This window comes from Bacteroides sp. Phil13 (assembly GCF_001940965.1).
Lineage (GTDB): Bacteria > Bacteroidota > Bacteroidia > Bacteroidales > Bacteroidaceae > Bacteroides > Bacteroides intestinalis.
Genome location: NZ_MSHA01000070.1, coordinates 1 through 41049, shown reverse-complemented (window position 1 = coordinate 41049; position 41049 = coordinate 1). Strand labels below are relative to the sequence as shown.

Here is a 41049-nt window from a genome sequence, read left to right as displayed (position 1 = left end):
GATAGTACGGAGCAAGTATGGCTCAAGTGCATTCCGGATACACTACAGATGCATCGGAAGTACATTCGAAATATTCGTTATTCTAACGATAATCTTATAAATTTGTCGCATATTTGTATGCAGAGATCAAAAATTGAGACTATGAGTAATCTTCAAATTTTATTGTATGTATTTATCCTTTCTTTGGTTGCATGTCATCCGGAGGGGACTAATGTGAAACAAGGATTGGACAAAGCCGCTCAATTAATAGAGCAAGATCCGGATACGGCATCCATTATTCTTGAAACGATTCAAATGAACCAGATGAATGAGGAGCAACTTGCAGAATATAATTTGCTTTGTACTCAGTTCAATGAAGATAAGAATATACCTCATTCTTCTGATAATCAGATTCGTCAGGCGGTATCTTATTATGAGCAATATGGAAATGAACTTCAAAAGTCGAGAGCCTATTATTATCTGGCATGCGTAGAGAGTGATTTGAATCAGGAGAAAGACGCCGAAGTTCATTTCAAGGAAGCAATAAAATTAGCAGCACAAGCAGAAGAATATGAGCAAATGACTAAGATTTGCAAGAGATGCAGCCTGTATTATCAGAAATATGAAAACTTTGACGAAGCACTGGAGATGGAAAGAAAAGCATACGCCAGCCAGTTGATGTTGATTGACAGCAAAGATAACTCTACTGTCATTTTATCTTCTGCTTTAGGTTTATTGGGTGTTATGTCTCTCTTGCTTGGGTTACTTTGGAAGAAACATCTGACAGTACATTCGCAACTGGATACCTTTAAGGAAGAAATGCAGATGAAAGAGGTCGAAGCTGACAAACTGGTGATGCAATGTAATTATCTTGAAGAAAAATATCAATCCCTCCAACAATATATTTATGAGAGCTCTCCGGTTGTCTCAAAAGTCCGTCAGTTGAAGGAGCGAACGGCTTTATCTTCTAAAGTATCTTTTTTCTCTGAGAAAGACTGGACCGAACTTTTGCGGCTTCAGGAGAGTGTTTACGGACTTGTATCCAAATTGAGAGGGATAAGTCCGAAACTTACGGAAGAGGATTTAAGGGTATGTGCCTTTTTACGCGAAGGCGTTCAGCCCGCTTGTTTTGCTGATTTAATGAAACTGACTGTTGAGACTCTGACCCGGAGAATCTCCAGGATAAAAACGGAGAAACTGATGTTGGCAAACTCTAAAGAATCGTTGGAAGATATTGTAAAATCATTGTAAGTCTGAATTTGTCTGTAATTGGTAACGTGATGTTGTTGGTTATCAGTTGACTATGCTGCCGGGATGTCCGTGCTCGTCCGGTAAATTTCTTCTCTTTTACGGGGCTGTTCTATAACTTTGCAAACAAAAAAGTTACAGAACAATGAGCAACTTATTATTTAAAAAGTGGAATGATTTTAGTGGGTGGATTGTCTTTGTGATAGCAGCTTTTGTATATGGAATGACAATTGAACCTACTGTCAGTTTTTGGGACTGTCCCGAATTTATTTCGTGTGCTGAAAAGTTACAAGTGGGGCATCCGCCGGGTGCACCTTTCTATATGCTTGTTGGAAACTTGTTTACTCAGTTTGCTTCCGACCCGTCACAAGTGTCCTGGATGGTTAATTTTCTGAATGCGTTGCTGAGTGCCGGTTGTATCTTATTTCTTTTTTGGAGTATCACCCGGTTAGTAAGGTTCCTGATAATAAATGATGGGCAGAGTTTATCAACGGCGGATGTTATCATCATTCTGGGGGCAGGGTTTGTTGGAGCCTTGGCATATACATTCAGTGACACATTCTGGTTCAGTGCGGTAGAAGGTGAAGTCTATGCCTTCTCTTCTTTTCTTACGGCACTGGTGTTTTGGATGATTCTTCGCTGGCAAGATGAGTCGGATTCGGTATATGGCGACCGTTGGCTTATCCTGATAGCTTATATCATAGGGCTGTCAATCGGAGTGCATTTGCTTAATTTGCTCTGTATCCCGGCTATTGTGTTGGTTTTCTATTATCAGAAATATCGGACGATATCGCTTAAAGGAGTAGCTGCGGCAATTGCTATATCCGGTCTTCTCATTATATTTATTCTTTTTGTTTATATTCCGGGCATGGCTGACATGGGAGGCTGGTTCGAATTGCTTTTTGTCAATGTATTCGGGCTTCCTTTCCACACAGGGCTGATAAGCTTTTTAGCTTTAACATTTTTCGTACTGGCCGGAGCCATTTATCGTTTCCGAAAACGTATGTTGCATACTTCTTTATGGTGCTTGCTTATGCTCACCGTAGGCTATACCACCTATGCGGTGATACTGATTCGTGCCAACGCCAATACTCCGCTTAATGAGAATGCGCCGGACAATATTTTTACGCTCAAAAGTTATCTGAACCGAGAGCAGTATGAAAGTGCTCCCCTGCTTTATGGAAAAACCTACGCTTCCGAACCGGAATATGTGCCCGAGGGTGACTATTACAGAGTAAAAACCACAAAGGGGAGTGCTGTATATCGCCCGGATAAAGAAGAAGGCAAATATAAAATAATCCGGCATAAAGAAGACGTGTGCTATACTCAGAATATGCTGTTTCCTCGGATGTGGAGTGAGCGCATGGCTTCTTCTTACAAAAATTGGACAGGAGGAAACGAGGTTGCTCCCACACAAAAAGAAAACCTGACTTATTTCATTACCTATCAGCTCAACTATATGTATTGGCGCTATTTCTTGTGGAACTTTGTAGGACGGCAGAACGATGTGCAAGGAAGTGGCGAACCGGAACATGGGAACTGGATAACAGGAATTTCCTGGTTGGATAATTTAAGGTTGGGAGACCAGAGTTTGTTGCCGGAATCCCTGCGCCAGAACAAAGGGCACAATGTGTTTTACGGATTGCCGCTATTATTAGGACTGTTCGGCATCTATTGGCAATGGAATCGCAGCAAGAAAGGCAAACAGCAGTTTAGTGTACTGTTTTTCCTCTTCTTTATGACAGGACTGGCTATTGTGCTTTATCTGAATCAAACACCCGGTCAGCCGCGCGAACGGGACTATGCATACGCCGGTTCATTCTATGCTTTTGCTATCTGGATAGGGATAGGGGCTGCCGGATTGTGTGATGCGCTTCGCCGGAAAACGACTTCTACACTGCAAGTTGGTGTATTAATGACAATCTGTTTATTGATTCCGGTGCAAATGGCCACTCAGACGTGGGATGACCATGACCGGAGTGCCCGTTTCACTTGTCGCGACTTTGGGGCTAACTATCTGATGACTCTTCCCGATGCGGGAAATCCGATTATCTTTTGTAACGGGGATAATGATACTTTCCCATTATGGTATAATCAGGATACGGAGGAAGTGCGCAGGGATGCACGTGTCTGTAACCTGAGTTACGCGCAGGCCGACTGGTATATTTATCAGCAGCAATGTCCGTTGTATGATGCTCCCGGACTACCTATAAGTTGGAATAAGAATCAGTATCAGGAAGGTAAAAACGAATATGTGGCCGTACGCCCGGAACTGAAAAAACAAATAGAGGAATTGTACCGGAAACATCCGGAGGAAGCACGTGACAACTTTGGAGAAGACCCGTTTGAAGTAAAAAATATCTTGAAATATTGGATATTCTCAGAGAGACAGGAATTTAATGTAATTCCTACGGATACGATAAATATCCACATTGATAAGGATGCACTGCTCCGTTCGGGAATCATGCTTCCTGAAGCAATCCGGCATTTGAAAGGGGAAGAACTGAAAGATGCGATACCGGACAAACTTTATATTCCTTTAAAAGATATACGTATGCTGGACAAAGTGGATTTACTGATGCTGGAGATACTGGCGAACTGTAATTGGGAACGTCCGCTTTACCTTGCAATTTCCGTAGGGAGTGTCAGTAAACTGAAGTTTGACAATTACTTTGTGCAGGAAGGATTAGCATTCCGCTTTACACCTTTTGACTATAAGAAGTGGGGAGATGCCGATGAAAACAGGCCTTATGCAGTAGATGTGGAAAGACTTTATGATAATGTAATGAACAGATATAAATATGGCGGGCTGAATACTCCGGGACTCTATCTGGATGAAACAACCCTGCGTACGTGTTGGTATCATCGCAGGCTTTTCGCACAACTGGCCAAAGAACTGATAATACGAGGAGACAATGCGCGTGCAAAGAAAGTACTTGCTTATGCGGAACAGGCTGTTCCGGGATATAATGTTCCCGAAACATATGAAAGCGGTTCTTATAACATGGCAACAGCCTATGCCGCATTGGGTGAAAAGATGAAAGCGATAACCATGACAGAGCATTTGATAGCCGAAGCGGAAGATTATATCAACTGGGCTTTTTCATTAAAGGGGAACCGTATGGAAATGGCCCGCAATGATTGTATCTATAAATTCTGGCAATGGAACCAATGTAATGAACTCCTGAAGAAGGTAGATGAAGAGAGATATAAAGAAAGCAACAGACGGTTTGAAGATAAATATGCACTATTTACTCTAAACATGGGTTATAAGAACTAAAACTAAAGAAGGACATGGGAACAAAAATAATGAAGCAGAAGGATACAGAAACGGTATTTGGCAGGAGAAATTATGTAATTCTGCTAATTGGCTCGGTAATGATAATAGTGGGATATCTGTTCATGAGCGGCGAGGGGAGTACCCCCGCCGCCTACAACCCTGATATATTCAGTGGATTGCGTATAAGGGTAGCTCCCATCGTATGTCTGACAGGGTATTTGATTAATATATTCGGTATTCTGTATCGGCCTAGGCGGAGCTGATTGTTTGAAAGATTTGCGTGCATTAGAACCGAACCATCAGTTCTAATACAATCTTATCCTGCTCTGATTCTTTGGCAATGCTGTTTTTGGCATAAAAGTATTTTTCAAAGTTCAGGCGAAGGTCCGTACGGAATGCTTTGCTGAGGCTGAAAGTGACACCACCCGTCACGCGGTGCCGTTTATAGTCAGTAGTGACTAAAGCGCCTGTTTCCTTATCGACAGCTTTGCCGTCGCTCTGGCTGGTCATCATATCATAGCGTACCAGGAAAGACATTTTGTTGAAAACCTTTCGTAGAGGTAAGTCGTAGTTGATGAAGCTGTTCACGGCATGCACATTGTCGTAAGCATTGCCAGCATACGTCTTGTACAGGTATTCCCCTTCAATATGGAAACGGCCGGATTGGTAGAAAGCACCGATGTCGTAAGAGTTAATCCGTACATCCTGCGGCTGAATGCTCTGTATGCTTAAAGCCAGATTAAGTTTTTGGGCAAACAGGAATTGCGCTTTGGCGGAGTAATTCGCTTCTTTGTGCCACTCCTTCTGGTTGGTCAGTCCCGAACCATTATAAAGCCCGCCCTCTAATGTAACAGGTATTTCAGTTCCGAGTTTATATCCCAATGTAACGCCAACGTCACGTACGTTACCGACTTGTTTCGCAATGAATGAACGGTTGGCAAAATATTGCTGGTGCGGAGAACGGTGGGCGTCAATGGTGAACGGCACGCGCATTTGTCCTGCAGTTACTGCCAGGTCTTTTACCGGGAAGAGGCGGGCGTAGGCATCCAGCATCTTGATTTGTCCTTCATCGGAAAGGTCGATTTCTGCTTTATAAGCCACTATCGGTAATACATTGCCGGTAATACTAATACGCGCATTGCGCACTTCGAAGCGGCTGGCAGCCATTTCTGTCTGATACTCGAACTTGGTGCGGATAGTACCATGTATTTCCGGAAGATAATCTTTTGTTTCCAGCTCTTCTTTATCAATCTTCTTTCCGTCTTCGTTGCGGTATGGAGTTTGAGCTTTCACAGCCAGTGGCAACAAAATGATGAGCAACATCAATGCGCTTTTCTTCATAATTCTTAGTTGTAGTCGATTAATTTATGGCGGCAAAGTTCAGACATACGTGTTATGTTTTTATGTCATGTGTATTTCGTTTTAGTTACAATTCTCTTTTTCTTTTTCATTTTAGTGGTGGTGTCAACCATAAAAAGACGTTTTCCTTCACTTTTTATTAGAGGAGGTAACATAAGCGAAAAAACTTGTAACACAGATATGGGGATTCTCTCTAAAAAAAGCATTCTTTTGCAACCGTTTCCAATAGCAAACATTAAATAATGTATATATGATATCATAGTATACGGATATACAATGAAAAACCTTTTAAATAATTATCAGATGAAACATTTATTCAAATTTTCCCTTTGCGCGTTGGCATTTGCCATGAGTGCAAATAACGGGTTCGCACAAAGCGGCGAAACAGGACTGAAGGATGCTTATAAAGATTACTTCTCTATTGGCGTGGCTGTTAATATGCGTAACATAGCAAATCCCGAACAGATTGCCATCATCAAAAAAGACTTTAACAGTATTACGGCGGAAAACGACATGAAGCCGCAACCCACCGAGCCTGCCTACGGACAGTTCAACTGGGAGAATGCCGACAAAATCGCCAACTTTTGCCGTAGCAACGGTATTAAACTTCGCGGGCACTGCTTGATGTGGCATGCCCAGATAGGAGAATGGATGTATAAGGATGAAAAAGGCAATTTTGTGTCGAAAGAGAAATTGTTCCAAAATATGAAGCACCATATCACAGCCATCGTGGAACGTTATAAAGACGTGATATATGCGTGGGACGTGGTGAACGAAGCTATCTCCGATGGTGGCTGGCAGGGTGGCCGGCGAGGCATGAGAGAGCAACCAAGTCCATATCGCAATTCCCCCCTTTATCAGATTGCCGGTGACGAGTTTATTAAGAAAGCCTTTATTTATGCCCGTGAGGCCGACCCTAATGTACTCCTTTTCTACAATGACTATAATGCTGCCGATCCTGGAAAGCGCGACCGCATCTATAATATGGTGAAATCCATGAAGGAAGAAGGTGTGCCCATTGATGGTATCGGCATGCAAGGACATTACAATGTCTACGGTCCGAGCATGGAAGATGTAGATGCTGCCTTGACAAAATACTCTACGATAGTGAAACATATTCATATTACCGAGTTGGATATTCGTGCCAATCAGGAAATGGGAGGACAGCTCAACTTCAGCCGTGACGGCGGCAATATCAGTCAGGTGGTGAAAACGCTTCAGGAAGATCAGTATGCTCGCCTGTTTAAAGTGCTTCGCAAGCATAAGGATGTGGTAGACAATGTTACTTTCTGGAATCTTTCCGATCGCGACTCATGGCTCGGCGCACGCAATTATCCGTTGCCTTACGATGAAAACTATAAGCCGAAACGTGTCTATAGCATCATTAAGGATTTTGATCCGGCACGCGATAATGTTGTGGTGAAAGAAGATTTCCGTCCTTCTGTGCTTAATCAGCCCGGACAGCAGTATCCTATGGTTAATTCGCAGGGATATGCCCGCTTCCGTGTAGTTGCTCCTGATGCCAAATCAGTCATTGTCAGCCTTGGACTGGGAGGTCGTGGCGGCACAGTTCTCCGCAAGGATAAAGAAGGTGTATGGGTGGGTACTACAGATGGCCCTATGGACGAGGGATTCCATTATTACCACCTCACTATCGACGGTGGCGTGTTTAATGACCCGGGCGCCAAGAATTATTACGGTTCTTGCCGATGGGAAAGCGGCATTGAGATTCCGGCTCATGACGAAGATTTCTATGCCATGAAACAAGTGCCTCACGGCAATGTTCAGCAGGTTTATTTCTATTCCAAGAGTACGGACACTCACCGTCGTGCATTTGTTTATACACCGCCCACTTATGGCAAGGATAAGAAGAAGTATCCGGTTCTTTATTTACAGCACGGATGGGGAGAAGATGAAACGGCATGGTCCAATCAGGGACATGCGAATCTGATTATGGACAACCTGATTGCCGAAGGCAAGATTGAACCGTTCATCATCGTAATGACGTATGGTATGACGAATGAAGTGAAATTTGGGCATATCAAAGAGTTCACGGCTAAGGAGTTTGAAACGGTACTGGTGGACGAACTGATACCTTATATTGATAGTAACTTCCGTACACAGGCCGACAAGAAGCACCGTGCTATGGCAGGACTTTCTATGGGTGGCTTTGAGACGAAACTGATTACTCTGCGACGTCCGGAAGTATTCAATTACTATGGACTGTTGAGCGGTGGCACTTATGCACCGGACGACATCAAGGATAAAAAGCAGGTGGAATCCATCTTCATCAGTTGCGGAAGCAAGGAGAATCCGGATGGTGTGACTAAGGCTGTGAACGACCTCAAGGCTGCCGGTTTCAAGGCTACGTCGTTCGTTTCTCCCGATACGGCGCATGAATTCCTGACTTGGCGTAGAAGTTTGTATCACATGGCACAGTTGCTTTTCAAATAAGGATATGCCTTAAAAGATAAAAATAAAGTCCCTCAAAAGTTATTGTCCAACTTTTGAGGGACATTTTGTTTTTCTTCTCCCCGAAATCATCTATTTTTGTAAGCTAATTGAATGAACATCCTAAAATGAACAGACCTGAGAAGCGAGTATTGGTAGGCATGAGCGGCGGTATAGACAGTACCGCCACTTGTCTGATGTTGAAAGAACAGGGGTATGAGATAGTCGGACTAACTATGTGGGTGTGGGGAGATGAACCGGTGGAGGCGCGACAACTTGCCGACAGTATGGGTATCGAACACCATGTGGCTGATGAGCGTGAGGCTTTTCGCAAAGTAATTGTGCAGAACTTTATTGATGAATATTGCCAGGGGCGGACACCCAATCCGTGCGTGATGTGTAACCCTACATTTAAATTCCGTATACTCACTGAATGGGCGGACAAACTGGATTGCGCATTTATCTCTACCGGGCATTATAGCCGTCTGGAAGAAAAGAACGGGAATATATATATAGTGGCCGGAGATGACGATAAGAAAGACCAGTCTTATTTTCTCTGGCGACTGGGGCAGGATGTGCTGAAACGTTGCCTTTTTCCGCTGGGCACTTATACTAAGTTGCAAGTACGGAAGTATTTGCGCGAGAAAGGCTATCAGTTGAAGGCGGAAGAAGGGGAGAGCATGGAGGTATGTTTCATCAAGGGTGATTACCGGGACTTCCTGCGCGAACATTCTCCTGAAATAGACCGTGAAATCGGTCCCGGATGGTTTGTTAATTCCGAAGGGGTGAAGTTGGGCGAGCATAAAGGTTTTCCTTATTATACCATCGGACAGCGGAAAGGCCTGGAAATAGCTTTGGGCAAACCGGCTTATGTGTTGAAGATAAATCCGCAGAAGAATACAGTGATGCTGGGTGATGCCGAACAACTACAGACCGAATATATGCTGACCGAACAGGATAACATTATCGATGAACAGGAATTCTTCTCGGCTCTTGACTTGACAGTACGTGTCCGTTATCGTAGCAAACCGATTCCCTGCACGGTGAAAAGGTTGGAAGACGGGCGGCTGTTTGTACATTTCTTGTCCGAAGCATCAGCTATTGCACCCGGGCAGTCAGCTGTATTCTATATTGGAAGGCGGGTAGTGGGGGGCTCGTTTATTGCTTCCCAGCGGGGCATTGGCTTGGTTATTGCAGAAAATAAATAAGTAATGGATAGTAATAGAATGAGAAAATTATTTCTTTTTGGGGCTTTCATCCTGTTTATGACAGGTGTGTCCGCACAGCAAGATTCATTGAAGTATCGCATCAGCTTAAAAGACAAGGCTGCTACAGAGTATTCATTAAAACGTCCTGAGAAGTTCCTGTCGGAAAAGGCTATTGAGCGACGTAAAAAGCAGAATCTTCCGATTGATTCTACTGATCTTCCGGTGTGCCGCAAATATATAGATGAAATCCGCAAGCAGGGAGTGAATATTGTGGTGGTTGGAAAATGGGATAATTTTGTAACAGTATCTTGTAACGATACTACTTTAATAGACCGCATTGCAGCATTACCTTTTGTACGTTCTACGGAAAAGGTATGGTTTTCTCCCGGTGCTGATAAACCGACAATGTCAACGGAACGGGATTCTGTAATCAATCAACCGATCCTGCATCCGGATAGTATCTATGGGCATGCCATCACTCAGATTCAACTGAGCAATGGAGATAAACTGCATGAAGCAGGTTTCAAAGGTCAGGGAATGACGATTGCAGTTATTGATGCCGGTTTCCATAATGTAGATAAGATTACTGCTATGCAGAATATTCATATTTTGGGTACAAAAGATTTTGTGAATCCCCAAGCGGATATTTTTGCGGAGAGCAGTCATGGCTTGAGCGTTCTGTCTTGCATTGGAATGAATCAGCCTGAGATTATGATAGGGACAGCACCCGAAGCTTCCTTCTGGTTGCTTCGTAGTGAAGACGAATATTCGGAACATCTGGTAGAGCAGGATTATTGGTCGGCTGCCGTAGAATTTGCCGATAGTGTGGGAGTGGATGTGATTAATACCTCTTTGGGGTATTATACGTTTGATGACAAATCAAAGAATTATAAATACCGTGATTTGGATGGACGGCATGCTTTGATGTCTCGTCAGGCTTCACGCATTGCTGATAAGGGAATGGTGCTGGTATGTAGTGCTGGTAATTCCGGCATGGGTTCTTGGAAGAAAATTACCCCTCCGGGAGATGCGAAAAATGTATTGACAGTAGGAGCTGTCGATAAGAAAGGAACATTGGCCCCTTTCTCATCTATTGGTAATACTGCAGACCATCGTGTGAAGCCTGATGTAGTTGCAGTAGGGTCAGGATCAGACGTCATCCGTCCGGATGGTAATCAGGGACGGGCTAATGGTACTTCTTTCTCTTCGCCTATTATGTGTGGTATGGTGACTTGTTTGTGGCAGGCTTGTCCGAAGTTGACAGCAAAAGAAGTGATTGAATTGGTACGTCGGTCCGGTGACCGTGCGGATTTTCCCGATAATATCTATGGATATGGGGTACCTGATATGTGGAAAGCATACAATGAGTATAAGTTGAAGAATAAATAATAGATTACATACTGCTATTGGTGATGTGTGACCTGTAATACGTAAATGAACAGAATGGAAGCATTGTCTTTGTATGATTTAAACGCTTTGGTGCGTCGGAGCCTTGAACAATGCCTGCCCGATGAATATTGGGTGCAGGCAGAGCTGAGCGATGTGCGTACGAACAGTACCGGACATTGTTACCTGGAGTTTATTCAGAAAGATCCCCGTAGCAATAATCTGATAGCAAAGGCGCGTGGAACCGTTTGGGCAAATGTATATCGTCTGCTGAAACCTTATTTTGAAGAGTCCACAGGACAGGCATTTGCTTCTGGTATCAAGGTTCTGGTGCAGGTAACTGTCAGTTTTCATGAACTTTATGGCTACAGTCTTACCGTGCAGGATATTGATCCTACTTATACCTTGGGTGATATGGCACGCCGGCGCCGGGAGATATTAAAACAACTTGAGGAGGAAGGGGTGTTGACCTTGAATAAGGAACTGGAAATGCCGGTTTTACCCCAACGTATTGCAGTGGTTTCATCACCTACGGCCGCAGGTTACGGGGACTTTTGCCATCAGTTAAAGAATAATTCCCGTGGCTTCTTCTTTCATACGGAATTATTTCCGGCATTGATGCAAGGCGACCGTGTGGAAGAATCTGTATTATCTGCTCTGGATGCTATTCTGAATCGTCAGGAAGATTTTGATGCTGTGGTTATTATCCGTGGCGGTGGGGCTACTTCTGATTTGTCCGGTTTCGATACCTATCTGCTTGCTGCTGCCTGCGCTCAGTTTCCGTTACCCATTATCACTGGTATAGGACATGAGAGAGATGATACGGTACTTGATTCTGTGGCTCATACCCGTGTGAAGACTCCGACTGCTGCTGCGGAGTACCTTATAAATTGTATGGAACTTGCTGCAGATGAACTGGAAGTGCTTATCAGTCAACTGCATGAAAGTGTGCGCTCCCGTCTGACAGAAGAACATCGTAAATTGATTTCATACAGAAACCGTATTCCTTCTGCTGTTGTCCGGCGTGTGTCCGATGCCAAACTTACACTACTGACTACCCGCAAAGATATTTCGCTGGCTGTTCAGACTTCACTTTCGCGTCAGCGGCATCGTCTGGAGTTGTTGCAACAACGTCTTGTTGATGCTTCTCCCGAGAAGATGCTGGCACGTGGCTACAGTATCACGTTGAAAGATGGGAAAGTAGTGAAAGATGCTGCTTTGTTAAATGAAGAAGACGAAATAATCACTCGTTTCTACCGGGGTGAAGTAACCTCGGTCATAAGTCGTAAATCATAAACTTAAATCATAAATTTCTTTATGCCTACTCCGAAGAAAAAAGAAACTTACTCCCAGGCAATAGAACGTCTGGAGAAGATTGTCCGTCAGATAGACAATAATGAGTTGGAAATCGATGCGCTTGCTGAAAAAATAAAGGAAGCGAATGAAATTATTGCGTTTTGTAGTGACAAATTGACCAAAGCCGACAAGGAAATAGAAAAATTACTGTCGGAGAAGCGAGAAAGTGAAGAATAAAGATTAAATTTGTTGCAAAATGTACGTAATGAGATTACTAATACTTTGAGATATGAAAGAAATAGATTGGTCTAATCTGTCATTCGGATACATGAAGACAGATTACAATGTGAGAATTAATTTCCGGGAAGGTGAGTGGGGAAAACTCGAAATCAGTAGTAGTGAACTGATCAATATGCATATGGCAGCTACCTGTCTGCATTATGGTCAGGAGGCATTCGAAGGATTGAAAGCATTCCGTGGTAAAGATGGTAAAGTTCGTATTTTCCGTTTGGAAGAGAATGCCGCTCGCTTGCAGTCTACCTGTCGTGGTATTATGATGGCAGAATTGCCCACAGAACGTTTCAAAGAAGCTGTACTCGCAGTAGTGAAGATGAATGAGCGTTTTATTCCGCCTTACGAAAGCGGTGCTTCTCTTTATATTCGTCCGTTACTGATCGGAACAGGTGCACAAGTGGGGGTTCGTCCGTCCAGTGAATATATGTTCCTGATCTTTGTTACTCCGGTAGGTCCATACTTTAAAGGTGGTTTTGCTGCTACTCCTTACGTGATTACTCGTAAGTACGATCGCGCGGCTCCTCTCGGAACAGGTATCTATAAGGTAGGTGGTAACTATGCAGCTAGTTTGCGTGCCAGCCAAGAGGCTCATGCAGCGGGTTATTCTGCAGAATTCTACCTGGATGCCAAAGAAAAGAAATACATTGATGAATGTGGTGCAGCCAACTTCTTCGGTATCAAGGATAATACTTATATAACTCCTTTATCTACTTCCATCCTGCCTTCTATCACAAATAAGAGCTTGATGCAGTTGGCTGAAGATATGGGCATGAAGGTTGAACGCCGTCCGATTGCAGAAGAAGAACTTTCTACTTTCGAGGAAGCTGGTGCTTGTGGTACTGCTGCGGTAATAAGCCCGATTGAACGTATTGACGATCCGGAGAATAATCATTCTTATGTTATTGCCAAAGACGGCAAACCGGGACCTGTATGCATGAAGTTATACAATAAGTTGCGTGGTATCCAATATGGTGACGAACCTGATACGCATGGCTGGGTAACCATTGTAGAATAACGCATGAGTAAAGGTAAGTTAGCGAAGTTTGCCGATATGGCAAGTTATCCGCATGTGTTCGAATACCCCTATTCGGCAGTAGATGACGTGCCTTTTGAGATGAGAGGAAAATGGAATGAGTCGTTCTTTAAGAATGACCATCCCATTGTTTTGGAATTGGGTTGCGGACGCGGTGAATATACAGTAGGACTGGGACGGCTATTTCCAGATAAGAACTTTATCGGAGTAGACATCAAAGGTGCCCGTATGTGGTCTGGTGCTACGGAGTCGATGCAGGCTGGCATGAAGAATGTCGCTTTCCTGCGTACGAACATCGAAATCATCGATCGTTTCTTTTCAGAAAATGAAGTGAGTGAAATCTGGTTGACCTTCTCTGATCCACAGATGAAGAAGGCCACAAAGCGTTTAACTTCCACTTATTTCATGGAGCGCTACCGTAGATTCCTGAAACCGGATGGTATCATTCATCTCAAGACAGATAGTAACTTTATGTTCACTTATACCCGTTATATGATTGAGGAGAATAGCCTTCCAGTGGATGTGATGACAGAAGATCTGTATCACTCCGGCATGGCTGATGAAATCCTTAGCATTAAAACTTATTACGAACAACAATGGTTGGATCGTGGGTTGAACATCAAGTATATCAAGTTTCATTTGCCGAAAGAAGGTGAACTGCATGAACCCGATGTAGAAATAGAGTTAGATGAATATCGCAGTTATAACCGCAGTAAGCGGAGCGGACTGCAAACTTCAAAATAATACATAGTGATGAAGTGTTAGGGTGATAAAGTGCTGAACTGATAGTCACTTTATCACCTTACCGCTTTATCACTCTATCACAACTTTAGATTATGACACTTTATCCTAAACTGATTTTAGATGCACTGGCAACAGTGCGGTATCCCGGCACCGGAAAGAACCTTGTAGAAGCGGAAATGGTTGCTGATAATCTGCGTATTGAAGGCATGAAAGTCAGTTTCTCATTGATATTTGAGAAGCCGACCGATCCTTTTATGAAGTCTGTAATAAAAGCTGCTGAAACAGCTATTCATACCTATGTATCCAATGAGGTAGAGGTTGTTATTGCTACGGAGAGTAAGCAGGCGGCACGTCCTGAACCGGGTAAGTTATTGCCTCAGGTAAAGAATATTATCGGAATTTCTTCTGGTAAAGGTGGGGTAGGTAAATCAACGGTATCTGCCAATCTTGCAGTAGCTTTGGCAAAGTTGGGCTATAAAGTAGGTTTGCTGGATGCTGATATTTTCGGTCCGTCTATGCCGAAGATGTTTCAGGTAGAAGATGCACGTCCTTACGCAGAAAATGTAGAAGGACGTGACCTGATTGTACCGGTTGAGAAATATGGTATAAAGCTACTTTCCATAGGTTTTTTTGTTGATCCTGACCAGGCAACTCTGTGGCGTGGTGGTATGGCGAGCAATGCTTTGAAGCAACTGATAGGTGATGCGAATTGGGGCGACCTTGATTATTTCCTTATCGACCTGCCTCCCGGTACAAGCGATATTCACTTGACAGTGGTTCAGACGCTCGCCTTGACGGGGGCTATCGTAGTCAGTACTCCGCAAGCCGTTGCATTGGCCGATGCTCGTAAAGGTATCAATATGTTTGTCAATGAAAAGGTAAATGTTCCTATTCTCGGTCTGGTAGAGAATATGGCTTGGTTTACGCCTGCCGAACTACCGGAAAATAAATATTATATTTTCGGTAAGGAAGGCGCTAAGAAGCTGGCAGAGGAAATGAATGTACCTTTATTGGGGCAAATTCCTATTGTACAAAGCATCTGCGAAAGTGGCGACAAAGGTACACCGGTAGCGCTTGATGAGAATACTGTGACAGGACGTGCTTTCCTGCAATTAGCGGCAAGTGTGGTTCGCCAGGTAGATAAGCGGAATGTGGAAATGGCACCGACGGAAGTGGTGAAGATGCAGAAATAAGAAGTATCCCTTATATTTATAAAAGAAACAGTAGACTGAGTATGGATAGCTCAATCTACTGTTTTTTATTGGGATATGTTTCTATAATAATTCCGTTATGGCATCCATAATTTCTTTGTTTGTTCTTTCATTGCCATATCCCCTGATAACTTTTCTGATAATGTGGTGTTCATCCAGTATGAAGAAGAAGGGGGCTGCATTCCCTGTTTGATAGTCTTTGATTACCTGGTCGTTTGCATTCAGAATGGTGTAATTAAGTTTTTTATTATTTGCATAAACTTGAATGGAGTGTTCCTTCCGGCTCCAGCCTTCTATTGCTATAAGGTCGAAATCTTCATTATTGAATTTGCCTTTCAATTCTTTCAGGAAGGGAACGGCAGCCTGACAGGCACCACAACCTATTCCGGTAAAGTTGATTAGCAACACTTTGCTTTTTTGGTTGGCAAGTGATATTGGATTGCCATTGGAGTCGTTTAAAGTCCATTCCGGTGCCTGCTTGCCTGTAAGTTCGGGTGCTGAGGCGGCTTTTTTATTACCGTATCCGTATGGCTCAACAGTATACCCCTTTGGGTAATAATCAGATACATTGAAATCATTAATGGACAACCTGTTGAATTCTACGGATGTAATAGTCGTAACTGATATATCATGTGACATTTCTCTCCGTGCTTTATAAGGTAGATTGTCCGATTTACGTATCCATAGCTCATAGATTGAAGTCGGTTCTACATAAAACGGTGGCTTCTGCATGTGATAGGCTTTTCCGAAAAATTCCACTTGTGTGTCTTCTTCAATAACCAATCTGAAAAAGTAATCGTTACCTTTATCTTGCAAGTCAACGGTTATATTGTCCTTTGTTTGCAGAGCGTATTTGATTATGTTTTTAGTGAAGTTGTAAAAAGGTGGTCCCACTAATCTGAAAGGTAGTGGTCGGGCGGTGAAGTCGTCTTCTACAATTGCCTTGTCGTCGTCGTACACTAATACTTTTTTGTTTCCATCATAACAAAAGACCATTTTGCCCATATCTTTCGTTTCGAAAGAAGCATAACTTGCTCCAATGGTACTATCATTCGGATTATTGTATTCGTTGGTATAATCAGAATGAGTGAATACCGGAACTGTATCACCAGGTTGCCAGGATTCATTAAAACTCGTGTAGCTTGCCGACTCTACCTTTTCGAGGTTATTGAGTACTTTCTGTAAGTATTCCTTTTGGTCTTCCTGTGCATTGACTGTGTTGATTATAAATAAGAAGGATAATAGAACAAGTAACTTTTTCATGGTGCAAGAATTTTATGATTATCTGCATCCTCCCTTTGATGCCGGAATAAGTGATCAGGGGGGGGACTTGCGGATAATCTATTGTGTAAGAGAGAATTTTTCTCAAATTATGATTGCCTTATTGCAGCTTGAAATCAATAGGGAATGTGTATTTCACATTGACAGCCTTTCCTCTCTGCATACCTGGTTGCCATTTAGGCATGTTTGAAGTTACGCGGATTGCTTCTGCATCCAGTGAAGGATCTACACTTTTTGTTATTTTCGGATTTGTAACGTTGCCATTTGAATCGATGATAACTTGTACAATTACTTGTCCTTGTGCTCCTGCTTTTTGTGCCGCTACCGGATATTTAATGTTTTTGGACAGATACCGCATCAGTCCTCCCATACCACCAGCAAATGAAGGCATTTGTTCCACGACTTCAAAAACCACATCTTCTTCTGCTGGTGATTTTTCCTGGCTTGCATAACCTACTACAACTATTGACTCATCAATTTTCGGCACGGGCTTGAACTCTTCCTTTTTTTCATCATTTAAGCGGAACATAACAGGAACGGTATATTTCACCCGGACAGGTTTTCCTCCCTGTGTACCGGGTTTCCATTTAGGCATTGCACTGATAACGCGCACTGCTTCACCGTCCAATTCAGGGTCTACTCCACGGATAATTCCTATGTTGGAAAGACTTCCGTCTGCGTTTACAACAAAATGTACAGTAACGCGTCCTTGTGTGCCATTCTTCTGTGCATTCACCGGATATCTGATGTTTTTCGATAGGAATTGCATCATTCCTGACATTCCGCCATCAGGATATTCCGGCATTGTTTCCACTACTTCATATACTGGATAGTCCGGATCATCAACAGGCGGATTTTGCCATTCCCTATCCATGACAATCTTCATGTTGGAGTTGTTTTCTTTGTTGACAGTGGCGGGTACCCCCATCATTTTTCCATCTTTTTTCCAAATTACTATCATTTTAGCATTCTTGAATGCTTTGAAAGAAAAATTACCGTTCTTTCCCGTGACATACGATTGACCTTGTGGTAATTTGTAGTCGCCATCAACGAAAAACTCAGCGCCTTCCACCGCTTTTCCGTCTTTATCCACTACTACCCCTTTGTAAGTCACAAGCTTGTCTTTATCCTGTTGCGGTGCCGGTGTTTCCAGCGGTGCCGTTTCAGTAGCAACTTCCATATCCGGCGCCGTTGGATCTGACGTCAGATTATCTTCCACAGCCTCTATGACATCTCTGGCAACTTCCTTCGTGGTGCGTGCCACGGCTTCGATGTTGCTGATAATCATAAGTAAGGCTGCCAAGGGGAGGAACATAAGATACTTAGTTCTCCCTATTTCTCGGGTTCTCTTTTTGTTCATCATTTTGATGCGTTTTTTTAGAGGTAATACATTAAAACTGTTATAGATAGTTGCTGCAGCCTTATGGTGTGATAATCCTAACAGGTGATACTGATAGGCTTTGGAATCATGCCCGGTTTCCAGTACACGGTTGTCCGCCAGATATTCCAGATTGGTGCGGATTTCCCGTTTCATGAGCCAGGCAAAAGGATTGAACCAGCAAAATGTACATACAATCTCACTGACAAGTACGTCAATGGAATGCCATTGGTTGGCATGAGTCTGTTCGTGGGTTAATATTTCGCTTAGTTCATCTTCTGTATGTGAAGTCGGATGAATAAAAATCCAGTGAAAGAAGGAAAAAGGTCCGCTTGCTTGCTTAAGCAAGTGTACGTTGGTATTTCCAATCTTCGTTTTCCGGCTACGGAAAGCTAGCCGAATAATGCCTGCCAGTTGTATAAGAAAACGGGCAGCTAGTAGGGCTACTCCTCCCCAATAAACAAAACCAGCCGTTTGGAGCAGGATTGCTTTCCAGTCGAAGGTTGTCTTTTCCGGCGTCAGGGTAAACTCCGGCAAAACGATGTCAGCGTATAAATCTGCCATGGCAACCATAGGTTCCTGTGCCGTAATCCAAGTTTGTATATTTAGTAATGGATAGACGGCAGATACGGCAAAGAAACAGAGCAAAGCAACCCTGCGCCACGTGAAGAACGTGTCTTTATAGAAGAATAGCCGGTAAAACGCATAAAATAGCGCAATGGCTACGTTGATTTTTAGAAAATAGGCCAACATCTTTTGAAGTATGATTTATAGTTTATGATTTATGTGTTTCTTGAATCATGAAATATTTCCCTTATTCCGGATGTTATAAATCAAAAATCAAGAATCATAAATCTTCACTCTTTTCCTTTCTCAATCATATTGATGATATCTTTCAGGTCATTGGTCGAAATCTTTTGCTCTTTGGCAAAGAAAGAAACCATTTCCTTATACGAATTTTCAAAGTAATTACGTACGAAGCCACTCATGAAAGTACGTTTGTATTCGCTTTCACGGATAGCGGGTGTATATTGGTACGTATTTCCTACGCGTGCGGCTGTAACATACTGTTTACGTTCCAGGTTCTTGACGATGGAAGCTACCGTAGTGTAGGGAGGTGCCGGTTGGGAATATTTGGCAACAATGTCTTTTACGAAGCAACTGCCCAGTTCCCAGATGTAGATCATTGCTTCTTCTTCTTGTATCGTTAATTTTTCCATGGAATAAAAGTTTTTGGATGAATTCAATACAAAGCTACGAGAATTTCGTAATAAAGCAATGAACAGTGAGTTAATTAATCTAAATACCATCTTCTGAATAATATGGATGACATTATTCGGCAGTTGTGGCTATAGTATAATATGGGTATTTTTCTGCTGTGATATGTTTTTATAGCTTCTATATGGAAAAAAGAGGAGAATATTGGCTTTATTTTTGAAGGGATTGGCTATCTTTGAGCATCAAACAAATTTGGATTTGAGATAGACTGTGGTATATCGTACAGATTGATTCATTTTAAATTAAATAGAACATGAAGGTTTTGAAATCATTGTTGTTGGGTATGTGTGTCGCATTATGTGCATGCACGTCTCAAACTTCTACTGTGCAAACCAATGACAAGGGTACTCAGTGGGAATGGAAGAATGGCACTATTATTGTGAAAACTCCTGAGCGTCCGGCTGGGCAGCAGAGTGTGATTGGGCTGACCGCCCCGAAGATGGAAGTCGTTAGAGTAGGATTCGTAGGATTGGGTATGCGTGGCCCCGGTGCTGTAGAGCGTTTTACCCATATTCCCGGTACGCAGATCGTAGCTCTTTGTGATTATGAACAATCACGTGCTGAGGGCTGCCAGAAGTATTTGCAGAAAGCATCTTTGCCTAAGGCAGCTGTTTATTCGGGAGAGAAGGGATACGAAGAACTTTGCAAGCGCGATGACATAGACCTGGTTTATATTGCTACCGACTGGTTGCATCACTTCCCTGTAGCAATGTTCGCTATGGAGAACGGCAAACATGTAGCTATAGAAGTTCCTTCGGCAATGAATCTTCAGGAATGTTGGGACTTGATCAATATGAGTGAAAAGACCCGTAAACATTGTATGATACTGGAAAACTGTTGCTATGACTGGTTTGAAATGAATACGCTGAACATGGCACAGCAAGGAGTATTTGGTGAAGTGATTCGCGGACAAGGTGCTTACATCCATGAATTGAGCCCGTTCTGGGACCATTATTGGAAGAACGGTGAGAATGATAAACTGGGATGGCGTTTGGATTACAACAAGAAACATCGTGGTGATGTGTATGCTACTCACGGTCTTGGTCCTGTGGCGCAAGCGTTTGATATTCATCGTGGCGACCGTATGGTAACGTTGGTAGCTATGGATACCAAGTCGGTTGTAGGTAAGGATCTGGTAGAAAAAAGAACCGGAGAGAAATGTGATGATTTCCGTAACGGTGACCATACAACTACACTGATTCGTACGGCAAACGGAAAAGTTATCGAGATTCAGCATAATGTGATGACACCGCAACCTTATAACCGTTTGTATCAGCTTACCGGAACCAAGGGCTTCGCCAATAAGTATCCGATTCAGGGGTATGCTCTTGATGCTAAGCAGTTGAGCGCTTCGGGAGTAGAACCGCAAGTTGATAATCTGAATACCCATAGCTTTTTACCTAAAGAGGAAATGAAGGCGCTTGTAGAAAAGTTCCAGCATCCGATATTAAAGAAGTATGGTGAAATGGCTAAGGAAGTAGGAGGCCATGGAGGCATGGATTTCATTATGGATAGCCGTTTGGTATATTGCTTGCAGAACGGTTTACCTTTGGATCTGGATGTATACGACTTGGCAGAATGGTGCTGTCTGGCAGAACTGGGTGAGCTTTCTATGGATAACAATTGTGCTGCTGTGGAATTCCCTGATTTTACCCGTGGCGAATGGAATGTTATAAAAGGCTATAAGTTTGCTTATGCAAGTCCCGAAGAAGAAAAAGAGACTATGGATAAAGCTAAAGCCTTTACAAGTAAGTTGAAAGATAAAGGAGCCGAAGATTGGAAGTAGGAATCGGGTGAGAAATAAAATGAATGGCACTGTTCATCATTGAATGTAAATGATGGGCAGTGCCATTCGTTTTAACCAGCTTCGTACCGTCCGGTATTTCTTTCTTATTGATCAGCTACTTTCAGGAGCTCTTCTTTCATCGTTTTAACGCCGGGGAAACCTACTTGTCTGTATTTTATATTTCCTTCGCGATCAATAATGAGGTAGGTGGGAACACCTGAAACATTGAAACTCTTGCCTAAGAAATTCCATTGGGCGGCTGTCACACGGTAATGTTCACCATGAATATCAGGAATCATATTTTCCCATGTCTTCAACGGAGATGTCTCACCGGTGATATACAAATACACAATATCCTTATCTTTTAATTCTTCCTTCATTGGAATCATTTCTTTATTAGCCATGCGGCATGGACCGCACCAGGTAGCCCAGAAATCAACCAGTAAGACTCTTCCACTGAATTTACTGATGATAGAGGCAAAGAGGTCTTCATCGCTGACTTCGCCGGCTTCATTTACTGTGAATCCCGTCTTTTTCTTGTTGGCTTCAATTTTTGCCAGGAGTTCGGCATTGGCAACAGTCAGCATTTCACGATAAGCGGAAGGGAAAGTGTTGATTGTGCTAATTTGCTCTTCAGTCAGCGGAGTGAAATTCTTGATGCTTTGATAAAGAGGGATGACCCGGACGATGTCAAAGAAGATACCGTTGTCTGTTCCCCAAGTTTTGGCAAGGTCATCACTTTTCTGATAATAACCGATTACGATGTTTGAGTAATTGCTGGACAGGATGGCTTGCAGATCGTTCAGTATTGCAAAGTTAGCATCTGGAATATAGTCAGCCGGTATTTTCTGTGCCCGTTCCATAAAGTATTTTTGAGCTTCTTCGCGTGTTATCTGATTGGTCTGTATGGCAGCTGATGTCAGTGTATTTGCAGCTAAACGCAATAACCCAATTGTGGATAACTTGTTGTTGATGGTGAGCACTTGACGTGTTGCCAGACTGCATGGGAGTTTATCTATTTCCGTTTGCACTTCAGCAGACAACTCCAGCACTTTTGATTTGTAAGTGTCTATATCCATACCGGCAAATGCCTTCATATCCTTATATACTTTATCTTGTACATTGGTGTCGGGCATATCTTGGTTCAATTCTTGTGCAACGGTTGCTAAGGGGCCGTTAATGTATATAATCTCTCCGTAAGGTTTCTCCTCGCTATGGAATTTGGATCGGCGGCGGGAGATTTCACGCAAATTGATATATGCTTCAGTCGTTTTTCCCGGTTCCATAAATAGTTGGAGGGGTGAGCTGCCGGATATATATATAGAAACGGGTGTAGTACTTGCCAAGGATATTTCTTTGCTGAAACTACCATCTGGTTGGATTTCTACCAGTGCTTCCGATATATCGCCTTTGGCACTTTCCCATGATACCAGAGTCATGGTCTTGGACATGCCGGGACGGAAATCCAGTAACTTACCTTTCAAAGTAGCTTTCCCATATTCTATGACAGGGTTTGGCAAGGCAGTTTCTTTGTCTGTTTTATGGATAACAGCCTCTTTCGGCAGTACTAACTTTGGCAGATTATTGCCTTTCAACTGGATTCCCCAAATACTGAATCCATTTTCAACGTCGGCACCTTCTGTGAAGTCGATGGATGTAACGGAGGCGGGGAGGGGAGGAAATACCAGTTGAAACTCAGCTTCACCGGATTCCGGCATCCAGAACTCTGCATCCGGTGTGATGCCTATGCCCGAACGTAGTTGGTAAGTTTTTCCGTTATTATCTTGCAAGTAACTTCCCGAAGCAATCTTTATCCAGTTTTTAGGTCGGTATTTGGCAAAAATGTGCAGGACTGTAGCCGTGTCACTGATTTCGACCTGGCTGACTTCAATAGAAGTGGTGTTACTTACGACGAACGGAGGTTGTTCAATCACTTTGTTTTTAGCTTGAATGGTGCAGCACATGCATAGTAGCAGACTGCTGAGGAGAAAATTGAGCTTTTTCATACTATATAGTTTTTACCAAAGTTACGAATCTTTCGTAACCGTAGAACATCTTGCTTGTTAATTGATGTAAAACGAATGAAAAATGTAGTTTTTCAGTGTAACTTTGGGTCATCTTAATATCTATTAAATCATGAGAACCAAAGCTTTAATTTTCGGATTGCTGCTGGCAGCTTCTACTCATGCCCAGCTTCTTTATCACGATGCTTCCGCTTTCCCTCTGTTAGGCAAAGCTACGGATGCTACTCTTACCCGTTACGAACGCCTTCCGGTTTCTCTGGAATCTGTTTCCCGTAAACCGCTCTGGGATTTAGGACGCAATAGTGCCGGACTTGCTTTGCGCTTCCGTTCCAACTCTACATGCATTGGGGCAAAGTGGGAAGTGAGGGATAACAGAAGTATGAACCACATGACCCCTACCGGAATCAAAGGATTGGATCTGTATTGTCTGCAAGATGGTAAGTGGGTCTTTGCCGGTAGCGGGCGACCTCAAGGAAAGGTAAATGAGGCTACTATCGTGAAGAATATGGATCCTGAAGAACGGGAATATCTTTTATATCTTTCTTTGTATGACGGGGTCACCTCATTGGCAATCGGTGTGGATAGTCTTTCGACGCTTGACCAGCCTACTGTTGATTTGCCGGTACGTGAGAAGCCCGTTGTTTTTTATGGAACCAGTATTTTGCAGGGTGGTTGTGCTTCTCGTCCCGGAATGGCCCATACGAATATTCTGGAACGTTGGCTCAATCGTGAATGTATCAATTTAGGTTTTAGCGGTAATGCTTTGCTCGATCTGGAGATTGCGGAACTTATAGCTACGGTCGATGCTTCCATGTTTGTGCTTGATTTCCTTCCCAATGCCACAGTGGAACAGATGAAGGAACGGGCGGAGAAATTTTACTCTATCGTCCGTAGCAAACATCCCGAGACTCCCATCCTTTTTGTAGAAGATCCTATTTTCACTCATTCCCGTTTTGATAAAAGGGTTGCACGGGAAGTGAAAGCTAAAAATGAAACTATTGCGGCTATTTTCCAATCAATGAAGAAAAAGGGTGAGAAGAATATCTATCTTCTTTCTTCAAAGGATATCATCGGGCACGATGGTGAGGCTACTGTTGATGGTATTCATTTTACAGATCTGGGCTTTATGCGCTATGCGGAAGTATTATATCCGTTAATCAAAAAACATATTCGGTAACTTTTTCTATTTTATTATTCTATGAAACATGGTAGGTCTTGGCTATCGGCTTTATTGATTTCTTTTTCTATTTTGTCATTTGCTCAAAAAGAGCCGGTGGATTATGTCAATACGATTATTGGTGCTTCAACTTCGGCAGAGGCCGGAAAGTCGGGGCATGGGTTGGGAAAAACCTTTCCGGGAAGTTGTACTCCTTTCGGACTTGTACAGTTGAGTCCGGATACTAAAACCGGTGGTGATAACGGCCCCGGATATTCGTGGCATCATTCTACTATTGAAGGATTCAGCTTTACGCATTTAAGCGGTATTGGCTGGTATGGTGATTTCGGAAACTTTCTGGTAATGCCTACCACCGGACCATTACGGACATTCAAGGGAACCGAAAATAAACCGGAGGAAGGTTACCGTTCCAGATATTCCCATGATACGGAGATTACACAGGCCGGATACTATTCGGTATACTTGCAAGATTATCAGGTGAAGGTGGAGCTGACATCCGCTCCTCGTTCGGGGATTCTGCGTTTCACATATCCGGAGTCGGAGAAGTCACGTATCCAGATCGATCTGGCCCGTAGAATTGGTGGCACATCTGATGAACAGTATGTGGAAAAAGTAGATGAATATACGATTCGGGGATGGATGAAATGTACGCCTGCTTGTGGAGGTTGGGGAAACGGCTCGGGTAAATCTGATTATACCGTTTACTTCTATTGCTGTTTTGATCGCCCATTGACGGAATACGGTGTTTGGAGTGCTTCTATTCCTGAGGGTGTTAGCAGAAAGAATGATGCCAATGATAATCCGGCCTATTTCAACTATATTAAGGATGCCCGGATAATACCTGCTATCGGGAAAGCACAGGGAAAGCACTTGGGCTTTTATACAGAGTTTCCTACCCGGAAAGACGAACAGGTGCAACTGAAGTGTGGTATATCGTTTGTCAGCATGGAAGGTGCCCAGCGCAATCTGGAACAGGATATTCCGGACTGGAATTTTGAGCGGGTAAAAGAAAATACACGTAATCTGTGGAATCGGGCACTCTCTTCGGTAAAGGTTGAGGGAAGTGAAAGGGATAAGACTATCTTTTATACCTCTTTGTATCATACAATGATCGATCCACGTTGCTTCTCCGATTGTGACGGCCGATATGTCGGTGCGGATAAGAAGATCTACCAGACGAAGAATTTTACTTATCGTACTGTATTTAGCGGTTGGGATGTATTCCGTAGCCAGTTCCCATTGCAAACATTGATTAATCCCCGATTGGTGAATGACGAGATAAACTCTTTGATCCAGATTGCCCAATTAAGTGGGAAGGAGTATTTCCCGCGTTGGGAAGTAGTGAATGCATATTCCGGCTGTATGTTGGGAAATCCCGCTATCTCGGTGCTGGCGGATGCCTATGAGAAGGGGATTCGGGAGTATGATGTACAGAAAGCCGTTGAGTATGCTGAGAATACACAGAAGCAGTTTGGTAATGGAGAACTGGGATATACTCCCGGCAGTCTTTCCCATACATTGGAGTATGCTTATACGGATTGGTGCTTAGGACAACTCATGGGTTCCTTGGGTAAAAAGAAAGAAGCAGCTGAATATGAAAAACGTGCCAAAGCTTACCGGAATGTGTGGTGTGACAGCGTGCAGTGGTTTCGTGCCCGCGTGAAGGGTGGAGGCTGGTTGCCTTGGCGAGGTCGCACGGCACAGGATCAGGGTACCACGGAAAGTAATCCTTTCCAGCAAGGCTGGTTTGTCCCTCATGACATTGACGGAATGAGAGCTCTGATGGGAGGACAAAAGAAGTTTGATGCGGAACTGGAAGAGTTCTTTGCCAATGTTCCGGAAGATTTTTTATGGAATGATTATTATAATCATCCTAATGAACCTAACCATCATGTACCATTTCTTTTCAACTACTCTTCTTGCCCGTGGCTGACACAGAAGTGGACGAGAAAGATTTGTGATAAAGCTTATGGTGACGATGTTCTGGGATTGTGCGGAAACGAAGATGTAGGGCAGATGTCGGCGTGGTATGTATTGGCGGCTATGGGCATTCATCCGGTTTGTCCGGGAAATCCCCGTTATGAGATTACCAGCCCTGTTTTCGAAAGCGTAGAGATAAACCTGGATACACATTTTTACTCCGGTAAGAATTTCAAAATCATAGCGCATAATAACTCGCCTCAGAACATTTATATTCAGTCGGTATCATTGAACGGTAAGAAATTGAACCGTTTGTGGATAACGCATAATGAGATTGTGAAGGGTGGGGTACTGGAATTCGATATGGGACCCGAATCAACTGCGATGGATGAGTTAGCGTTTTGATTACCAATGCGTTGCATTTACCGATTGTTTACCGCAGGATGTAAAAGCATTTACTGCCGTATGTAACGACCTTTACCCCTTATTGTAACGGCTTTTACCTCGGCATGTAACGGCCTTTACCTCGGTATGTAAACAGAGTTACCGTGTGGGGTAAACAGAGTTACCATGAAAGGTGACACTACAGTATGTTATTTGTTCTTGTATTCTTTGTATTTTTCAATCACATGTTTCCTGCTTTGGATAATCTGCCAGCGATATACCCAGCAAGTAGTCAGGAAGTAGATGCCTGCCTGTATCCATAATGCACGGTATTCAAAGGCTACTTCGTTGAGTGTGGCTCCCATGCTATTGATACGTACATAGCCATTGATGCCGAAAGTGGACGGGAAGATATAAGAGAAGTATCTCCAGAAATCCGGCATGGCGGCTCCCGGCCAGGAAACACCTGAAAGGAACAATAAAGGTACGGATGTGAAGACGAATATCAACATGCAGGTTTCACGGTTGCGTATGGCAATAGAAGCTGTCATGGCAAAGAATATACATGCTGCCAGATAAGGCAACATAAAGAGGGTCAGTACACCCGGTTGAGCTATCTGGATGAGACTGAACAGACGTGGCACTACACAGAGCACATATACGGATACAAGTGCATACACCATAAAGTAACTTAAACCTTTACCTAGTACGATACGTAATGTGCCGTTGTAGTGGCGGTTGATAGGAACCAAATCTTTGAAACGATTCTGTTCGCGGGCTGTTCCGGCAGAAAGTCCGATACCTAGCAGTAAGGTTTGCTGAATAATCAGTATTAATACCGCAGGTATCAGGAAAGCCGCAAAACCGTTTGCAGGGTTGAATAAGGTAATATCTTCATATTTTATCGGATAGGCGGTAATCTCATCCTGGCGGTTGGTGGTATTGCCGGCACGTTGCATTTTGATATCTGCATTCATATCCAGTGACACGCTGGTATTGGTGTTCAGCAAAGATTTATAATAAAGCAATCCGCTCATATCACAATACAGGCTGACCTGCGTCTGCTTTCCCCGTGCGATATCTTCACTGAATTCAGCAGGTATATAGATGATGCCATAAGCCAGACGATCTTTCAGCATCAGTTTGGCTTCTTCCATGTCGGCGCAATAAGATACAATCTTCACTTCCGGACTGGAGTCCACTTTGCGCAGGTATTCGCGGCTTAACGAACTGCGTGAGTTATCCACTACTACAGCAGGTACTTCCCGTATGGTTTCATTGGTATAAATGAAAGCATAAATCAGTGGATACACCAACGGGACAAGCACAAAGAAGATGAGCACACCCTGATCGCGAAAGGTCGTGCGGAATTCCCGTATCCAGATATAGAATAGGTCGTGGATACCTTGTACTACTTTCTGTTTGAACGTCAGATGTTTCATTAGGGCACGTATTTATAATAAATCAACGCTTCTTTGAGCCGGTGTACGACAAAGAAAGGAAGCATCATAAAAATAAGTAACGCCACATAGTTTATCCATGAATAAATCATCGGATAACCGTTCAGGGCCTGATCTACATAGATCAGGAAATAGTGACGCAGCGGGAACAGATTGGCTAATCCTTGCAGAACCGGATGCATTGCCATGGCAGGGAATGATAGTCCGCACATAGAGAATGAAAGCACTCCCCATAAGGATGCAAAACTCAGTCCCAGACGCAGGGTAGGCAATGTACCTATCATCAGTACACCCATCCCTTGCGAAGCCAGTACAAGGCAGAGAGTGGCAAGAAGCATCGGCATGATGCCACTGTTGCAGGGGAAGTGCAGGAAGCCATATAGATATACGTTATACAATATACCCATCAGGAAGAAAATAGCCGTATGCGGCAACAGCTTTCCGGCAAGGGAGATATAGATGGAATTATTTCCCATGCGCAGCCATTCGCGTGCGGTACGGTCTTTTATTTCCACGCCGATGGAGTAAACCGTTATCATAAATATAAGCAGCATCAATACACCCGGTGCAAATGTGTTACACAGATATACGGAGTAATTCAGCCACGGATTGTTCAGCGGATGTGTATCGATGACGATGGGTTGCAGGAATGCCATAGCTTGGTCTTCCGTAGCACCTTTGGCATACAAACTGGTGCGTGCGGCGGCTCCCGATGCCAACTCGCTCATCATCTTCATATCTTTGTAAAGCAGAGAACCGGCGATAAGCAGCGTATTGTTGGTATAGAACGATACAGTAGGCTGCCGTTGAGATTGCGCCTTGGCAGTGGTACCTTTCGGAATGTAGTAGAATCCGTAGATTTCTCCTTTCTGCATGGCGGCACGTGCTTCGTTGATAGTAGGATAATGGGCCACGATGGCGGTCTGTTCAAATGCATCCAGATTTCGCATCAATTGGCGCGAAGTGGATGTCATATCCTGATCCACCACCCCTACAGGCATATTGACCGGTAAGCCCGAATCCATCAGTGTCGTGAAGAACACGTAGCAGAACAACGGCGCTATCACCATGCAGAACAGGTACAGCGGACGGGAAACGAGCCGTCGGCTTTCCCGTTTCATGACGTTCCACAAAGCTATATATTTCTTATCTCGTGCCATTCCTTATACTTATCACTAATCACTAACCGTTAATCACTTCTTCAGTATCACCGACATTCCGGGACGTAAGCCTTCCACTTTCTCCTGTGGTAAAGCTTTTACCTCAAAAGTCTTCAGATCAAATTGCCCGGTTGTTTTCGTAGCCTTCCAGGCTGCATAAGTACCAAGATCCTTCATGTAGTTCACTTTCAGGCGGATATTTTTATCCAATGCCGGAACGAAAGCTTCGAATTCAGTTCCCATTGTCAGACCTTGCAGCAAATCTTCCCGAACATTAAAAGTTACCCACATATCATCCAGTATGGCTATGTTCATGATCGGTGCACCGGTTCCTACCAATTCACCTACTTTGGGGAAGATTTCCGAAACTTCTCCGGCTGTCTGGGCTATAAGATAAGTTTCTTTGATATAAGATTCTACTTCTGCAACGGCTCCTTTGGCACGGTCTACCAAGGCGGCAGCTGCTGCTTTATCTTCTCGTTCCGCACCGTTTTTTGCCATGTCGTATTGAGCTTTGGCGGCTTTTTCTGTAGCGACGGCAGCGTCCCGCTGTGCAGTAACCTCATCCAGCTTTTGGGCTGACATCACGCCCTGATCAGCAAGATTCTTCACACGTTTGTAAGATTTCTCGGCTATTTCAAGTCCTGCTTTGGCTTTTTGCCACATCTCAAAGGCAGCTTGTACCTGTTCATGACGGGCGCCTTTCAGTGCTTTCTCATTCTGTGCCTGAGCAGCAGCTTCTGCGGCCCGAGCCTGTTCCAGCTTAGCTAACACATCCGGAGCTTCCAGTATGGCGAGGGTATCCCCGGCTTGTACACTTTGTCCTTCCTTTACGCGGAATTCCAGAATTCGTCCCGGTACTTTGCTTGATACCCGATACTCTGTGACTTCAGCTTGACCTTGTACAATTTCCGGTCCTTTGCGCAACATGAAGAAACCCACTACGGCTACAATGGCAATGACGCCTGTCAGCGTTAAGAACGCTAGTAGCATGTTACTGTTTTGTGATTTGGTATCCATCTTATGATTTATGATTTCAGATTTATGATTTATGAGCTTTCACCCTTTTAATTTTTAATATTTAATTGTCCCAATGCTTTCTTCAGATAGATGTCAGTCAGTTTTACGTCAATCTGTGCATCTATCTTTTCGGATTGGGCAGAAAGCCAGGCTGTGTGTGCTTCGAGTACGTTGCTGGCAGCTATCACGCCTTCTTCAAATCCGAGTGTAGCATAACGGAGGTTTTCATCCGCTTTTTCCAGATTCTTTTCTGCCATAATCAGTTTCTTTGCAGCTTCATTCACTTTGAAAACCGACTGGTTGACTTGAAGCTCAATCTTTTCTTTGGCGTCATCCAACTGATATTGGGCGATACGGGCTTCTGCTTTGGCTGCTTTTACCTTATACATACCTTCTCCCCAATGCCAGATGGGTACTTGTAATACTACACCGACATTCCACATACCTTTGAATTTCTTTTCAAATCCGTTGAAAACAGAAGGATTGGTCATCATGTAGCTGCCCATCAAAGCTAATGATGGCAAGTATTCTGAACGGGTGACATTTACTTTCTGTTTGTAGATTTCCGTGGCAAGTTCCAGGCTGCGTACTTCCGGTCGTGTAGCATAAACCGTATTGAGATCAATGCCGTTGGCAGCTACCGGATCGGGCTTGAGGTCATCTTCCTTTTCATCTTTCAGGATGATGGGAGAGGAGAGGTCCAGACCACATAGTTGGCATAGTAACATTCTGGAAAGACTCAGCCCATCTTCCACTTTGGTGAGTGTCATTTCCGCTTCGTTTACTTTTACTTTTACCGACAGACCATCTGCTTTAGTTGCAACACCTTCGGCAATCATTTTATCCACATCGCTTTCCAGTTTCTGCAATAATTTGAGGTAACCTTCTGCCAACTTCTTTTTGCTGGCGAGCGATACGACTTGCCAATAAGCCTGGTCGGTACTGAGGATTACGTCTTGCAGGCCACTATCATGCTGTTGGCGTGCCAATTCTTCGGCATATCTGGTAATCTTGTTGTAGGCGCGAATTTTTCCACCCATGTACAATGGTTGTGTCAACGTTAGAGCACCGGCGTACATGTTGCGGGTATCTGTACGGAATGCATCAACGAGGGAGTTTCCGAGACCATTGAGAGGAGAAGCAATGTCTACGTTGCCCAATGCCTGGATCAGTGCCATGAACTGCGGATTCTGTGTTAACTCAGGGTGCTGCGTCAGTATACCTTGTATACCATTTTGCATAGCACCGCTTACTTGAGTTCCCATTGAACCTAATGCACCTTTCTGGGCATCACTCAACAGTGAAATTTCTTTTTGGGTACGCATATATCCACCGGTGGCGGAAATGTCGGGGAGGTAATTGGTAAATGCTGCCTTTCGCTGATAATGCGCAGAGTTTATTTTCTCCTGGCTTATCAGTAGTTCTTTGTTATTGGCAATTGCCAATGAACGGCAACTATCGAGGCTTAAAACCTCTTGTGCGCAGACTGAGAAGGTCAGACATACCAACCAAGTGAAACAGAAGAACTTTCTCATCGTGTCTATACATTATTAAGGTGATTAAAACGTTGTTTTGTGATGCAACAATAATTGCATAAACAACGATGCAAATGTATAGGCTTTCAGTGAGACCTCAAAATAATTTAAACTTTTTTAGTCCAATGTAAAGGATTGCGAGCCGATAAGTGTTCCGTCAGCGAAGAGATCTACACGGTAAGTACCTGCATATAAGTATTCTTCCACGTTCCAATATACGGTTATATTTTGTTCTTCACCGTTGTATTCAATGTACTTCTTGATGGAATAACCCAGTTCGCGGTTCTCGTATGGGAAAGTGTTTGCGGGATTTTTGATCAATACATCATTGTCCGGTTTGGTGATACGTACGTAGATAATACGTTCTCCTGTCTCGGCAGTTATGTTCTTGACGATTGTGAATCCTATTTTGAATTTTACTACATCTTTCACCTTCTTGGCTGTTTTGTCCCGTTTGTTGACAGCCTGTATGTTGATATTGGTAGCGTCTAACTGGGCGGCAAGGGTGACTTTTTTATTCAGATTCTTTTTCTCTTCCGCCAGATTGCTGATTTGGCGGGAAGCATCGTTATATTTCTGCGTCACTTGTGCAATCACCTCTTTCTGATGAGCAGTGAGGCGGTTCAGTGAATCTATCTGGTTGATATATCCTATCATAACCTTACGTAGAGTGGCAAGTTCCTTTTTCAGTCGGCGTATTTCTGCGGCATTACTGCTTTTTACGGTACGCAGTTCTTCCAGTAAACGTTGGGTTTTTAATTGTTCCTGTTCCAACAGTACAGACAAGGAGTCATTGGAAACTGTCAGTTTCAACTCATCGTACTGTTGTGCAAAGCGCGTATATTCATTTTCCAGGTCTTCCTTTTCCAGTTGGAACTCCTGTACCAGTTCTTTATTGGTTTGCTTCTCAGAGAGTAATAACACGGTAACTCCTACTAATAATACTACTAACAGAGTTCCTATAGCGATTAAATATTTATTTTTCATTTTATTTTCTATTTAATTTCTGTTCCACATTTTATTCCATTGTACCTGAGCAGAATGAACGGCGAGCATGAGAGGATACCAACGTGCTTCGGCCGGTGCCAAGGCTCCGAATTCACGGCATCGTTGAGTGGCGCGGGTGAAAGTGTACCATTTTCCACTCCAGTATCCTTTAGGGCGTTGCTTGCGATTTTGGTTATGTTGCCCAAAATTACCTCCTTGCCATATATCATTGAGTAACCATTCACCGGTTTCTATATCTTTTTGAGTATAAGGGATAGGCAAATCTTCCATGGGAAGTCCCAGATAGTTTACGGCAACAACCCCGAATATTTTGGCTGCTTTGCTTAATCCCCATTTTTGCAGTAAATCAGCAATTTCTTTAAGATCGATATTGTCTTTTTGCGTATGGAGTATGTTGGCCCAATCGCATACCTGACGGAGTCCGATTCCCTCATTGAGGAAATGTAGTGCAGAGTGTGTCAGCACGTAGGCTACATCGAAAGATAGGGGAGGGAGAGTTACCTGGTAACCTTCTATTTCTAGATTCCGACAAGCAGTTGTACCATGCCACCGGGCTATTTCCTGTTGGAAACTCTTGTCGGAGGAAGGAGAACTGAGCCGGGAGAGTACGCGGTGGTTTTCTATGTCTACACCATGCCAGTGTATACATGTATGTTTATGATTCTCTTCGTGTTCTCCAGTAGATTCTGTCCTTAACAGCTTGTTGGCCTTTTCATAATTCTTGGGACCTATATATAAATCAATGTCTCCGCATTGTCTGTGCAATGGATTCCGGTAATTCTGTGCCACTCCTTGTCCTTTCAGCAAAACGGGCTCTATCTGATTGGCACGATAGAGCGTGTATATCTTGGCGATTTCTTGATTTAGAATGTGATTGTTTTCTTCTATTTGCAGTAATGCATTGCACCACTTTAAATAAAGTTCACGCTTCGGACGCAGTTCTTGCGGCAGAGTTTGCATACCATCGAATGTGATGCCTAGTAGGGCTTGCACTTTGGCTGATTGGTACAGCTGTGCCCAATCTGTTTGTATATTAAATAGAGTGGTATCTACAGGTGTACCCCATAGACCTGATTGCACCAGTGCAAAAAACTGTTTTTGTATCGGAGTCATATTCTTCTGCTGAATTCACTGTTTTCTTTTCCGGGGCAAAGATAATGCAAACCAAGGGCATAAAAAATGAACTTGTTCATTTTTTATGCTGTACACTACTTATTTTTACCTTTCCGGAGGTGAAAACTAAGACTGGTAACAGCCATCGTCGTAAAAAACGTAACCGATACCACCATTTTGCCTTCTTCAGCCAGCGTGTATCCCGGCAATCCTGCACTGTTCCGTCAGGGCGGTAGATGGTTCTTAATATTCCGATAATATCTTCCCGTTTCACTCGTTCAATGCGCGCTAGATTTCCATCTCCCAGCATCATATACTCATTTCCTTTCTTACCTATATATCTATGGATTAAATATTTTCCATTCCATTGGTAAAAAGGACAACACCAGGCAGGCAGTTCTTCTTCAAAAGAGAAGGGAACTACTTCCACCAGGTCTATTCCTCCTCTGATGAAAGGGTACATACTGTGTCCGCCAATAAGTAACTTTACTGTCTGTCCTTGTTTTAATGCCTTGGCGGCTTCGTTAAAGAAGTTGTTGGATACCACTATTTTTCGCATGTCCCAAAGATTGTTTCATAAGATAGACGGGCCGCATCTGCATCTGGCAAGCAAGCCAAATGATATACAGGTATATTGGTGAGTATAGCATTCAGTACTTCACAAATGGAATCATATAAAGATTCATCATAAGAAAAGGCTGGTGGACACGAAGGGTGTAATGAAGCATAGGCCTCTGCCACAGCCAGTCTTCTAATCTTATTGAACGGTGCTTGTGACAAACGGACACAGGCAGCAAGAGGATAACATTCTTTTTTATAACAAGGTGTTTTTCCGCTCCAAGGGCTACCCCATACCCATGGCTGTCCGTCTGTAATGCGGACAATGGGGCTGTCATCATTCAGTAGTGTGGCTTCTTCTATATTTTCACGCCATAAGCGTGTATGTGTACTTTTTCCTGTACCGCTTTCGCCCAGAAAGAGTACCGCTTTGCCCCGACATACAATTGTACTGGTGTGGATGGCGACCGTTTGATAAGGCACGGTCATCACGCCATAAGCCATCCAGCAGGCAAAACGTAGTAAACGCGGATCAAGGTTACCCTTTAGGTGGGCTGTATGTCCATTATTGTCTACCCATAGTTCCAGTGTTTCTCCCTCTGGAGGAGTAGATTCGAATATATACCCGTTGGTACAGGTTCCAAACCGATTTATGGTTCCGTTAATATCGATGCTGTAAAGAATCTCTTTCCAAGCTGGTATTTCACTGTCTACTAGAACGAAACGGAAAGTATCTTCATCTTTATTATTTACTTTGAATACTTCGAAGCCCGACATTCTGTCCATGGCATGCATTAATGTTTCGTTTTCTACCTTGATGCGATGTCCGGCAATTAAATAATCTTGTTCCATTTTCTTTATTTTTCTTTAGTATATGTATTTCCGCTGTCCAGATCAAATATCCGGTCACAAAAGGCGAGTGAACTTTCACGGTGGGCTATGATGACTATGGTAAGTTCATGGCGTTGATGAGAAAGTTCTTGCAAGGCATGGTTGATTTCTTGTTCCGTTCGATGGTCTAGTGCTGAAGTTGCTTCATCGAAGAATAGTATTTCCGCTTGTTTATATAGTGCACGGGCTATTCCTATCCGTTGTTTCTGTCCGCCGGACAACCGACTGCCAAATTCGCCTAAAGGCGTATCTAATCCTTGCGGTAGATGTTCTGCCCATTCTTTGAGCTGTGCCTGTTCTAAGGCGTTCATCACTTTTTTGTAATCCACCTGCACCTGTCCCAGGGCTATATTGGTGGCAAGAGTACCCTCTGTTATAAAAATCTCTTGTGGTACATAACCTGCCACTTTATACCATTCTTCCCGATTGTTAACTGTTAACCGTTTTCCGTCTATACGAATTTCCCCACTAATAGGTTCCAGGAATCCAAGCATCAGATTAAATAAAGTGGATTTGCCTGATCCGCTCGTACCTCGTATGCCTACGCATTCACCACGTTTGATATTCAAATTCAGGTCTCTAAAAAGTATATGGCCATCCGGAAAAGCAAAGCTTACACCACACAATTCAATACCTTGTCTGAAGGTGAAGGGAGATTCCGTTTCCATCTCTTTTTGCGGTATATCAGCAATTCCTTCGGCTACTATTTCTAGTGTGTACGAGGCGTTCTGGAGTGTCCCCCAATTATTCAAAATGCTTCGTATGGCAGGTAGTAGCCGGAAGGCTGCAACAGCAAATACGCCGCTCATCAGTCCGAGGTCTTCACGTCCTGCACCTATCAATAATGCTAATCCGCAGACTATAGCTATTTCCGATAAAAATAGCGGGAAAAGTTGGCATATTTCCATTCGCAAGCGATTTCGTGTTATAGATTCTATGCCTTGGTCGAAGAAGGAAATTGTGGTATGGAAAGCATGTGCTACTTCTAGTTCTGCAAAGCCACGAAAGGCTTCCACTACTGTTCGTAACTGCTTTCGGCGTGCTTCCAGTTCCTCTGTGCCGTAACGACGTAGATGTTTTCGTACTAATCCTACATATCCTCCGGCCAATGGCAGGAATGCGGCACAGAGTAAGAGTCCTGCAATTGGTTCCCATATTACAAGTGCCGATATCATCAGTAGCACAAGCACCAAATCACTCACTATGCGAAAGACGGGTGCCAATACGCACAAACTGAATGTGTAACATACATAATTCACTTCGTGCCCCAGTTGCAGGCTACTCGTGCCTTTCAGGAAAAGTAATCCCCGGCGATAGTAATTCACAAACATTCTCCGGCTAAAATCTCGATATATATCTAGTAGAAAACGGCTTTGCATACGTGCCAGTAATATAACCAGCCCATTCTTTAGCATTACAAATAATAAAATTATACAGCATAGTGTCAGCATTTTCTCACGGCTACCATCGGGTTCCAGTATAGCTAGTAATACAGGGATCAGTGCAGCTACGCCTGCAAAATCGAGCAAAGCACGTAGCAGTACCATAAACATGACTGCTACACTACGTTTTTGCTGGCGTTCCGATAATAGTTTATATATCTTTTTGATCATAGTTGTAACAGGGCATAGTTTTGAAATAAATCCAACCACATCCCATAGCTAGTGATAGCAAGAAGATTGCTGATAGAATTTTTATTTTCGAGGGAGAAACTGGACTAAGTGGAACAGTGGCAGGTTCAATGATAGCAAACACAGGGCGTTTCTTATATACCCTGATTTTGGCAAATTGCAATTGCTGTAATGTTTCGGTGTATTCTTTATAGGCAATATCTTTGGCTATTTGTAAATTGTATAACTCTTTTTGGTAAAGTTTGAGTGATAAGGATTGGTTGGCATCTGCGAAATGGGCATAAGTTTCTTGTGCTTCATAATATCTTTTGCGTGCTTGTTGATAGAGGTTTTCTGCATGCTCCAGATTTATACATTCTTTTTTAGTACGGTAATCTGAGACAAATTTTTGTAATTTAGCCATTACGCTATCCGCTACTGTTGCAGAAACAAGAGGATCCTGCATACGTATATGTAAAGTAACTGTTCTTTTTTTCTTATCTACATCCACATTGATTCTACTATTGATTGCGGCAGCTATAGCAATTTCGCGTTTGGAGAGATGGAAAATGTCTATGGTTTCGCCATGTTGGTGACTAGTAGGTTGTAGGTTGCTGGTATCGTTTGTCTCTTTTTCGCTAAAAATGGTGATTGGGAAGCTAATGATTTGTAATATGCCAACACGGATAGTATTCCACCAAGGTGAACGTTGGTGTGTGGACATATATTCGGATAGCGTTAATGTACCTAGTTCTTTATTGTTGGATAGTGTTATGGGTATGTCAAATAGTGATAGAAGGAAAGGGGTAGAACTAACAACCTCTGGATATAGGCTTGGAATGATAGCATCTTGTATCTTTTTGCCTCCGATACTCACTTCCGATGAGAAGCCTTCGTCTGTATCTATTTTTCCTGATGTACTTTCGGGTACAGTGTAAATGCTCGTTTCATATTCCTTGGGGATACTGATAAAGATTAGTATTCCGATGAGAAGTCCTACCATACTTGTTTTTAATAAAAACATTCTGGCATCCCATAATTTAAAAAGTAAGAGTATATAGTCCGTTTGGGTGGGATCGAGCATTTCTCTTTTCATAAATAATAATCAGAAAATTAGGCTGGGTGATTAAAAAAGGTGAGGCATAAGCCTCACCTTTTTGATAAGTAGCATTATTTAAGAGTAGTTCGATGAACTTATCTTGGTTAAGGATTATTCTTTAGTAATGCTTAAGAAAGTAATATCTGTAGCATTCAACTTTAGAGTATTGTTGTTGAATGTTTTTACACTTTGAGCTGGGCTAATGAACAATTTCACTACCTGGGTATTGCTACCAAATGTAGCATTTGAGCTTACACCTGAAGCAATTGTGAAGGCCTTCTTGAATTTGATTTCTTTTAACTGACTACCACCTGTGCAGCCTTTGAAAATGTCATTATCGAATGAAGTTGCTTCCATGAAATGTACGTACTCCAATGCTGTACAATTTTCGAATACTCCGAGAGGAACTGTTGTAGCACCTACATACATAATCTTCTTGCCATCTTCTGCTGCATCTGCTACACCATAAAGAGTCGTACATCCCTTGAAGGCTTCTTCACCGATTGTAGTTGCAAGAGTTAAATTCATTTCTTTCAATGCTGCACAGTTCATGAATGCTTGGCTTCCTACAGAAGTTGGTAAAACTTGTTGTCCATCTTTCAGAACTTTTTCCAGCGTAGAACATCCACTAAATGCATCAGCTGGAATAACAGTATTCTTGATATTGATTTCTGTTAATGCAACGCAATCCTTGAATGCAGCAGCACCATCTTCACGGAATTCGATAGCACCATTGATAGTTGTTAAAGCAGAGCAACCATTGAATGAGCTGGCACCTACTAACAGACCATCTTTAACAGTAACCGTTGTTAACAGGTTGTAATCACTAAGACTCAAACCTTTAGCCGGGAAAGCAGCACTCATTTGATCAACGCCAGACATATTCAAAGTTACGAGGCTTGCTTTCTTCAAAATCTGAGGATTGATAGTTTCGTCAGCAAATTTGTATGCTGGCATGATTACGTTAACTAAGTTAGTACTTGCATCAAATGCGTCTTTTGCAATTGTAGTTGCTTTCGGAAGATTGATGGTTTCCAAAGCTGTTAAGTTCTTGAATGTATTGGCAGGAATTGTTGCATTCTCTGTTAATTTGATTGAAGTTGCTGCTGTAAATCCTTTCAATGTAGCCAATTCCTCAGTAGTTAATTCAACTTTGGAAATGATGTTTGTAAACTGATTAAGATCATATTCCTGTTCTGTGCCGTCATTCCATTTTACTTTATTCTTACTAGCATTAAAGATTTGAGAGAACGCTCCTTTGTTGACAATCAAAGTGCGGGCACCAACAGTGTTTGTTACCAAATAAGGGAATGAATTGATGTCCAGAGTAGTAGGATCACCACCAATAAATTTGTTATTCATTGTAGATGGCCAGTTTGCATCGGTCTCAACTGTCTTAGGAAGATCAATATGCTCAAAAGAAAACTTCATTAACATCGTTTCTTTAACTCCAGCATCCTTGAAGGCTTTACGATCAATCTTATTGATAGCCATGTATGCAATATTGCCATCCTTAAATTCAAGACCTGTACCACTTTGCAGTTGCAGTTTTATTTCTTGAGCAGCATCGTTAATATCACTTGCCATATCAGTAATATCACCACCATCTGCTTTCACTAGTTTAGATTCTTCCGGCTTTTCGCTATTATAGAGGTAGTGAGCATTAGAACCATAATCTATGTAAGAAGGTGCAATATCTTCTGGGTCAGTGCTACTACCATTATTGTCTGCATCATATCCTTTTGCAGTCAATGTGATAGATTTAAGTTTACCAAAAATATTAGCATATTCTTCATCAATTCCACTAGTTCTGAATACTACGGCAGTAAACGGACGGATGAAATTCAAATCAATTTTCTCACCTACAGCATCGTAAGAGTTTTCTTTAACAGCTGTGGTATGAGAAATCATCATGATTTTCTTTGTAACATCTTGCCCATCAAGAGTTAATTGGTCTTGATCGTTCAATGTTGGTAGATTTGAGAATTCATATTTATCATTTGCTGCTAAAGTTACAGTGGCAGGATAAGTGGCTATGAACTGTGATTTAAACTGTTCGTTAGTAGGATCATTCCAGTTTTTTTCTCCTGGCTCCCATTGGAAATCCAAGATGTTATCATCTTGATAAGCAGTAAATACACCATTAGCTTTGGATTGTGTAGCTTTGTATTTAACAACTTTAGTCTTATCCCAAGCTGTAGTCTCATTAGCGTTAGTAGCACCTGTGGTATTTGTACTCCAAATACTAATTTGATCTTTTTCTGCATACCAGAAGAAGTTATGTATGCCTGAAACGTCATCATATGCCAAATCTCCTCTTGTAGTCGGTGTTTCTACTAATGCACCTTCAAAAGAGATTCCTTTGGTAGCTTCTTTTTGTCCGGAGATTGAATCTATTTCGTTCTCTGCACAACTTGCAGCTAAGGCTAGTATGCCTGCGCAAAATAAAATTTTTTTCATCTGCATTCTTTTTAAATGTTTTTTTTATTTAGATTGTTTTGTTTATAATGCTTAGATGCACGAAACAACAAGGATAAGTATTATTACTGTCTGGAACAGGGTATATCATTGTTTGAATCGTGCGTATAGAAGCCATTATAAAAATTGTTTCATTGAAGTAGTATTACCTAAAATGGATCTTCGCCACCACCAGGCACATCGCCGCTTGGTCCAAAACCTGCTTCTACTTCCACTTCCAGGACTTCCACTTCTGGAGCCTCATACTTCATTTCCTTTTCTACTTTCATACTTACAAATAATTTAATTGTTAATAATATCAATATGTTATTCTCATCATTCTATAACCGGATTTATTCTTGCAGAACTTTACTATTCCTACTTTATAAATAAGCATAGCAAACCGCCTTTTCAGCCTGCA

The 41049-nt window shown here is 42.8% G+C and carries 30 protein-coding genes; 14 read left to right on the top strand and 16 right to left on the bottom strand.

Going from position 1 to position 41049, the window contains the following annotated elements; translation table 11 throughout:
* Positions 1-141: 141 nt before the first annotated feature.
* From BWI44_RS12980 to BWI44_RS12970, 3 genes are all read left to right on the top strand, one after another.
* Positions 142-1230: a tetratricopeptide repeat protein gene (locus BWI44_RS12980; RefSeq protein ID WP_286814491.1), complete on the top strand. Its 1089-nt coding sequence runs from the start codon at positions 142-144 to the stop codon at positions 1228-1230.
* Between the two features lie 142 nt (positions 1231-1372).
* Positions 1373-4507, top strand: a complete 3135-nt coding sequence (locus BWI44_RS12975; RefSeq protein WP_286814489.1) for a glycosyltransferase family 117 protein — start codon at positions 1373-1375, stop codon at positions 4505-4507.
* A gap of 14 nt (positions 4508-4521) precedes the next feature.
* Positions 4522-4770, top strand: a complete 249-nt coding sequence (locus tag BWI44_RS12970; protein ID WP_044532247.1) for a DUF3098 domain-containing protein — start codon at positions 4522-4524, stop codon at positions 4768-4770.
* 22 nt (positions 4771-4792) lie between these two features.
* Here BWI44_RS12970 and BWI44_RS12965 read toward each other — a convergent pair whose 3' ends face one another.
* Positions 4793-5848, bottom strand: a complete 1056-nt coding sequence (locus BWI44_RS12965; RefSeq protein ID WP_138292723.1) for a porin — start codon at positions 5846-5848, stop codon at positions 4793-4795.
* A gap of 321 nt (positions 5849-6169) precedes the next feature.
* Between BWI44_RS12965 and xyn10D/fae1 the strand changes: the two genes are divergently transcribed.
* The 8 genes from xyn10D/fae1 to BWI44_RS12925 all read left to right on the top strand — a co-directional run bounded on the left by xyn10D/fae1 (position 6170) and on the right by BWI44_RS12925 (position 15471).
* Complete coding sequence (gene xyn10D/fae1 / locus BWI44_RS12960) at positions 6170-8320, top strand: bifunctional endo-1,4-beta-xylanase/feruloyl esterase (protein WP_138292722.1); 2151 nt, start codon at positions 6170-6172, stop codon at positions 8318-8320.
* Between the two features lie 125 nt (positions 8321-8445).
* Entirely contained in the window at positions 8446-9525 is a 1080-nt protein-coding gene (mnmA, locus tag BWI44_RS12955; protein ID WP_138292721.1) for a tRNA 2-thiouridine(34) synthase MnmA, read from the top strand.
* A gap of 18 nt (positions 9526-9543) precedes the next feature.
* Positions 9544-10914, top strand: coding sequence for a S8 family peptidase (locus BWI44_RS12950; RefSeq protein ID WP_195209925.1), 1371 nt, complete (start codon positions 9544-9546; stop codon positions 10912-10914).
* 54 nt (positions 10915-10968) lie between these two features.
* A complete protein-coding gene (gene xseA / locus BWI44_RS12945; RefSeq protein WP_286814486.1) occupies positions 10969-12207 on the top strand; it encodes an exodeoxyribonuclease VII large subunit in 1239 nt (412 codons plus the stop codon).
* A 21-nt stretch (positions 12208-12228) separates the two neighbouring features.
* On the top strand, positions 12229-12444 hold the full coding sequence (gene xseB, locus BWI44_RS12940) for an exodeoxyribonuclease VII small subunit (protein ID WP_022391831.1): 216 nt from the start codon (positions 12229-12231) through the stop codon (positions 12442-12444).
* A 52-nt stretch (positions 12445-12496) separates the two neighbouring features.
* Complete coding sequence (locus BWI44_RS12935) at positions 12497-13516, top strand: branched-chain amino acid aminotransferase (RefSeq protein ID WP_007659653.1); 1020 nt, start codon at positions 12497-12499, stop codon at positions 13514-13516.
* 3 nt (positions 13517-13519) lie between these two features.
* On the top strand, positions 13520-14278 hold the full coding sequence (gene trmB, locus BWI44_RS12930) for a tRNA (guanosine(46)-N7)-methyltransferase TrmB (RefSeq protein ID WP_007659654.1): 759 nt from the start codon (positions 13520-13522) through the stop codon (positions 14276-14278).
* A 92-nt stretch (positions 14279-14370) separates the two neighbouring features.
* Positions 14371-15471: an Mrp/NBP35 family ATP-binding protein gene (locus tag BWI44_RS12925; protein WP_007659656.1), complete on the top strand. Its 1101-nt coding sequence runs from the start codon at positions 14371-14373 to the stop codon at positions 15469-15471.
* 81 nt (positions 15472-15552) lie between these two features.
* On the opposite strand, the gene BWI44_RS12920 is transcribed toward BWI44_RS12925, so the two are convergent.
* The 3 genes from BWI44_RS12920 to BWI44_RS12910 all read right to left on the bottom strand — a co-directional run bounded on the left by BWI44_RS12920 (position 15553) and on the right by BWI44_RS12910 (position 19368).
* Positions 15553-16752 (bottom strand): peroxiredoxin family protein, encoded by a 1200-nt coding sequence (locus BWI44_RS12920; RefSeq protein ID WP_286814482.1) that lies wholly within the window; start codon positions 16750-16752, stop codon positions 15553-15555.
* A gap of 118 nt (positions 16753-16870) precedes the next feature.
* Complete coding sequence (locus BWI44_RS12915) at positions 16871-18901, bottom strand: M56 family metallopeptidase (protein WP_118423565.1); 2031 nt, start codon at positions 18899-18901, stop codon at positions 16871-16873.
* Positions 18902-19005: 104 nt separating this feature from the next.
* Positions 19006-19368, bottom strand: a complete 363-nt coding sequence (locus BWI44_RS12910; RefSeq protein WP_115503207.1) for a BlaI/MecI/CopY family transcriptional regulator — start codon at positions 19366-19368, stop codon at positions 19006-19008.
* Positions 19369-19679: 311 nt separating this feature from the next.
* Here BWI44_RS12910 and BWI44_RS12905 point away from each other — a divergent pair, with 311 nt between their 5' ends.
* A complete protein-coding gene (locus BWI44_RS12905) occupies positions 19680-21212 on the top strand; it encodes a Gfo/Idh/MocA family protein (protein ID WP_138292715.1) in 1533 nt (510 codons plus the stop codon).
* Between the two features lie 104 nt (positions 21213-21316).
* Here the strand turns inward: BWI44_RS12905 and BWI44_RS12900 are convergent, their stop codons facing one another.
* Positions 21317-23218 carry a TlpA family protein disulfide reductase gene (locus BWI44_RS12900; RefSeq protein WP_286814478.1) on the bottom strand — a complete coding sequence of 634 codons (1902 nt, stop codon included), beginning with the start codon at positions 23216-23218 and terminating at the stop codon, positions 21317-21319.
* Positions 23219-23348: 130 nt separating this feature from the next.
* Here BWI44_RS12900 and BWI44_RS12895 point away from each other — a divergent pair, with 130 nt between their 5' ends.
* Entirely contained in the window at positions 23349-24413 is a 1065-nt protein-coding gene (locus BWI44_RS12895; protein WP_286814477.1) for an SGNH/GDSL hydrolase family protein, read from the top strand.
* A 21-nt stretch (positions 24414-24434) separates the two neighbouring features.
* Positions 24435-26738: a GH92 family glycosyl hydrolase gene (locus BWI44_RS12890; protein WP_286814476.1), complete on the top strand. Its 2304-nt coding sequence runs from the start codon at positions 24435-24437 to the stop codon at positions 26736-26738.
* A 188-nt stretch (positions 26739-26926) separates the two neighbouring features.
* Here the strand turns inward: BWI44_RS12890 and BWI44_RS12885 are convergent, their stop codons facing one another.
* The 11 genes from BWI44_RS12885 to BWI44_RS12835 form a co-directional block, all read right to left on the bottom strand.
* Positions 26927-28159 carry an ABC transporter permease gene (locus tag BWI44_RS12885; protein WP_115503215.1) on the bottom strand — a complete coding sequence of 411 codons (1233 nt, stop codon included), beginning with the start codon at positions 28157-28159 and terminating at the stop codon, positions 26927-26929.
* A complete protein-coding gene (locus BWI44_RS12880; protein ID WP_007659676.1) occupies positions 28159-29337 on the bottom strand; it encodes an ABC transporter permease in 1179 nt (392 codons plus the stop codon). The genes BWI44_RS12885 and BWI44_RS12880 overlap by 1 nt, the downstream gene beginning before the upstream one ends.
* 33 nt (positions 29338-29370) lie before the next feature.
* Positions 29371-30357, bottom strand: coding sequence for an HlyD family secretion protein (locus BWI44_RS12875; RefSeq protein ID WP_007659678.1), 987 nt, complete (start codon positions 30355-30357; stop codon positions 29371-29373).
* A 47-nt stretch (positions 30358-30404) separates the two neighbouring features.
* Positions 30405-31892, bottom strand: coding sequence for a TolC family protein (locus tag BWI44_RS12870; RefSeq protein WP_044533444.1), 1488 nt, complete (start codon positions 31890-31892; stop codon positions 30405-30407).
* Positions 31893-32009: 117 nt separating this feature from the next.
* Complete coding sequence (locus tag BWI44_RS12865; RefSeq protein ID WP_007659682.1) at positions 32010-32879, bottom strand: DUF8429 coiled-coil domain-containing protein; 870 nt, start codon at positions 32877-32879, stop codon at positions 32010-32012.
* Between the two features lie 12 nt (positions 32880-32891).
* Positions 32892-34013: a nucleotidyltransferase domain-containing protein gene (locus BWI44_RS12860; RefSeq protein WP_278707036.1), complete on the bottom strand. Its 1122-nt coding sequence runs from the start codon at positions 34011-34013 to the stop codon at positions 32892-32894.
* Positions 34014-34089: 76 nt separating this feature from the next.
* The gene (locus BWI44_RS12855; protein ID WP_007659686.1) at positions 34090-34572 is read right to left on the bottom strand and encodes a hypothetical protein; all 483 of its coding nucleotides are present in this window, start codon (positions 34570-34572) and stop codon (positions 34090-34092) included.
* Complete coding sequence (locus BWI44_RS12850; RefSeq protein WP_007659687.1) at positions 34560-35423, bottom strand: hypothetical protein; 864 nt, start codon at positions 35421-35423, stop codon at positions 34560-34562. The genes BWI44_RS12855 and BWI44_RS12850 overlap by 13 nt, the downstream gene beginning before the upstream one ends.
* Before the next feature lie 5 nt (positions 35424-35428).
* On the bottom strand, positions 35429-37075 hold the full coding sequence (locus tag BWI44_RS12845; RefSeq protein ID WP_195209934.1) for an ABC transporter ATP-binding protein: 1647 nt from the start codon (positions 37073-37075) through the stop codon (positions 35429-35431).
* Positions 37056-38168, bottom strand: coding sequence for a hypothetical protein (locus BWI44_RS12840; protein WP_286814456.1), 1113 nt, complete (start codon positions 38166-38168; stop codon positions 37056-37058). The genes BWI44_RS12845 and BWI44_RS12840 overlap by 20 nt, the downstream gene beginning before the upstream one ends.
* Before the next feature lie 114 nt (positions 38169-38282).
* Positions 38283-40631, bottom strand: a complete 2349-nt coding sequence (locus BWI44_RS12835; RefSeq protein WP_286814454.1) for a leucine-rich repeat protein — start codon at positions 40629-40631, stop codon at positions 38283-38285.
* Positions 40632-41049: the final 418 nt, after the last annotated feature.

Coding starts and splice junctions, on each gene's coding strand:
- BWI44_RS12860 (WP_278707036.1), bottom strand. CDS start 34,013: ATGACTCCGATACAAAAACAGTTTTTTGCACTGGTGCAATCAGGTCTA.
- BWI44_RS12925 (WP_007659656.1), top strand. CDS start 14,371: ATGACACTTTATCCTAAACTGATTTTAGATGCACTGGCAACAGTGCGG.
- BWI44_RS12880 (WP_007659676.1), bottom strand. CDS start 29,337: ATGGCACGAGATAAGAAATATATAGCTTTGTGGAACGTCATGAAACGG.
- xseA (WP_286814486.1), top strand. CDS start 10,969: ATGGAAGCATTGTCTTTGTATGATTTAAACGCTTTGGTGCGTCGGAGC.
- BWI44_RS12920 (WP_286814482.1), bottom strand. CDS start 16,752: ATGAAAAAGTTACTTGTTCTATTATCCTTCTTATTTATAATCAACACA.
- BWI44_RS12900 (WP_286814478.1), bottom strand. CDS start 23,218: ATGAAAAAGCTCAATTTTCTCCTCAGCAGTCTGCTACTATGCATGTGC.
- BWI44_RS12865 (WP_007659682.1), bottom strand. CDS start 32,879: ATGAAAAATAAATATTTAATCGCTATAGGAACTCTGTTAGTAGTATTA.
- BWI44_RS12840 (WP_286814456.1), bottom strand. CDS start 38,168: ATGAAAAGAGAAATGCTCGATCCCACCCAAACGGACTATATACTCTTA.
- xyn10D/fae1 (WP_138292722.1), top strand. CDS start 6,170: ATGAAACATTTATTCAAATTTTCCCTTTGCGCGTTGGCATTTGCCATG.
- trmB (WP_007659654.1), top strand. CDS start 13,520: ATGAGTAAAGGTAAGTTAGCGAAGTTTGCCGATATGGCAAGTTATCCG.
- mnmA (WP_138292721.1), top strand. CDS start 8,446: ATGAACAGACCTGAGAAGCGAGTATTGGTAGGCATGAGCGGCGGTATA.
- BWI44_RS12970 (WP_044532247.1), top strand. CDS start 4,522: ATGGGAACAAAAATAATGAAGCAGAAGGATACAGAAACGGTATTTGGC.
- BWI44_RS12885 (WP_115503215.1), bottom strand. CDS start 28,159: ATGAAACATCTGACGTTCAAACAGAAAGTAGTACAAGGTATCCACGAC.
- BWI44_RS12835 (WP_286814454.1), bottom strand. CDS start 40,631: ATGAAAAAAATTTTATTTTGCGCAGGCATACTAGCCTTAGCTGCAAGT.
- BWI44_RS12875 (WP_007659678.1), bottom strand. CDS start 30,357: ATGGATACCAAATCACAAAACAGTAACATGCTACTAGCGTTCTTAACG.
- BWI44_RS12850 (WP_007659687.1), bottom strand. CDS start 35,423: ATGGAACAAGATTATTTAATTGCCGGACATCGCATCAAGGTAGAAAAC.
- BWI44_RS12965 (WP_138292723.1), bottom strand. CDS start 5,848: ATGAAGAAAAGCGCATTGATGTTGCTCATCATTTTGTTGCCACTGGCT.
- BWI44_RS12910 (WP_115503207.1), bottom strand. CDS start 19,368: ATGGAAAAATTAACGATACAAGAAGAAGAAGCAATGATCTACATCTGG.
- BWI44_RS12895 (WP_286814477.1), top strand. CDS start 23,349: ATGAGAACCAAAGCTTTAATTTTCGGATTGCTGCTGGCAGCTTCTACT.
- BWI44_RS12890 (WP_286814476.1), top strand. CDS start 24,435: ATGAAACATGGTAGGTCTTGGCTATCGGCTTTATTGATTTCTTTTTCT.
- xseB (WP_022391831.1), top strand. CDS start 12,229: ATGCCTACTCCGAAGAAAAAAGAAACTTACTCCCAGGCAATAGAACGT.
- BWI44_RS12950 (WP_195209925.1), top strand. CDS start 9,544: ATGAGAAAATTATTTCTTTTTGGGGCTTTCATCCTGTTTATGACAGGT.
- BWI44_RS12870 (WP_044533444.1), bottom strand. CDS start 31,892: ATGAGAAAGTTCTTCTGTTTCACTTGGTTGGTATGTCTGACCTTCTCA.
- BWI44_RS12845 (WP_195209934.1), bottom strand. CDS start 37,075: ATGATCAAAAAGATATATAAACTATTATCGGAACGCCAGCAAAAACGT.
- BWI44_RS12975 (WP_286814489.1), top strand. CDS start 1,373: ATGAGCAACTTATTATTTAAAAAGTGGAATGATTTTAGTGGGTGGATT.
- BWI44_RS12915 (WP_118423565.1), bottom strand. CDS start 18,901: ATGTTGGCCTATTTTCTAAAAATCAACGTAGCCATTGCGCTATTTTAT.
- BWI44_RS12935 (WP_007659653.1), top strand. CDS start 12,497: ATGAAAGAAATAGATTGGTCTAATCTGTCATTCGGATACATGAAGACA.
- BWI44_RS12980 (WP_286814491.1), top strand. CDS start 142: ATGAGTAATCTTCAAATTTTATTGTATGTATTTATCCTTTCTTTGGTT.
- BWI44_RS12855 (WP_007659686.1), bottom strand. CDS start 34,572: ATGCGAAAAATAGTGGTATCCAACAACTTCTTTAACGAAGCCGCCAAG.
- BWI44_RS12905 (WP_138292715.1), top strand. CDS start 19,680: ATGAAGGTTTTGAAATCATTGTTGTTGGGTATGTGTGTCGCATTATGT.